This is a genomic window from Pseudidiomarina sediminum DSM 21906 (genome assembly GCF_000423165.1).
Lineage (GTDB): Bacteria > Pseudomonadota > Gammaproteobacteria > Enterobacterales > Alteromonadaceae > Pseudidiomarina > Pseudidiomarina sediminum.
Genome location: NZ_KE383983.1, coordinates 673,251 through 730,921, shown reverse-complemented (window position 1 = coordinate 730,921; position 57,671 = coordinate 673,251). Strand labels below are relative to the sequence as shown.

The 57,671-nt window shown below is 51.0% G+C and carries 41 protein-coding genes and 1 pseudogene (2 of these 42 cut by a window edge); 21 read left to right on the top strand and 21 right to left on the bottom strand.

Translation table 11 applies throughout. The features are described 5' to 3' along the window. The 3 genes from G535_RS0108685 to G535_RS0108675 form a co-directional block, all read right to left on the bottom strand. On the bottom strand, positions 1-761 hold the 5' portion of the coding sequence (locus tag G535_RS0108685) for a DUF294 nucleotidyltransferase-like domain-containing protein (protein ID WP_026861711.1). The gene continues 1,123 nt to the left of window position 1, outside the view; the window shows 761 of its 1,884 coding nt (coding positions 1-761); its start codon is at positions 759-761; its stop codon lies off the left edge, out of view. 177 nt (positions 762-938) lie between these two features. Next, positions 939-2,654, bottom strand: coding sequence for a sodium:solute symporter family protein (locus G535_RS0108680; RefSeq protein WP_026861710.1), 1,716 nt, complete (start codon positions 2,652-2,654; stop codon positions 939-941). Positions 2,655-2,665: 11 nt separating this feature from the next. Then, positions 2,666-2,932: a DUF4212 domain-containing protein gene (locus tag G535_RS0108675; protein ID WP_026861709.1), complete on the bottom strand. Its 267-nt coding sequence runs from the start codon at positions 2,930-2,932 to the stop codon at positions 2,666-2,668. A 170-nt stretch (positions 2,933-3,102) separates the two neighbouring features. On the opposite strand from G535_RS0108675, the gene G535_RS0108670 reads away from it, so the two are divergent. Next, positions 3,103-6,591, top strand: a complete 3,489-nt coding sequence (locus G535_RS0108670) for a hybrid sensor histidine kinase/response regulator (RefSeq protein ID WP_026861708.1) — start codon at positions 3,103-3,105, stop codon at positions 6,589-6,591. 16 nt (positions 6,592-6,607) lie between these two features. Here G535_RS0108670 and G535_RS0108665 read toward each other — a convergent pair whose 3' ends face one another. From G535_RS0108665 to acs, 4 genes are all read right to left on the bottom strand, one after another. Beyond that, on the bottom strand, positions 6,608-7,024 hold the full coding sequence (locus tag G535_RS0108665) for a hypothetical protein (protein WP_026861707.1): 417 nt from the start codon (positions 7,022-7,024) through the stop codon (positions 6,608-6,610). Between the two features lie 10 nt (positions 7,025-7,034). Beyond that, positions 7,035-10,991 carry a S8 family serine peptidase gene (locus G535_RS14360; protein ID WP_026861706.1) on the bottom strand — a complete coding sequence of 1,319 codons (3,957 nt, stop codon included), beginning with the start codon at positions 10,989-10,991 and terminating at the stop codon, positions 7,035-7,037. 110 nt (positions 10,992-11,101) lie between these two features. Beyond that, positions 11,102-11,749, bottom strand: a complete 648-nt coding sequence (locus G535_RS0108655; protein WP_026861705.1) for a response regulator — start codon at positions 11,747-11,749, stop codon at positions 11,102-11,104. Positions 11,750-11,755: 6 nt separating this feature from the next. Further along, entirely contained in the window at positions 11,756-13,699 is a 1,944-nt protein-coding gene (gene acs / locus G535_RS0108650) for an acetate--CoA ligase (RefSeq protein ID WP_026861704.1), read from the bottom strand. A 179-nt stretch (positions 13,700-13,878) separates the two neighbouring features. Here acs and G535_RS0108645 point away from each other — a divergent pair, with 179 nt between their 5' ends. After that, positions 13,879-15,039, top strand: coding sequence for a DcaP family trimeric outer membrane transporter (locus G535_RS0108645; protein WP_026861703.1), 1,161 nt, complete (start codon positions 13,879-13,881; stop codon positions 15,037-15,039). Between the two features lie 39 nt (positions 15,040-15,078). Here the strand turns inward: G535_RS0108645 and G535_RS13905 are convergent, their stop codons facing one another. Continuing rightward, positions 15,079-17,592 carry a putative bifunctional diguanylate cyclase/phosphodiesterase gene (locus tag G535_RS13905; protein WP_220095206.1) on the bottom strand — a complete coding sequence of 838 codons (2,514 nt, stop codon included), beginning with the start codon at positions 17,590-17,592 and terminating at the stop codon, positions 15,079-15,081. Between the two features lie 305 nt (positions 17,593-17,897). Beyond that, entirely contained in the window at positions 17,898-18,083 is a 186-nt protein-coding gene (locus G535_RS0108635) for a hypothetical protein (RefSeq protein ID WP_026861702.1), read from the bottom strand. Between the two features lie 349 nt (positions 18,084-18,432). Here G535_RS0108635 and csrA point away from each other — a divergent pair, with 349 nt between their 5' ends. Then, entirely contained in the window at positions 18,433-18,633 is a 201-nt protein-coding gene (gene csrA / locus G535_RS0108630; RefSeq protein WP_026861701.1) for a carbon storage regulator CsrA, read from the top strand. Between the two features lie 15 nt (positions 18,634-18,648). On the opposite strand, the gene G535_RS0108625 is transcribed toward csrA, so the two are convergent. After that, positions 18,649-20,559, bottom strand: coding sequence for a polysaccharide biosynthesis protein (locus G535_RS0108625; protein WP_241970446.1), 1,911 nt, complete (start codon positions 20,557-20,559; stop codon positions 18,649-18,651). A 306-nt stretch (positions 20,560-20,865) separates the two neighbouring features. Here G535_RS0108625 and G535_RS0108620 point away from each other — a divergent pair, with 306 nt between their 5' ends. Together G535_RS0108620 and G535_RS13300 are read left to right on the top strand one after the other, a co-directional pair. Continuing rightward, on the top strand, positions 20,866-22,284 hold the full coding sequence (locus tag G535_RS0108620) for an MBL fold metallo-hydrolase RNA specificity domain-containing protein (RefSeq protein ID WP_026861699.1): 1,419 nt from the start codon (positions 20,866-20,868) through the stop codon (positions 22,282-22,284). A gap of 60 nt (positions 22,285-22,344) precedes the next feature. Next, a complete protein-coding gene (locus tag G535_RS13300) occupies positions 22,345-23,694 on the top strand; it encodes a diguanylate cyclase domain-containing protein (protein ID WP_051207086.1) in 1,350 nt (449 codons plus the stop codon). A gap of 471 nt (positions 23,695-24,165) precedes the next feature. Here G535_RS13300 and G535_RS14390 read toward each other — a convergent pair. Continuing rightward, a pseudogene (locus G535_RS14390) lies at positions 24,166-24,483 on the bottom strand (EamA family transporter); the annotation flags it as partial. Positions 24,484-24,678: 195 nt separating this feature from the next. Here G535_RS14390 and G535_RS0108605 point away from each other — a divergent pair. Then, the gene (locus tag G535_RS0108605; protein ID WP_026861697.1) at positions 24,679-25,581 is read left to right on the top strand and encodes a LysR substrate-binding domain-containing protein; all 903 of its coding nucleotides are present in this window, start codon (positions 24,679-24,681) and stop codon (positions 25,579-25,581) included. Between the two features lie 6 nt (positions 25,582-25,587). On the opposite strand, the gene asnC is transcribed toward G535_RS0108605, so the two are convergent. Continuing rightward, positions 25,588-26,034: a transcriptional regulator AsnC gene (asnC, locus tag G535_RS0108600; RefSeq protein ID WP_026861696.1), complete on the bottom strand. Its 447-nt coding sequence runs from the start codon at positions 26,032-26,034 to the stop codon at positions 25,588-25,590. A 168-nt stretch (positions 26,035-26,202) separates the two neighbouring features. Here asnC and asnA point away from each other — a divergent pair, with 168 nt between their 5' ends. The 4 genes from asnA to G535_RS13295 all read left to right on the top strand — a co-directional run bounded on the left by asnA (position 26,203) and on the right by G535_RS13295 (position 33,729). Further along, positions 26,203-27,147 (top strand): aspartate--ammonia ligase, encoded by a 945-nt coding sequence (gene asnA / locus G535_RS0108595; RefSeq protein WP_026861695.1) that lies wholly within the window; start codon positions 26,203-26,205, stop codon positions 27,145-27,147. Positions 27,148-27,274: 127 nt separating this feature from the next. Continuing rightward, the gene (locus tag G535_RS0108590; RefSeq protein ID WP_026861694.1) at positions 27,275-29,995 is read left to right on the top strand and encodes an Ig-like domain-containing protein; all 2,721 of its coding nucleotides are present in this window, start codon (positions 27,275-27,277) and stop codon (positions 29,993-29,995) included. Further along, entirely contained in the window at positions 29,967-32,633 is a 2,667-nt protein-coding gene (locus G535_RS0108585; RefSeq protein ID WP_026861693.1) for a porin family protein, read from the top strand. Before G535_RS0108590 ends, G535_RS0108585 begins: the two co-directional genes overlap by 29 nt. Continuing rightward, positions 32,620-33,729, top strand: coding sequence for a cytochrome-c peroxidase (locus G535_RS13295; protein ID WP_051207083.1), 1,110 nt, complete (start codon positions 32,620-32,622; stop codon positions 33,727-33,729). The genes G535_RS0108585 and G535_RS13295 overlap by 14 nt, the downstream gene beginning before the upstream one ends. Here the strand turns inward: G535_RS13295 and galE are convergent. After that, a complete protein-coding gene (gene galE, locus G535_RS0108575) occupies positions 33,726-34,742 on the bottom strand; it encodes a UDP-glucose 4-epimerase GalE (protein WP_026861692.1) in 1,017 nt (338 codons plus the stop codon). The two genes, G535_RS13295 and galE, sit on opposite strands and share 4 nt — an antisense overlap. Positions 34,743-34,888: 146 nt before the next feature. Between galE and G535_RS0108570 the strand changes: the two genes are divergently transcribed. The 3 genes from G535_RS0108570 (at position 34,889) to cysQ (ending at position 38,502) form a co-directional block, all read left to right on the top strand. Beyond that, a complete protein-coding gene (locus G535_RS0108570; RefSeq protein ID WP_026861691.1) occupies positions 34,889-35,626 on the top strand; it encodes a class I SAM-dependent methyltransferase in 738 nt (245 codons plus the stop codon). Then, positions 35,623-37,560 (top strand): ATP-binding protein, encoded by a 1,938-nt coding sequence (locus tag G535_RS13900; protein WP_051207081.1) that lies wholly within the window; start codon positions 35,623-35,625, stop codon positions 37,558-37,560. The genes G535_RS0108570 and G535_RS13900 overlap by 4 nt, the downstream gene beginning before the upstream one ends. 117 nt (positions 37,561-37,677) lie before the next feature. Then, on the top strand, positions 37,678-38,502 hold the full coding sequence (cysQ, locus tag G535_RS13285; protein ID WP_241970447.1) for a 3'(2'),5'-bisphosphate nucleotidase CysQ: 825 nt from the start codon (positions 37,678-37,680) through the stop codon (positions 38,500-38,502). Here the strand turns inward: cysQ and G535_RS0108555 are convergent. The 3 genes from G535_RS0108555 to G535_RS0108545 form a co-directional block, all read right to left on the bottom strand. Continuing rightward, positions 38,492-38,731, bottom strand: a complete 240-nt coding sequence (locus G535_RS0108555) for a hypothetical protein (RefSeq protein WP_026861690.1) — start codon at positions 38,729-38,731, stop codon at positions 38,492-38,494. The two genes, cysQ and G535_RS0108555, sit on opposite strands and share 11 nt — an antisense overlap. 145 nt (positions 38,732-38,876) lie before the next feature. Continuing rightward, positions 38,877-39,266 (bottom strand): nucleoside diphosphate kinase regulator, encoded by a 390-nt coding sequence (gene rnk, locus G535_RS0108550; protein ID WP_026861689.1) that lies wholly within the window; start codon positions 39,264-39,266, stop codon positions 38,877-38,879. Beyond that, complete coding sequence (locus G535_RS0108545) at positions 39,250-39,663, bottom strand: GreA/GreB family elongation factor (protein ID WP_026861688.1); 414 nt, start codon at positions 39,661-39,663, stop codon at positions 39,250-39,252. The genes rnk and G535_RS0108545 overlap by 17 nt, the downstream gene beginning before the upstream one ends. Positions 39,664-40,017: 354 nt before the next feature. Between G535_RS0108545 and G535_RS0108540 the strand changes: the two genes are divergently transcribed. From G535_RS0108540 to G535_RS0108510, 7 genes are all read left to right on the top strand, one after another. Next, the gene (locus G535_RS0108540) at positions 40,018-42,438 is read left to right on the top strand and encodes a TonB-dependent receptor plug domain-containing protein (protein WP_026861687.1); all 2,421 of its coding nucleotides are present in this window, start codon (positions 40,018-40,020) and stop codon (positions 42,436-42,438) included. 3 nt (positions 42,439-42,441) lie between these two features. Next, positions 42,442-43,752 (top strand): aminotransferase class V-fold PLP-dependent enzyme, encoded by a 1,311-nt coding sequence (locus G535_RS0108535; RefSeq protein WP_026861686.1) that lies wholly within the window; start codon positions 42,442-42,444, stop codon positions 43,750-43,752. A gap of 75 nt (positions 43,753-43,827) precedes the next feature. Then, positions 43,828-44,739 (top strand): LysR family transcriptional regulator, encoded by a 912-nt coding sequence (locus tag G535_RS0108530; protein WP_241970448.1) that lies wholly within the window; start codon positions 43,828-43,830, stop codon positions 44,737-44,739. A gap of 114 nt (positions 44,740-44,853) precedes the next feature. Then, positions 44,854-47,556 carry a TonB-dependent receptor gene (locus G535_RS0108525; RefSeq protein WP_026861684.1) on the top strand — a complete coding sequence of 901 codons (2,703 nt, stop codon included), beginning with the start codon at positions 44,854-44,856 and terminating at the stop codon, positions 47,554-47,556. 9 nt (positions 47,557-47,565) lie between these two features. After that, on the top strand, positions 47,566-48,417 hold the full coding sequence (locus G535_RS0108520) for an N-formylglutamate amidohydrolase (protein ID WP_241970449.1): 852 nt from the start codon (positions 47,566-47,568) through the stop codon (positions 48,415-48,417). Beyond that, entirely contained in the window at positions 48,392-49,780 is a 1,389-nt protein-coding gene (locus G535_RS0108515) for a YfcC family protein (protein ID WP_026861682.1), read from the top strand. The genes G535_RS0108520 and G535_RS0108515 overlap by 26 nt, the downstream gene beginning before the upstream one ends. A gap of 143 nt (positions 49,781-49,923) precedes the next feature. Further along, positions 49,924-50,538, top strand: coding sequence for a hypothetical protein (locus G535_RS0108510; RefSeq protein ID WP_026861681.1), 615 nt, complete (start codon positions 49,924-49,926; stop codon positions 50,536-50,538). A gap of 52 nt (positions 50,539-50,590) precedes the next feature. On the opposite strand, the gene G535_RS0108505 is transcribed toward G535_RS0108510, so the two are convergent. Genes G535_RS0108505 through G535_RS0108485 form a run of 5 tightly spaced genes read right to left on the bottom strand, consistent with a single transcriptional unit; the run spans position 50,591 to position 57,064 of the window. Continuing rightward, complete coding sequence (locus tag G535_RS0108505; protein ID WP_026861680.1) at positions 50,591-51,625, bottom strand: cyclase family protein; 1,035 nt, start codon at positions 51,623-51,625, stop codon at positions 50,591-50,593. A 35-nt stretch (positions 51,626-51,660) separates the two neighbouring features. Further along, a complete protein-coding gene (locus tag G535_RS0108500; protein ID WP_026861679.1) occupies positions 51,661-53,145 on the bottom strand; it encodes an NAD-dependent succinate-semialdehyde dehydrogenase in 1,485 nt (494 codons plus the stop codon). Positions 53,146-53,147: 2 nt separating this feature from the next. After that, a complete protein-coding gene (locus G535_RS0108495) occupies positions 53,148-54,512 on the bottom strand; it encodes a sigma-54 interaction domain-containing protein (RefSeq protein ID WP_026861678.1) in 1,365 nt (454 codons plus the stop codon). After that, complete coding sequence (locus G535_RS0108490; RefSeq protein WP_026861677.1) at positions 54,509-55,879, bottom strand: permease family protein; 1,371 nt, start codon at positions 55,877-55,879, stop codon at positions 54,509-54,511. The genes G535_RS0108495 and G535_RS0108490 overlap by 4 nt, the downstream gene beginning before the upstream one ends. Before the next feature lie 15 nt (positions 55,880-55,894). Next, complete coding sequence (locus tag G535_RS0108485; RefSeq protein ID WP_026861676.1) at positions 55,895-57,064, bottom strand: iron-containing alcohol dehydrogenase; 1,170 nt, start codon at positions 57,062-57,064, stop codon at positions 55,895-55,897. A gap of 365 nt (positions 57,065-57,429) precedes the next feature. Between G535_RS0108485 and G535_RS0108480 the strand changes: the two genes are divergently transcribed. Next, positions 57,430-57,671: the start of a porin family protein gene (locus tag G535_RS0108480; protein ID WP_026861675.1), read on the top strand. It continues 919 nt past the right edge of the window; only the first 242 of its 1,161 coding nucleotides appear in the window; the start codon lies at positions 57,430-57,432; the stop codon falls past the right edge of the window.

The window sequence follows — 57,671 nt, the reverse complement described above, 5'->3', positions numbered from 1 at the left end:
TGCGCCATCAACGTAAGTGCATCCAGTAAACTTTGCCGCGCGGTTAAGGTCGCCGGCGCTTGCGTCATCACAGCATTGATATGCAGGTTAAAATCAAGCCCTTGTGCGACGACCCGATTACGCAAATCACGGTCCGTCAAAATGCCAACTAAGGTGGCATCATCAACCACCAAAATGGAAGAGACTTTCTCGTCACGCATGCGCTGGGCAGCTTGTTGGATCGTCGCGGTACTCGGTAAAACCACCGGAGTCCGCGTTAGGACTTGCCCCAGCAGCTGCTGCAAGCCATCGGAGGTGTCACGCTTGCGAGAGGATGCGCTGCCTCCACTAAACTGTGTCGTCATACTCTGCTGACTCAGCAGGCGTTGCTCATGGGCGCGAATAAAATACTGTTCAAAGCCACGATGTTGCTGGCGTAAGGCAGCAAAATCATCGTCACTGATCAAAAACACGATACCGTCTTCAACCACTTCAAGCGTATTCACCACCGCGCGCCCTGTCAGCAACGACGGGAATCCAAATAAATCATGGGACTCGAGTCGCTCAATCAGCTGATGCTCAGGGGTAAAGAGGTCAAAGGCGCCAGAACGGACGATAAATAGCGCAGGGCTGTGCTGGGCAAACAACGTATCGACATTATGCTCATTGAGATAGACAGCTTTGCAACGGGGCGCCAGCCAATCGAGTTGGCTACTGTCGAGCACATCGAAAGGCGGACAATCTTGGAGAAAGCGGGTTAGTTCGCTCAAATCCGGTTGCATGGGATATCCTTGGTTCGTTATTCGTTAAGACAACATTACTCTATCGAAAACGAATACAAGAAAAAAATGCAACTATTTTGTGTTTTTCTTGGTTTTTCGAATAACGAATAACGATTAACGAAGAGCGTAGCGCTCGAATCAAAAAAAAAAGCCCGACGTAATGCCGGGCTTCCTCATTTAGTGATCGACTGCACCACCCGCACCGCGCGGATAACGAATCGACTCCACCAGCTCCTGCGTTTGCTGCGGAGCATCACCAGTGAGCTTATGCACGGCGACCGCAACAATAAAGTTCAACAGCATTCCCACAGTACCAATGCCTTCTGGTGACACGCTGAAGAGCCAATGCTCAGCAGTATTCAGTTCAGGACTGATGAACTTGAAGTAGATGATGTACGACAAGGTAAACACCACACCTACCACCATCCCCGCAATCGCACCCGTACTATTCATACGTTTGTGGAAGATCCCCAAGATAATCGCAGGGAAGAAGCTTGCCGCGGCGAGACCGAAGGCAAAAGCCACCACCTGCGCCACGAAGCCGGGCGGATGAATACCAAACCACACCGACAAAGCAATCGCAACAGCAGCGGCGATGCGTGCCGAGAGCAGCTCTTGCCGGTCGGTGATGTTCGGCGCCAAGGTACGTTTCAATAAGTCATGAGAAATCGAGGTTGAAATCACCAGCAGTAAGCCTGCTGACGTTGACAGTGCCGCAGCAACACCACCTGCTGCAACCAAAGCCACAACCCATGCTGGTAAATCTGCAATTTCAGGGTTCGCTAACACAATGATGTCGCGGTCAACGGTCATCTCATTGCGTTCATCACCTGAGTAGAACATTTTGCCATCACCATTAGTGTCTTCCCACGTAATGAGGCCGGTTTTCTCCCAGTTTTTAACCCAAGTTGGCGCATTTTCATACTCAACGCCAGTGAGTTCTGGACCGTTCAAGGTGTTGATTAAGTTTACTTTAGCAAACGCAGCAATCGATGGTGCGGTCAAATAAACTAATGAAATGAACACCAATGCCCAACCGGCTGAACGACGTGCGTCATGGACTTTAGGTACGGTAAAGAAACGCACAATCACGTGCGGCAAACCTGCTGTACCGACCATCAAAGCACAGGTAATGGCGAACACATCAATTTTGCTACGCACGCCTTCGGTATAAGCAGCTAAGCCAAGTTCCTCGGACAAACCATCAAGACGCGCCAAGAGGAAGTTGCCTTCACCTGCAACGCCTTCAGCGATGGTACCACCGAAACCAGATTGCGGTAAAAAGTGACCGGTCATATAAATCGAAATGAAAATGGCGGGCACCAAATAGGCGAATGCAAGTACACAGAACTGCGCAACTTGGGTATAGGTAATCCCTTTCATTCCGCCAAGTACAGTGTAGAAGAACACAATCACCGCACCGATAATAACACCAGTGGCAATCTCAACTTCTAGAAAGCGCGAGAACACCACACCGACCCCACGCATTTGACCCGCAATATAGGTAAAACTAATCAAAATTGCGCATAGTACGGCAATGGTTCGCGCCGTTTGTGAGTAATACCGATCACCGATAAAGTCCGGCACAGTAAATTTACCGAACTTACGTAGGTAAGGCGCAAGACACAGAGCGAGAAGAACATAACCGCCGGTCCAGCCCATCAAGTAAACACTGCCGTCATAGCCGGCAAAAGCGATAATACCCGCCATTGAAATAAAAGATGCGGCTGACATCCAGTCGGCAGCTGTCGCCATACCGTTTAACACTGGATGAACACCACCACCAGCGACATAAAAGTCATTCGTTGAACCCGCACGCGACCAAATTGCGATGGCAATATAAAGGGCGAATGTTAGGCCGACAATAATAAACGTGAGCGTTTGAATATCCATGATGCGGCCCCTTACTCTTCGTGAACTTCGTATTTGTTATCAAGCGCCGCCATTCGCTTCACGTACACGAAAATAAGAATGACGAAAGTAATGATGGCGCCTTGTTGGGCAAACCAAAAGCCCAGCTTGAAGCCAAAAAAGGTAAACTGATTAAGCCAATCGACAAGGATAATGCCAAAGCCATAGGACACCAGAAACCAGATTGCCAGTAGTTTTAAAACCAATCCGATATTCTCGCGCCAGTAGGCTTTTGCGAGTTCTTCGCTTTTGAAAGCCATAACGCCCTCCAGGTTGTTCTGTTATTTTTGTTGTTTGTACATTAAGCAATCTAGTCGGCTGTTCTCAGACGCGAAATACGACATTGGTCGAACAAGCTTCTGATCCACGCTTGACCTGTCGCAGTCACAATAGGTACTGTTTGACTTCCTGAACACAAGGTTACGCCACCATGACGCTGTTGCTCATTTTTGCCTCACTTTCTTACATCGCTTTACTCTTCGCCGTCGCGCATTGGGGTGATAAAACAGGTTCGTGGGCTAACCGCCTTAGTTACCGGCCAACCGTATACAGCATGTCACTGGCAATCTACTGCACGTCATGGACCTATTATGGTGCTGTCGGTAATGCCGCCCACTTTGGTTGGGCGTTCTTACCTATTCTGTTAGGGCCCTTCTTGCTATTCGTGTTTGGCCTGCCAGTGATTGAAAAATTGGTTTCGGTGAGTAAGCAGCAAAACATCACCTCCATTGCTGACTTTATTGCCAGTCGCTACGGCAAGCGCCAACGGCTGGCCTTATTTGTCACCTTAATCGCGGCACTCGCAACGATTCCGTACATTGCTTTGCAATTGAAAGCTGTGGGGCTCACCTTCGTGGTGCTGACAGAAAACACCACCGCACTGACCGAGCTTTCGATTAACGAGCTCGCGGCGGCGGCAATTATGGCGGTGTTTGCCATGCTGTTTGGTACCCGGCATATTGAAGTGACCGCCTTTCGCAATGGCATGATCTTAGCCATTGCTTTTGAGTCAGCGGTGAAACTTATCGCACTGCTCGCTGCGGGCTGGTTCGCCTGGTCATTGTTCAGTGATGTCTCACCGGTCGGGCTCTGGCAACACATCCAGCAACCGACGCAGCCACAGTGGACATGGCAAGCCTTTACCGAGTTTGATTTTATTGTGCAAACCTTAATGGCCGCTGGGGTCATTTTATGTTTACCGCGCCAGTTTCACGTTACCGTTGTCGACAACGTCAATGTGAATCATCTGCGCACCGCCCGTTGGGGATTTCCGGTTTACTTACTGCTTATAGCCGTAGCAATCGTACCGATCGCGATGACCGGTCAACTCCTCCTTGGCACCGGTGGCGATGCCTCAACCTATGCGCTGCAACTGCCTCTTTTACATGACCAAACGTGGTTAGCGGTGGTGATATTTATCGGAGGATTTTCTGCGGCCACGGCCATGGTCATTATCGCCTCCGTGACCCTAAGTACCATGGTCACCAACGATGTCATCATGCCGCTGATTCTGCAGCGCGGACAGCGCTTTCCCTTTGGCATGCCAGCTGGTCAACAACAATCTGAAGTCCGTTCGTTTCAAAGCCGCTTACTGTTCATCCGCCGTGTGGCGATTGGCGTCATTTTACTGCTGGCTTACCTTTGCTATTACCTTTGGGCCTCACAAACTGGGTTAGTGAGTATTGGCTTACTTGCCTTCTCAGTAGTATTGCAGTTGTTACCGGCCATCATCGGTGGTTTGTATTGGCGTCGCGGTCACGCCCGTGGCGTCTATGTTGGACTTGGCGTTGGCTTAATGGCATGGCTTTTTAGTGTCGCACTACCGCTATACCTTACCACAGAGACCAGTGCCACCAGCATTATCACTAAAGGTACGGTCATTAGCTTAGCGTTAAACCTCATCGCTTACGTGGTGTTTTCACTGATTGCACAGGCGCGCTTGGTCGATAGAATTCAAGCCACGGCTTTTGTGAAGCCTCGCGTCAAGATGCAAGAGTACGCTGTCGGTCGGCATCACCAAGCCACCAATGGCGACATGGTATTGCTGCTGAAAACCTTTGTGGGGCATGAACGCACCACGCAACTCGTGGCCTACTTCAATGATGCGCAACAAGTTCATATTGATGATAGCAACAAAGACGACGTCGCAAGTCGTGCGTTCATTGATTACGTCGAGCGCGCCCTTACCGGCGTGCTGGGTGCCGCCACTGCCCGCTCATTGATTGAAGCGGCCATGCGCGACCGCCGTTTACACCTCGAAGAAGTGGTGCATTTTTTCGACGATACCACCCAAGCACTGCAAACCCAGCAATCGATTTTATTTAGCTCGCTGGAAAACCTTGCTCAAGGCATTAGTGTTATTGACGCTGAATTACGGCTGGTCGCTTGGAACAAACGCTACCTCGATTTGTTTGAATACCCCGAAGGCATGGTTAAACCTGGCCAGCCTATCGCCACACTGATCCGCTATAACGCCGAGCGTGGCGAGTGCGGCTTAGGTGAGATCGATGATCTGGTCAACAAACGTTTGAACTATATGCAAATGGGGTCGCCGCACCGCTTTATTCGTCGTCGCGGAGATGGCCGTGTCATTGAAATGGTTGGCAACCCGCTGCCTAACGGTGGCTTCGTTACTAGTTTTACCGATATTACCGAACACGTTGAAACCGCCCAAGCACTGGAAGAGGCGAACATTAACCTTGAACACCGGATAGACGTGCGCCAACGTAAAATTCGGGAAATCAATAACGAATTGACCGAAGAGATTGACCGTCGTCGTAAGGTCGAAGTCGAACTCAAGCAAGCCAAGCAAGAGGCTGAAGAGGCAAACGCCTCGAAAACGCGCTTCCTTGCCCTTGCCAGTCACGATATTTTGCAACCGCTTAACGCAGCACGGCTGTACCTGTCCGCCATTGATGAAACCACGCTCACTGAGCACAACCAGCAACTCACTTCGCGGTTAGATACCGCCTTAGCCTCTACTGAGCATTTGCTTAGCACCCTGTTACAGATTGCCAAAATGGATCAAGGGGCATTACAGCCAAACTTCCGCCATGTGCAGTTGCATACCATCATTCAACCTTTGCTAAATGAATATAGTGTGTTGGCACAGCAACGCGGCATTAGCATACGGGCATTTTGGCAAGACGCTATCATTTATACTGACCCGACCTACTTACGTCGAATTGTACAAAACTTCCTCTCCAACGCAGTGAAGTACAATCGTGATAATGGCAAGGTCTTACTTGGTGTACGCAAGCGCAGCGGAAATATTCAGATTGCCGTTTGGGACACTGGCCCCGGCATCACCTACCAACAACGTAACCGTATTTTCGATGCTTTTTATCGTGGTAAGAACACGCGGGTTGAAGGTGTTGGACTAGGGTTAAGCGTTGCCAAGCGGATGAGCCAGCAATTGCATTGTGAGTTGACACTCAAAAGCGTCGAAGGTCGCGGCAGTTGCTTCTCAGTGACCGTGCCCACAGGTTCCGCGGCACAAGTTTATGCACCACAACATGAGCCGCAGGTCGGCGTTCCCAACGCTCCACTGACGTTAGTTTGCATTGATGATGACCAAGAGAACCTCAATGCACTACGGGCCTTGCTCGAAAAATGGGGCTGCACGGTCGAAACCTTTACCAGCAGCGCCACAGCGCTACATTATGCAAAGCATCACCCGAAACCTGATGGGGTGTTATTGGATTATCAACTTGGTGACGATGAACATGACGGCCTGAGCTTGATCCAAGCCTTTAGAACACACTGGGGGAAAGAGGTGACAGGCGCCTTAGTCACCGCCATGCGCGATGACCAAGTACGACTGAAAGCAAAACAGCAAGGGTTATTCTTTATTGCCAAGCCGGTCAAACCAGCTCAACTGAAAGCACTGCTGAAACACTTGGAGAAGCTAGCGAAATAGCCTTGCTAGGCTTCGCTTAGCGCACCAAGTGATGTTGCGCCACGCAGCGTCCGTCAACGTAAGCCAACGATGGGCGTTGCAACACTTCACAAGTACCTACCACGCCATGCTTTTGTTGGTAGTCTTGCTGCAACTGGCGGTGTTCGTCAATCAAACTCAATAACGTTTTTTCATCGACGGAGGCTGTCGAGTACGCAATAAAGTACTGCGGACCACCACAAGGACGATGCCCCACTTCTGCCAGACGGCACTGGGCAAAGTCTTCGGCATAAGCCATGCCTACCATCGAGCGAATTTGCTGGTCGAGCTCCGCCACAGTAGCCGCGGTAGCGACCACTTGGGGCTGCGCCTCAGGGGTGTTGCGTGGTGCCATTTCGGCACCACTACAACCGGCAAGTGCTAAGGTCATACTAGCGACTAGCAAGCCTTTCATTTTGCTCTCCTTACTTCTGTTGACGCACACGACGGCGGAACAACACGAACGGTAACGCTAATAAGCCTAACCAGGCACCGAAGCTACCTTCAGTGTCGTCATCGTCGTCACCACCGCTTTCACGCGGGTAAACCGTAATATCAATCGAAGCTTTATCTTCCAACGCGCCGTCCGTAACGGTGAGCTCAAAGCTCAATACCTGTTCAGAGCTTACTTGTGGCGCATTGAATGACGTCGTCTCTTCACCTGGCGCTGATAACTCCACGCTCGGTCCTGCGGTTTGCGTCCATGAGTAGGCTAACACGTCACCGTCTGGATCTCCGCTTGGCGCCGCAGAAAGCGTGACCATTTGACCACTTGGCACCCGTTGCAATGGCGCACTAATACTCGCATTTGGCGGGTTATTCGCAGCCACCTCGATAGCAACTTCAGCTATTGTCGTTGGCTGACCAGCGCCATCGACGCCACGATAGGTAAAGCTATCATCGCCAACAAAACCGCTATCAGGGGTGTATTTCAGCTTCTTACCATCAATCACTTCAGCAGTACCATTACTTGGACCTGAAACGATTTCCAAGGTTAGCTCGCCTTCGCTTGCAATCGAATTCGCTAAGACTGCATTGTACGATTGGTCGCCAGACGTGACCGTTAGCAAACTAAGCAAGTCACGACCTAAATGGCTTAGGTTGTCACTTGGGTCGACCGTAACAGAGGTATCTAAGCCAATACTTAAGTCGATGTCAGGCGCATCCGCAATGGTGTCGACCACCAAATCAAAGGCCATTTCTACTGATGCCCGTTCACCACGCATCAGTTTTGGTTGCAACACTGTGCCAGAGGTTGGGTAGCTACCGTTACTATTAAAGTAGCGCTGCGCGCCAATAACACCAAGTGCATCAGCTCCCGACTCCGCCCCAATGGTCAAGCGACCCGGTGCCTGCGTTGGTAAATCAATGTAGTTGAAGTAGACATTACTCGTGCCCATCTCGAAAATAATTGAGAACGAATAGCGATCACCTGATGTGTCATTCCAGCGACGTACACTCTCAAACTCGACAGCAAGATAGGTCGTGGTTTCTGTTCCAAATGCAGCAAAGTTGATCTGCCCACCACCAGCATTCACGCCCATTTCGAGGTCGGTCCAGAACGGTGCCCAGAACGCATTCGGTGGCGCGTCGCTTGGAATCATCATATTGTTCGCGCTGGTTGCAAATGCGGCAGCATTATCACCGGCACCAATAATACCGTTTGAACTAATAGTAATGGCGTCGTAGCGTGTGCCATCTAAATAGATACCGCCAAGATCGCCAATCTGCAGCGAGAAGATCGCGTCATCACAGCCGTCAGCGCAAACCTCATTGCCTGAGCTACCGATCAGATCGGCGATGGTCAAACCGGCGAACGGACTGGCGGTAACAGGAGCGATCGACGCCACATTGGCTTCATCAGTTTGCTGACCTTCCCAGGTTACTAGTGTACCAGCGCTGTTGACGCCCTTATCTGTCGCAGTCGCACGAACTTCGGTAAAGGTCACGTCATCAGCAACCACTTTGGCACCTGCTGGCACCTGCACTTGCATGGTGACCGGTGCACCAGTACTGCCTAAAGCGCCACGCGCTGACACGCTAAACGGACTATTGAGTGCAACCTCACCACCGGTTTGTGCGATGGTCGCGATCGCAGCGTTATCCGACATTTTAGCGGAAATGGCGACCGGCAAGCGTAACTCAGGATGGCTACCAGAACTCACCAGTACCTCACCAAAATTCCAGCCCTCGTCGGCGAAAGATGAAGCAACCTCAAAGGTTACCGTGACACTTTGCTGGCTCGCTAACGTAAAGGTTGACGTGTCAACGTCAGCGGTTAAACCACTGTCGTCAAACTGCGTGGCGACCGTGAACGAATAATCGTTATCACCAATGTTGGTAAAGGTTCGGGTGAACGTACAAGAGACCACGCAAGCGTTATCAACCAGCGACGGAGTATCGACGACCACATAAGTCTTCGCGGCCTTGTCAACATTCAAACGACCTGCACCACGCTCAAACGGCGTCGATGGCGTAAGCGCATCATCACCACGAACACCAGCGTCCGCTGAAGTCATCAAAATTGATTTCAATTGGTCCGCATTCAAACTTGGACGCTGATCTTTTAACAATGCGGCAGCACCAGCAACATGCGGCGACGCCATTGAGGTCCCCGTCAAGAAGTCAGCACTATCGTCAGGAACTGGCGCCAAAATATAGGTGCCTGGTGCCGCGATATCCGGCTTCAAGAAGGTCGAGTCACCATTCGGCCCACGTGAACTCGAAGCTTCCAACACATCTACATCAGCGGTATCGATGCGGAAGTCCGCAGGTAATAGGCTCACGTCATCAGCGCTGTCCCACCCGTTGGCAATGGCTTCACCCGCGCTTAACGGCAATGACACCGTCGGCAGAGTTTCCTCACCGATACTCATCAGCAACGGCGCTTCGACATTATTGTAAACAATCATCCCGGCAGCACCTGCAGCCTGCACATTGAATGCTTTTTGACTGAAGTTACATTCGCCACGCTGCACAAGAACCACGGCTCCGGTGAAGGTGTTCGGCGCGAACGGCAAACAAGCAAGCTTGTCACCTTCCTCTTCGGCGAGCATCAAATCACCATTAATGGCGGCATTCAAGGTAAAGCCACCGGAAGCAACGCGTGCGGTAACTTCATTCTCACCGAGCACCTTCACAGCAGGGTAATAACCTCGGCCGTACTTCGTATTCGCAACCGTTAAACCGTCTTCGATACAGCCCGGACAACCTACCGTCCGATCGCCTGGGCCATCGTTACCCGCGGCTGTTACGGTTAAAACACCGGCGGCACGGGCTGCGGCAAATGCTGCCGCATATGGGCTATCACTTGGATGACCACCAGGGCCACCACCCCAAGAGTTATTGATAATATCGGCACCATCAGCAACGGCATCTTCAATAGCCGGCAACAATTGCGATGAGGCACCTTCACCACGGCCTTCAGCATTACTAAACAAGGCTTTGTACACCATTAAATAAGCCCCTGGAGCAACCCCGGTCATATTTAACGTCGTACCGCTATTAGTGGTCACTGAACCCGGTAAACCTACTGCTGTTCCTGCAACGTGCGTGCCGTGACCATTGTGATCCGCAGGAGTTTCAGTTTCTTCAGGATGAACCTCACCTACCGGTGGATACCAGCGCGCGACAATAAGTTTGTCATTACAAAAGGTAGGCTCGGTCGTACAGTAATCCGGTTTGGTAGGGCGACTGGTCGCCGGGTAGCCGGTACCATCAAACAATGGGTGATCATGATCGATACCACCATCAATAATCGCGACTTTCACCCCACGTCCAGCTTGTTCTTGACCGCCTAACAGCTGCCATACTGGACCTGCGTTGATGAGCTCGGTCGAAGCCCCGGTACTGGCATAGTACTTCTCATCTTCATAAACGCGTTTAACCCCTGGCACCTGCGCCAATTGCGCACGCAGCATTTGCGTATCTTCACGCTTGCCTTGCAGCTCGACGACCATGCCATTGAAGGTTAACGTCAGTTGATGTTTCACCTCTAGACCACTGACTTGCGCTTTTAACCCTCGCATCACTTGTTCTTGTTTGCTCAGTAGATGCTGTTGGTAGCTTTGAACAGCAGGAGCTGTCGCTTGCAAGCGTGTCGTGCCAGTCGCAACAGGTGCAGTTGGCGTGAAGCCTGCGATACCACCTTTGTAGGTCGCAACGGCCGGAGCCTCAAGCTCAACGATAAAGCGCGTAACATCGTACTTACGGACAAGTTGTAAATCAGCTTGTTGGGCGTTCTTTTCCAGTTGGTGCAAATGCATCGGTTGCGGCGCTGGAACGTCTACGGGATGAAATTGCTGCGCAAGCGCAGGTGTCAAAGTCGAGGCAACAGCCAAGGCAACCACAGCGGGCCGCAAATTTAAGCGAGGGGTCGTCATGATTTCGGTCCTATTTTAATTATTAGCGACGAATAACATCACCCAACTCTAGCAGAAGAAAAAGCATTCAGACAGAGCGTTTGTGTAAAAATTGTTAATTTTTATTTCACTTAACTAACAGGAGCTTCTAACTGCAAACGCTCCGCAAGAAGCACCGCTTGGGTACGGCTATAAACACCGAGCTTGCGGAATATCGCTGTAATATGAGCTTTCACCGTTGCTTCAGTAATGTTGAGTTGATAGGCAATTTGCTTGTTCAGCAAGCCTTCATGCAGGAGGAATAACACACGATATTGTTGCGGCGTGAGGTCGGCAACCTTACGAGCCAACTCTTGGTCTTCATCGCTTACTTGCTCAAGACGATCACGCACCGCTTCGGGGACCCAAGTGTCGCCCTGCAGGATTGCATCTATAGCTTCTGCAATATGCGCGGACGATAGCGATTTAGGAATAAAACCAAGCGCACCAAAACCAATACATTTGGCGACCACGGTGGCATCTTCGGCCCCCGAAATCACCGCAATGGGTAATAAAGGAAAGTCTTCTCGAATACGAATCAGCCCATAAAGATCGCCGCTGCCCGGCATGTGTAGGTCGAGCAGCAGCAAATCAAGCTCATCGTCTTCATTGAGTGCGGCCAACGTTGCTTCTAAATCACCCGCTTCACGTAACGCCAACTCGGGATAGTGATTGGCAAGCGCCCCTTGGAGCGCTTCGCGGAACAACGGGTGATCATCAGCAATAAGAAATTTGGCCATATACGCTTATTTGTTCAGTCGATTCTCTATCAACGAATCTACCACAGTTGGATCGGCAAGCGTAGAGGTATCACCAAGGTTTTCAAATTCATTGGCCGCAATCTTCCGCAAGATGCGACGCATGATCTTGCCTGAACGCGTCTTCGGTAAATCAGGAGCCCAATGAATGAAGTCAGGTGTAGCTATGGGGCTTAGCTCGCTGCGCACCCAATTGCGTACTTCTTTGGTCAGGTCATCCGAAAGCTCTGTCCCCGCCATCGCAATCAAGTAAACGTAGATACCCTGTCCTTTTAAGTCATGTGGATAACCGACCACAGCAGCTTCTGAAATCGCTGGGTGCTCCACCAGAACACTTTCAATTTCTGCGGTGCCTAGGCGGTGACCAGACACATTCAATACGTCATCAACACGACCGGTGATCCAGTAGTAACCGTCTTCGTCACGACGGGCGCCATCACCCGAGAAGTAAAGGTTTTTATAAGCAGAAAAATAAGTCTGTTCAAAGCGTTCATGATCGCCCCACAAGGTACGACTCTGACCCGGCCATGAATCTTTAATCACTAAATTGCCATCGACGGCCCCCTCAAGCTCATTGCCATCAGCATCGACCAACGCAGGTTGCACGCCAAAAAACGGCCGTGTCGCCGACCCCGGCTTCAAGTCTGTTGCTCCTGGCAACGGTGTGATCATGATGCCACCAGTTTCCGTTTGCCACCAAGTGTCAACGATTGGGCAACGGCTATCTCCCATCACTTTGTAATACCATTCCCAAGCTTCAGGGTTGATCGGCTCACCCACCGAGCCCAAGGTACGCAATGATTGACGCGAACTGGTTTCCGCAGCCGCAGTACCTTTCGCCATAAGCGCACGAATAGCCGTTGGCGCGGTGTATAAAATAGTTACGCCATGCTTATCGACCACCTCGCCAATTCGGCCCACACCTGGGTAGGTTGGTAAACCTTCAAACACGAGGGTCGTCGCGCCATTCGCGAGTGGCCCATAAATAATGTAACTGTGACCAGTGATCCAACCCACATCGGCGGCACACCAGTAGACATCATCTTCGTGGTAATCAAACACATATTGGTGCGTCATCGACGCGTACACCAAGTAACCACCGGTGGTGTGTAAGACCCCTTTCGGTTTGCCGGTTGAGCCTGAGGTATACAGAATAAAAAGCGGGTCTTCTGCATTCATCACCTCTGGTTGGCACTCAGCTGGGACATCTTTCACCAGTTGATCCCACCAAACATCGCGGCTGTCATCGAAGTGCACGTTACCGTGCGTGACTTTTGCCACCACCACATGTTCAACAGAAGGACAGCGCTCATCGCGCAAAGCTTCGTCGACATTGGCTTTCAATGCGGTCGTCTTACCACCACGACGGCCTTCGTCGGCAGTGACGATGACTTTCACACCACAGTCATTCACTCGATCGGCAATGGCATTCGGCGAGAACCCACCAAATACGACGGTATGCACCGCACCAATACGGGCACAGGCCAACATTGCATAGGCAGCTTCCGGAACCATTGGCATGTAAATGGCGACCCGATCACCTTTGCCTACGCCCAATTTTTTCAAACCATTGGCAAAGCGCGACACTTCGGTATGCAATTGCCGGTAGCTGATTTCCTCGCTCACCGATGGGTCATCACCTTCCCAAATAATGGCGGTCTTATCGGCACGCTCAGCTAAATGACGGTCAACGCAGTTATAGCACGCATTAAGCGTACCATCTTCAAACCATTTAATTGCCACCGCGCCTGGCGCAAAGCTGGTGTTTTTTACTTTTGTATAAGGACTAAACCAACTGAGACGTTGCCCTTGCTCGCGCCAAAACGCTTCCGGATCAGCGACACTCTGCTGATACATTTCAAGATAAGTTTCATTGTCAATGTGCGCGCGGCTTTTCGCTTCTGCTGGCACTTTATAAACGTTGTTCTGCATACTAACTCCTACACATTGCTCTTTGTTATTCGTTATTCGTTGTTCGTTATTCGTTACCATCTTTGATCTGACCACTTGCGACCATTAGACCATAGTCTAGATTGATTATTTCGCCGAAGCATTCGATGCTTTTTTGTGCAACTACGCACCACGTATTGAACACAACAAGGAGCACCGCAATGTCGCCTAAACAACTAACAAAAACGCTGCTTGCCAGTGCTGTACTGGCGGGCTTACATGCGACACCGGCCCAAGCTGCAGACCCCGAATGGGACTTCAGTGGTTATATTAAACTTGATGCCTTTATGTCGGATTATCAAGATGGCACCGCCCCAAGTAGTGGCTATATCGGCCGTCAATTTTACATTCCAAGTACCACCCCTGTCGGTGGTACCGGTGACGATGTCGTGACCGATTTTCATGCGCGTCAATCGCGCTTTTTCTTCGATGTCCGTCAAGATTTGGACAACGGTGAAACCATTAAAGCACGAATTGAACTCGACTTCATGACCGTGCCTGTTGGTGATGAACGTATTACCAACTCATACGCTCCACGCCTGCGGCAAGCCTACTTCACCTATGGCAACTGGCTGGTCGGTCAAGCATGGTCGAACTTCCAAAACCTCAGTATTTTGCCCGAATCAGTGGATTTCATTGGTGCCACCGACGGCATTATCTTTGCCCGCCAACCACAAGTGCGTTATAGCCAAGGCGGGTTTAGTGTGTCGGTAGAGAATCCTGAAACCACCATCACTCCCTTTGGTGGCGGGGCTCGCATTACTTCTAGCGATGGTGTGGTGCCAGATGTTACCGCCAAATACACCGGAAAAAGTGGCAACTTCTCGTACAGCCTGGCCGGTATTGTGCGACAACTCGCCTTTGACGTAGATAGCGATGGCAACGATGAAACAGCAACAGGCTATGGGGTTTCGCTTGGCGCTAAGTGGCAACTTGGCGAGCATGATATTCGCGCCTCGTATCAAACGGGCTCGGGCTTAGGTCGCTATCTCGGTTTAAACACCTACAATGGAGCGGTTATTGATGCGAACGGCGAGCTGGAAGCCATCGATGCCTCAGGCCTAACCCTTGCCTATCGTCACGTCTGGAGCAGCAAGTTCCGAAGCAACTTCGTTTACAGCCGTGGTTGGGCTGACAATGACGTGGCCTTAACAGGTAACGCCGTCACAGAGTTCACCCAGCGGCTCGGAGCCAACCTGATGTACTCGCCGGCAAGTAACCTCACTTTTGGTGCTGAATTATCGCGCGCAACACGGGAGAATGAGGCCGGCCTAGATGGCGACCTGACCCGCTTGCATTTTATGGCGATGTACACATTTTAAGTGCAAATGCCCGCCTGTGAACAACAGGCGGGCATTGCTTTATCGAACTGAAGCGTCCGCTATCGGGGCCGGTTTGCCGAAGTAAAAACCTTGCATATAATTACAACCTAAATCCGTGACAAAGCTCGCCTGCTCCTCGGTCTCAATCCCTTCGGCCAAAATCGCAAAATCAAGGCTTTGCGCGATACGAATCACGCTCTCGATCAAGACGCGATCACTCTTGTGATGATGAATGCCGGCGATAAAGCTGCGGTCAATTTTCACAATATCAATCGGTAGCACCTTCAGGTAACTCAAGCTCGAAAAGCCGGTGCCAAAATCATCGAGGGCTATCGTAATGCCATGCTGACGTAATTTTTGGAGACGTTCAATTGCGTAGCTGCTGCCTTCAAGCAGAATACTTTCGGTCATTTCGAGTTCAATCCAGCTACCTCGACACCCAGTTTCAGCCAAGGTTTTTAAGACAAAATCAACGAAGTTAGCACGATTAAAGTGGAGTGCCGAAATATTCACCGAAACACGTGGTTGCGCTACCGTTTGTTGTAGGCGAACCGCATCTTCACAGGCTTGGCGAAATACCCACCGGCTGAGCGGAATAATTTGTCCAGTCAGCTCGGCAAGTGGAATAAACTCGGCGGGCGGAATCGCGCTCCCATCCGCTTGTGGCCAACGCAATAAGGCCTCGTATTGCACAACTTCTTGATCATTACAGCGCACGATGGGCTGATAATGCAATTGTAGCCCTTCATTGTCGATGGCTTCTTGCAAGCTACTACGCATACTCGTCGCCGACGACATTTGTTGTGCCATTGAAGGTTTGTACTCTTGCACATAGTTGTAACCCAATTGCTTGGCGCGATGCATCGCCATATCGGCACGTTGGATCAACTCTAATGGCGTCTGCACATCATCGGTTTGATGGGCCACGCCAATACTCGCGGTCAGGTAAACCTTATGCTCAGCCACGCGATAAGGCTGCGCAACAATGGACATAAGATCTTGCGCAAGACTTTCGACCCGCTCTGGGTAATGACTGATCCCGGTCAGCACGAGAATAAATTCGTCACTGGCAAACCGCGCCAGTTCGCTGCGGCGCGGCTGCTCACTTTGCAAGCGCTCGGCGAGTTGATTCAAGATCGCGTCACCGACGTGTAACCCTAAGCTGTCATTGATCAGCGTGAATCCATCAAGATCGATAAACAGCACGGTAACATCTTGGTTGTCATGAAACTGATCACCAATGTATCGCTCAATACTATTGCGATTCCACAATCCTGTCAGCGCGTCGTGGTGTGCTTGATAAAACAACTGTTTGCCCTGCTGGACCAGTGAGACATTTCGCTCTACCACCAGCACCACCAATAGCACGAGACCAATGCCGCCAACGACAATCAACATTTGTAAATTAGCGGTTCTTTGTAAGCTGTCGAGCCGATACAAATAGGCGACGGTTGGAATGCCTTTGCTGTAATAGAGATCAACACCGTTATCGTGCAGCTTAATGGCTTTTTCTTCGAGGTACTTCGCTGTCGGTTCCGTCACCCAAAAGCCAGCCCGATCAAGCCAACGTCCGGTGCTAATATCCGTGTAGGTCTCAATATCGCTATCCACGCCTGTGACCAGCGCGTTCCCTAACAATGCACGCACATCAACCACCGCCAAAAGCGCGGTAAAAGGTTGCGCTTCGGAAGCATTGGTATAAGTTAATGTTACCGGCATATACAGGACTAACTTGGCGGTCAGTCCCGTGGTTGCAAACTCAGGCACAATGATGGCGCTCTCAGGCGAAGCTTGCGTCAATGTTTGGCGCACTTCGCTATCCGCCATAACCCGCTCATAGTAACTAGTTCGCGACGGTTTCAAGCGTTCAAACATAACGTCCTGCTGGGCGTTGACCAGCAACAGAGCGTCCAAATAGTCCACATGCTTTAAGTACGCAGCAATATCGACTTCCATTAAACGCGCTTGGTCGCTTAAAGGGTAATTCTCCCAACGCTCGGTCAAGCGCTGAAACAGTTCAATGAAGCTCTCTCCTAAAGCAGTACGCGTCTCTCGCAACTGATCAATGGAGCGCTCTCCCTCTCGTTTCAACTCGTTCATTTGGTTGTGGAACATACCCACGCCAAAGACCAGCACAACAAGCATGGCTACCGCTGCGAAATTCATCGAATTTGAAGAGAGTGAAGGGAGTGAGCGACGTCCTCGGTAGGAGCTGGCATAACAGGCAACGCCTGCCAGCATACCGGCGATGCTGACAATCAAACTTCCGGATGGATGCTTCGCTAGAAAAGGCGACTGCAAAAATAAGTGCAGCAGGAGTAAAAAAAGCGAGACACATGCAATCCCTAAAGCTACCGCCCCATTCACTTTTAAGAAAGTGCGCTGCCATGTTCTTAGACGGACCGGATAAAACAACAGAATCGCACACTGTCCAAGGACTAATGGCAAAAAGACAAAGTAAACCGATTTAGGGATATAGGCGTGAAAGCTATCAAAATAGCTCCCCGCCAGCCCATCATACACAGCTGCCAGAGCCAACACTGCGAAGAGCATCGAACTGACACGTACCCATGTCTTTTGGGTGGGATAGCAGCGCAGCAACACTGTACCGCCAAGTCCTATCATAAGCACTTGAAAAGATGAGCTAATCGAGTGATACAACAGCTGCTGGGTCGGCTCGAATACGCGATAAAGGAAAATCAACGTACCAGCAAAAAAAAGAGCAATCGATGCAACCAGCTGTAATACCGCTCTAGCCTGTCTATCGGAGTTAATTATTTTCATCGGCTAGTGGTGTCGTTCGCTATCAAGATCCTAAGGTCCATCTAAACACAAATCCTACATGTTAGATACTGCTTTTAGCGTATTCGCAAACCAAGCCAAAGCAGCTTCAACGTGTGGGTGCGACGATGAATCGACCACTTGCGACCTTTGGCATCGACCAGCGTCGCATGGGTCAAGACAGGGTTACGATAAAACTCATTACGAATACTACGCAACGAAGCCCGCGGTGACGTGGTTGCATAATGCGCAAAGCTAGACACTACTTCAGTGCCTCGAAAAAGGACGACCTTGCGAGAAGGGGCTCGGTGGGATGTCATGACGTCGCTCTTGTTATTATCATTGCGTTGCCGCCTCTAAAAGTACATGAGGCATCGCTTTGCCTCGAGTGAATACAGGTTATTTTTATCATTCCTTCTAAAACGGGGGAATATGATAAATGGCAAATATTGCGACAAAATTGTGGCAGCAGAAGTAGGAAAAGAGTCGATGAGCGCAACTAAATTTGCGTTGGAATTCAACAATACGCGTAACAAATGAACTATACTTTGCGGAAATTACTAAACAATTCCACCCCTAGGAATAATACGAATAGACAAGGAACTAAGAAGTATGTTGATCTTAAGTCGAAAAGTTGGTGAGTCGTTGAAGATTGGTGATGACGTAACAGTAACCATTGCAGACATTCGTGGTTCGCAAGTACGTTTGCAAATCGAAGCACCGAAATCAGTAAGTGTCCATCGCGAAGAAGTCTACTACCGCATTCAGCGTGAGCTTGAAGCAGCCGCAACACAAGCAGAAGAGTCTAACTAACGCAGCAATGCTGCGTTAGTCGCGTTTCTGCATCTTACTCCAAATGAGATCATTGATACTGTCTTCACTCGGCTGATAGCCTGTCGGGGCATTCAAAAGCAGTTCACGCAGACGTTCAATTTGAAAATTTTGACAGGCAGAATTGAGCTGCTCAAGCAAGACCGCAACCTGTTCCCAGGACATCGCATGCTCATGGGCTTGGCAAATACGCGGGTGATCGCAATCGACCACGTTTTCCCCGATCAAGAGCTCTTCATATAGCTTCTCACCTGGGCGTAAGCCGCTATAAACAATCTCAATATCACCATCAGGATGAAGCTCAGAGCGAACTTCTAGACCACTCAAATGAATCATTTTACGCGCCATATCGACAATTTTTACTGGCTCGCCCATATCCAACACAAAGACCGCGCCAGAATCACCCATGGTGCCGGCTTGAATAACAAGCTGCGCCGCTTCAGGAATTGTCATGAAATAACGCGTGATCTCAGGGTGGGTCACCGTAACTGGGCCGCCCTGTTCAATCTGCTGTTTGAACAATGGGACGACGGAACCCGACGAGCCCAACACGTTGCCAAACCGCACCATGCAAAAGCGCGTTGTATTGCCGTTCCGTTGCGCAATGCCTTGCAACACTAGCTCAGCAATCCGCTTGGTCGTGCCCATAACGTTGGTTGGACGCACCGCCTTATCGGTCGAAATGAGAACAAAAAGCTCGACGTTTGCGGCAATGGCGGCTTCCGCCGTATGCCAAGTGCCGAACACATTGTTCCGCACCCCTTCAACCATGTTGTATTCCACCAAGGGGACATGTTTGTATGCGGCCGCATGATAAACCGTTTGAACATTGAAGGCTTTCATAACCGCTTCGATACGATTACGGCGCTGCACCGTTCCGATAATTGGGTAAATCTCAATAGGACCAAGTTTTAACCGCGTTAAGGTTTCGCTGAGCTCACGTTCAATGGCATATAAACCGAATTCAGAAATTTCATAAAGCACGAGAGCTTTCGGTCGCTGCAAAAGGATCTGGCGACACAACTCAGAGCCAATCGAGCCCCCAGCTCCGGTGACCAACACCACCTTATCCCGAATATGCTGTTGCATCAGAGCTGGGTCTGGATCGACCGGATCACGGCCAAGCAGGTCTTCAATGCGAACGTCTTGCAATTGGTCAATGGCCATTTCACCATTCACCATATCGGCCATTCCGGGAACCGTAAGCACGCGTACATTAAGGTTTTCGAGGGACTCTAAAATTTGTTTACGAACCGCTCGTGAAGCACTCGGCAGTGCTAACAACACGCGTTCGACATTATGTTCTGCAACAGTTTGCTTTACTTGGCTTGGATCAATGACTGGAATACCCAACAACATCGCTCGTTGTAGGGTCGTATCGTCATCGACAAAAGCAACCGGAGCGAACTCCTCACCGTTATTTAGCGCTTGTGCCAATTGGCGTCCCGCTGAGCCAGCGCCATAAATCATTACGGCAATTTTTTTGCGGCTGACTAAGCGATGATACAGTTCTCGCATTAGAAAGCGGCAACCGCCGATAAGTAACAGCGCCGTTAAACCAAAATTGACGATGCCGGTGGCTGGAAGATAAACATCGAAACTCGATACTAACGCCCACAGCAGTAGGGTCGACAAAATCACCCCAGTCAATACCACCATAAACGCACGTACCGAAACATAACGCACCACCGCACGATATAAGCCTAACTTTACAAAGACAGCGATGGAGCCAACCAATAACCAGATGTAGACCGAAAACCAGGTACTCATCTCTACTGTTCCCACCTGTGATCGGCTCAACAGGAGCGCAAGCGTCAAGGCAAAACCAAGCGCCACAATATCAATAATGACACTGATCGCACGTTTCGCGGAACGAGGCAATTGCAAAAGAGATGTTAATAATTTCACACTGGTTTTACACCTTAGCAACAAGTGGTCTTATGTCTCGGTAAGGACACGCGAGTATAACCACGATACTACCATCAAACAAGTAAAGACGGGTGGCTTTGCCGCATCAAAATTGCGTTAAGACGGACGATTTTCACGACCAGTTTATTTGGCAAAAATCGGATTGATACGTTATATTTTTGTATCGTACATGTATTCTCCATGTCGTCACTGAGGGTGAAATCCTCACCTAATAAGCACAGGAAGTGTGCTCTGTCGCTGCGACAATCCATGTCGCAGCGACAACTTCATTCAGGGAACCTGCTTATGACACGCGTTCAGCCTCAGGTAAAGCACCACGGCGCACATCATCACGTGACAGGCTCCTGCCATGAGCTTTACCTTACCCCACAACACTCCGTACTCATTGATTGTGGATTATTTCAAGGCGCAGAAACGTCTGGAGCAACGCCCACGGACGCCAGTCAACAGATTGATTTTTCACTTGATGCGGTGCAAGCCTTGGTGGTCACCCATACCCATATTGACCATGTCGGGCGCATTCCCTACTTGCTAATGGCAGGTTTTCAGCAGCCGATTTACTGCACCAAAGCAACTGCAATTCTTTTGCCTTTGGTCATTGAAGACGCGCTCAAAATTGGCCTCACCCGAAATAAAGCACTCATTGCGCAAGTACTCGAACGACTGCAAAGCTTACTTCGCCCAATCGCTTACGACACTTGGATTCCGCTCTACCAGAGCACCACTAAGACTGTCGCGGTACAGCTAAGATTTCGACAAGCTGGGCATATTCTTGGCTCCGCTTACGCCGAGTTTGAGTGGCACCACGACAGCAGCAGTGCGGAGCAGCTTTTGCCTGATGGTTATCGCGTCGTTTTTTCAGGCGATCTCGGCTGCCGAAATACACCTTTACTGCCTGACCCCACGCCACTGGAACGCGCCAACCTGCTCTTTATTGAAAGTACTTACGGTGACCGTTTACATGAATCTCGTGCATCGCGGATGCAACGCCTACAGAGTATCGTTGAACGCTGTGTCGCTGATGGCGGTGCGGTGCTCATTCCTGCATTTAGCATGGGCCGCACCCAAGAACTGTTGTATGAAATCGAAGCGATCATCAATGACAACCAAGGCTTTTGGCCGCGCATCACGGTTATTCTCGACTCGCCGATGGCAGCCGCTCTGACTGAGCACTACCAACAACTTACCGAACTCTGGGACGAGGAAGCAAAATTACGTATAGAGGAAGGCCGTAAACCTCTCGATTTCAGTCGGTTACATGTCGTCAATACGCACAGTGAGCATGAGCATATCATCAACTTTTTGAGCAGCACCGGCGAGCCTTGTATTGTGATTGCTGCCAGCGGTATGTGTACTGGTGGCCGCATGGTCAATTACCTGCGCGCCCTACTTCCTGATCCACGCACCGATGTTCTCTTTGTCGGGTATCAAGCACAAGGCACTCCGGGCCGAGATATTCAACGTTACGGCCCAAAACAAGGCTATGTCGAGCTTGAGGGTGAGCGTATTCCCATTCGCGCTGGCGTGCACACGCTTGGAGGCTATTCCACCCATGCCGACCAAGCAGAATTGACCGACTTCATTGAGCAAACAACCGCAGGGAGCGTTGATGAGGTGCGCTTGATCCACGGCGAAGCAGAGGCCCAACAAGCGTTCACCCAACACTTGCTACAACGTGGCGTGCACATCGTCGAAACCGAATAGCTGTTGCCAAGTGCACGGCTCTTGGCTACCTTTACAGTTACCTAAGCCACGGTTTTAGCCATGAATTTTCATTACAGTCGTCGACGTAAAGCACTATTTGCAGGCTTTTCTCTCATTTTCCTCACTGCCGCTTTTAGTGGCATCGAGAAAATTCATGATCTCTACGCAGCAGAACAACAAGCCGAACGCAAAGCCATTTTAGACCAACGCTTGGCCCTCGTGCGCAGCACCATTGAAGCCTTAATCTACCGTGAAACCTATATTGCCGATAGCTTAGCGACGGTTTTAAGTGTCAGCCCACAGGAGACAACTGATAATTGGCCAGCCATTGCTAAGCGACTCTTCCACAAATCACGCATTGCGCGAAATATTGGCGTCGCCCCGGACAACATCATTCAGTACACCTATCCAACTACTAATAATCAAAGCTCCATTGGTTTTGACTTTCGCACCAGCCCCGAGCAGATGGTGACCGTACAGCGCGCGATGGAACTACAAGATGTGTACCTAACGAACCCGGTCTCCTTGGTACAAGGCGGGCGCGGCATAATCGCCCGTTTTCCTATTTTTACTGACGCCCCACACAATACTCAGTATTGGGGAACCGTAAGCGTGGTGATGGACTACGAAAAGTTTTTACAGGAAATTGGTATCGATCAATTCACTGACGCCAGTATCGCCCTCAGTGGGCAAGCTGATGAAGTGTCGCGACAACCCGTCTTTTATGGCTCACCTCAAACGTTTGCTGAGGCCGATGCCATTTTGCCAATCAGCATTCCCAATGGCACTTGGCGAATCGCTGCGAACTATCACCTGGCAAGCTGGCAACAACCTTTCCTGAGTCAACATGCGGTGCGTTTAGTCGGCTGGTTAGTTGCGCTAGCTGTGTTGTTATCGACGCTCATGGCTTGGCGTGCATTGCTTCTGTCACGCTCTATTGCCCGACAAGATGAGCTGACAGGGTTGCCGAATCGACGCTACTTAATGGAACAGCTCAACAGCATCGTCAAGCAACGGAAAACGCGTTCGTTTAGCTTGCTGAACATCGACCTTAACGGTTTCAAAGCGGTGAACGATACTTATGGCCACTTGGCTGGCGATCAGTTGCTACGGTTGGTGGCCAACGGACTTTATAACAACGTTCGCAGCTATGATGAGGTCGTACGTATCGGTGGCGATGAGTTTGTTGTAATACTCCATCGCCTCACCGATCCGCAGCGGATTGAACGGAAAATAGAAAAACTAAGAGCGACGATTGAGCACAGCAGTATCCAATGGCATGGCGATGCCATCTCGCCGTCACTGAGTTTCGGCTATGCTATTTACGATGGCACACCGATAAGCGTGGCAGAGTTGCTCTCGGAAGCTGACAGAAACATGTATCGCGACAAACGCTCAAAGCGTCTCTAGCACACCTTAAGCTTCAATTTCGGCGCGCGCAGGTTGCTTTTGCATCACCGTCATCAAGATCAGCGGCACAACGATCAAGGCGGCGCCAATATAGAAACGCAATTCGGGCTGTTCGGCAAATACGATCATGCCCACCACCACGGCGCCGATAAGCCCGGTATACTCGGCACTTGAAACGATGTTGCTTTGTGCCGCACGGTAGGCAAACACACAGGTCGCAGCGTAAATAAGAATAAAAATACTTGAGCCAAACGCTAGCAACGCCATGTCCCATGACCAGGCTGAGCCTTCAATAAGGGTACCAGCAATGCCCACAGGCAATGCCAACAGGTTAGTGAAATATAAGGTTTCAATCACCCCATGATGGGCTGGCAGTTTTTTGATGAGTAAGTTATTCACCGCTAGAGCTAAGGCGACAACCAGTGCTGCGACGACAAAGCCGTTGGCCTCACCAGGGTTAACGATAACGAGCACGCCAATCAAGCCAAGCACTGATGTGACAATCGCCAAACCCGAAGCTTTTTCGCCAAAAAACAACACTGCCAAAAACACCGTTAGCAGCGGCGCCGCATAAAACACCGCGTTCGCCGTTGCTAGAGGAAGTGTGGTCAACGAAATGACCATAAATAACGAGCTAATGAACCAGACATGTGAACGCACCATGTGCCAACGCATTTCGCGCGGGCGTAGTGATTTTTTCATTAGCAACATGACCGGAATGAGCACGATAAGACCGCTGATCTGGCGCATTAACGCAAACTGAAACGGTGCGTCGTAGCTGCCTAACATTTTAATCAGGGAATCAGAGAGAATAGCGACGTTATTGCCAAAGACCAGCATCATCACAGCTTGAATAAGTGAACGATCCATTGCTACCTCCCGCTTGCTACAACCGCATCTGTATCGTGCGCGAGATTTTACTTTGACTTACTCATTACCTAAAATGATATTTATTTCCCGTTATATGAGAAAAGTTGATACCAAATGACCGTTCCCTTTCGCGCCATCCACTATTTTTCTGAAGTCGCTCGACTTGGTAGCTTCTCGCAAGCATCAGAGCGCCTTTTTGTTACGCAAAGTGCGGTCAGTCATCAAATTAAATTACTCGAAGAATATTTAGGGCACCCGCTTTTCATTCGGCGCGGCCGGCAGTTGCTGCTCACCGCAGTTGGTAAGAGTTTTTACGATAAGATTCACTCTGCTATCGATACCATTCAGCTGGCAACCAAAGGCATTAAAACCGGTACCGACGGCAAACTCCGCCTTGCTCTCTTTGGCTCACTTGCGGTGAAATGGCTGATTCCAGCAATTGATGAGTTTCGTCAACGTTTTCCAAACGTCGACTTATCCTTGCAAATTTTGATCCGCGACGGCGATTTCGACACTCGCCAGGCCGATTGCTTTATTACCACCAAACCACCGCGCAGTGGCTTTATCCGTTGGCACTTATATGACGAAACCTTAACCCCTTACTGTGCGCCAACCCTCTGGCACAAATTACGCGGTATTGAAGATCCCGTAGAACTGGCTAAGTACCCATTACTGTCGGCCGCATCAGCCTTTGAAAACTATCAACCAGGACGGGATTGGCAAGTGTGGTTTGAGAAGGCCGGCTGTAAAATGCCTGAGGATGTCAAAATTCACCACTTCAGCCATTTGCTCCTCGCTGCAGAAGCGGCTAAGTATGGCCAAGGTATAGCTCTCTTGAACGAGTTTATGACCACCGCGCGGGAGCGTGAGAACGAACTGTTTGAATTGCCAATGCAAAGCATTCGCACGGAAGACAGTTTTTACTTGGTCTACCCAGAAGCTTATGCCACCAACCCCTCACATGAAGCGCTCACCGACTGGTTGATGAGCCTCTGTAAGGGGCACCGTCTGGGTTAATCAAGCTCAAATGGGGACCGGACGTAAAATCGGTTGTTGTAAGCTGATCAAGGTTTCGGTTGCTTGAATTTCTTCAATGGACTGAATTTCATCAATCAATAAACGCTGCAAATCATCAATCGACTTCACCATCACTTTAATAAAAATACTGTATTGGCCGGTCGTATAATGCGCTTCGACAACCTCAGGCAGAGCTTCGAGACGCGCTAGCGTTGCCGGGTAATCACCTGCTCGCGCCAAATTAATACCGATGAAGCAACACACGCCATACCCCAGTTTCTTCGGATCAACATGCACATGGGTACCGACGATGTAACCGGCCTGACGGAGCTTCTCGACCCGCACATGGATGGTTGCAGGGCTCACTTTTTGCTGTTTTGCAATCTCCGCGTACGAGGTCCGCGCATTATCTTGCAGCGTTTGTAGAATACTTTTATCTAAATTGTCGATCATCTAAACCTCTTACCCGAAACCCAGGTGTAAATTAGATAGAATCTAATAAATTCGCAGATGATTAAAAAACAACCACCCGCATAGGGCTTTTATCCTACAACCTATTGAATAAATTGTCACCGGTAGTGGATGATGCATAAAACCAAACACAACAGGAGTTTTTTGCACATGTTACAGTCACCACTAGCTTTACAATCAAACATCGCCGCCCTGAAACACAGCGTTACAAAAGCATTGTGCGAAAACTTGAATTTGATTCACATCCAAGCCCCGCTGATTGTCGCTGCCGACAGCGGCATGCAAGATACGCTGAGCGGCACAGAAAATGCGGTGACTGTTCACGTGAAAGCGGAGCAAAAAGATTACGAAGTCGTCCATTCACTCGCCAAATGGAAACGCGCCGTCCTAGGGCGCTATCAATTACCCATTGGAGCCGGGATTGTCACCCACATGCTTGCCCTTCGTCCTGACGAGGAGCGCCTTAGCGAACGTCACTCGGTACAGGTGGATCAGTGGGACTGGGAGCAAGTGCTCGACGAAGACACACGTTCACTGGCCACCCTCAAACAAAGGGTCACCGACATCTATACGGCACTGCGACAGGCCGCGTATGACGTTGAGTTATGGCACGCAAGTTACGCTGAGCAAGTGTACTTCATTCACAGTGAAGAGCTACGCGCAATGTATCCACGTTTAACCGCTAAACAGCGCGAGCGTGAAATCACCAAAATGCACAAAGCGGTTTTTATCATCGGCATCGGGGGCCAACTCACTGATGGCTCAAAGCACGATGCCCGTGCCGCCGACTACGACGATTGGAGCACGCCAAACGACGCTGGGTTTTATGGCCTTAATGGTGATCTACTGGTCTGGCACGAAGCCATTGACGACGCACTAGAGCTCTCTTCAATGGGCATTCGTGTCACCCCAGCAGAGCTGCGTCAGCAACTTGAGCTCACCCAGCAAACGGCGTCGTTGCAACTACCATGGCATCAACAGTTAATGGCAGGTGAGTTACCGGCAACCATTGGCGGTGGGATTGGTCAATCGCGCGTCGCCATGTGGCTGTTACGACAAGATCATATTACCAAGGTGCAAGCCCCATCAATCTAGCTAACCTGCTGTTTGGCAAGGGATAACACTCCCTTGCCAAGAAAACCTCTCGCAATACTTGCAAATGAGAATAGTTCGCATTACGATCCATCCCGAACACTCATTCTAAGTTTCGGGAGCGCAACTCATGCGAAAAATGTGGCAACTCAATGCCGTGGCGAGCAGTTTACTTCTCTTATCCGCGTGCGGTGGATCGGACTCTTCAGAGCCCACGACTGAAGTTATACAAGGCCAACTCAACGAAGACGCCCAGTGGCAGCAGCAAGTGACCTTCACCGGCACCCCTATCGTCATTACTTCGCCGCAACACGGTCAAGTAAGCCTTGGCGCGGCACTGATCACCTACACGCCTGATGCGAATTATTTTGGCAGTGACACGATACTCATTGAGGCTGGCAACACCCGTTACTCTGTACAGCTCGACATTGCGCCAGTCAATGATGCACCGACCTTGGTCGCCTCAACCATAACAGTCAGTGCTGGGGAACGTATTGAAGGCCAACTCAACGCTGCAGACGTCGACGGCGATGCGGTCACTTTTAGCTTGGTTGAAGCGCCCGCAGAGGGGCAATTTTCACTCCATAGTGACGGCCGTTTTTCGTTAGCGTTTATCGACTTAACATTGCCTAACCAGAGCTTCATCGTGGCCTTGAATGATGGTCATGTAACGGTCGAAAAGACCGTAAACTTAACCCCTGCTTATGCCACCAATGCCGACAAATCAGCCTATTACTATCACTCCCACCATTCCCACTTAAAACAAGCAGAACAACGCATCGCCAATTTAGATGATGCGATTCAAACAGCACCCGCATATATCGCCCTTGTCGAGGGCTATGCGCGCGCATCCATTGAACCACAAGTGCAGCGAATTTTAGATGAACAGCTCACCGGACAAGCAAATCGCGCCTACGCTTTTGCCGAACTCGCGTATGCTTACGATGAAACTCAGCAGCCGGAAAAAGCCCGTGCAGCACGATTAAAAGCGCTTGATTATTACAGTAGTTATGTCGCCGACAACGGCGTCGAAAATATCTCCAGTTCAGATGCGGACTTTTTCTTAAGCTTGGCCGACGATCAAAAAAACGTACAGGATTTTGATGGTGCAGCAAGCACCCGTCGACAAATTGAAGCCTACCTCAGCAAAATAGGAGGCGCCGAACAGCCGTATTCCACTCCCTTAGGAAAACTGCTCACGGCGTACCGAGATCTCGTCGATGAGCAAATTGACGTATATCACGCATCCTATCTCGAGAGCGATCGGGAGCGCGCTGAGGCGGCAATTGACGACTTCGCCAATACCGTCAGTCAAATTGGTTACCAAACCGTTAAGTCAGGAGACTTTGCAGGACAAAGAGCCTATCGACTGGCGCCAATGTACACCGTCACTGCAACCGAGTATTACTTGTCGATCGGCCAACTAGACAAAGCCCGAGACCGACTGGCCGAAGCGCTGAGCTATTACGCTGACGTCACCTATGACAGTGCCTACCAACGTCCCGCTAAACCTTATGCAAGCGCCAGTCTTGGCGACTTTAACTACCCATTAACAACTGCTGCGGGACTGTTCGTTGCGCTCTACCCCAGCGTTACAGCAAGCAACAATCCGGCGATGGCCCTCATTCCGCCCGACGATAAGCTCTACTTTATGGCAGAGCGTTCCATTTCAGCGATGAGCGCACTTGCAGGGGTCCTCAATGGCGGTAGCATCGACGCAGCGATCGCCGCATTAACAAGCGATTACCAAGACGATCTTCGCGAGTTACAACAGCAGCTCACCGAGAGCGCTGCCTCGGCCAACCTCGGCGCACAACTTGCTTACCTCGGGGATTTCGATGGTGCAGATCGCGCCTACCAAGCTGGCCTTGAAGTGCTTACGTCCGCAGCCTACGCGGCAGAAAATGGCGGCGCGACCCTTTATATGACAGGATCGCGTGGTTGCTTAAAATTTGTCGCTTATTATCAAAAAAGCGCGGCACTTGCGGCATCTGATGCCGCGGCAAGCTGCGAGGCCATAGCCAGCGCGTCGTTTTCGCACGTCGATGGTGACGTTAGCAATCTTGACGTCGTCAACGCCCACCTCGATGCTGCTTACGCATGGCAATTGGCAGGGAACGCTCAGCAAGCTATTAAGGTTGCGCAACGTATCACTGGCAAACTCGATACATTATTTACCAGCACAGAGGCAAAACCACATGCCGAAGCCGCGCTCAGCTTTGCACTCTTATTCGCGCAAAGCCGCGACTACGATCGCGCCTTTGCGATGGTGCAACACGCCGTAGCGCAAAGCCAGCAGAGTTCAATTTCTCAATTAGACCGTATTGACATGTTGCAACACATCGCCTTGCATCTCTCCAACGCAGCCCGTATCGAATACGACTATAACCGTGCTTCGCTAGCGTTTTACTTACGTTCTCGGGATTACAACCACACCAAGTACGCAAGCTGGCTGGCGTTACTCAACAGCATCAGCGATGACGTCAGCATGCAACTGGTCGACACCATCCGACAGCTTTCTGCGGCGGATCAAATCGACCTGGCTGAAGCAACCACGCGCGCGCTAGCACGCCTTGGTAACACACAAAAGGCCGAGGAACTCGTGGCCGCACTGCCATTAGGTACGGCGGAATACAACGCTTTGCTGACCACGGTTTCGCAAATTCAAGCATATCAAGACGACTTCCCTACAAGTGCCATCGCCAGTGTCGATACCGATGACGATGGCCGCGCAAACTTTTTGGCGGTCAGTGCCACTCAGGAGCAACTCGACGCCAACGAGGTTGCCACCGATGATGATGCTGATAATGACGGAGTAGAAGATGCGATTGATCCAACCCCGTTGGGCTAGTCTCGCCGGTCTAACCGGTGCGCTGCTCGCCAGTGCACCGGTGTACGCCAAGACCGACGACGGTGCAGCCGCAACAACAACACAAGAGCAGTCCGAAAAAGCCAACATCACTCCCTTGGAGCGCATTGTGGTACAAGGGCAACGCTACGCACCTGAGAGCATTACCCTTAACGGTGAGTATCAGCTCTCTCGCGACTACCTTGATGGCCTCAATAAAGGCAACGGTAATATCACCGATATGCTGCTGAACTTACCTGGTATACAGGGCAGCGAAGCCGCCAATGCTGTTGACCTGCAGGCTGAGATTCGTGCACAACTGCTCTCTATTTCAGGTGCTCAACCGTGGCAAACAGGCTTTTACTTTGATGGGGTTAGCAACAACTCGCGCATCGATCCCGCCTCGAGCACCAGCTCAGTGGCTCAGGTAAATGACGTGCAAGGGCACCCGCAGGCAACCTTTATCAATGAGTTATTGGTCGATCACGTCACCGTGTACGACAGCAATGTTCCAGCGCGCTTTGGTGGTTTTACCGGAGGCGTCGTTGACGTACAACCGCGTCAACATAAACTCCGTAAACCTCGTCTCAAGCTGACCTATCGCGGCAGTGAGTCACGTTGGAACCACTATCGCTTGATTGACGAGCGTACCTACAATGATGAGACGCCGCCGCCAGCTGATGAAGAGCTCATAGAAACACCAGTGTTTAATAAGCGTAGCTTGGGCTTATCTGTCGGCACCCCAATCGGCGCCGACTATACTTTAGATATTGGCCTCAACCGCACCACCTCGACCATCACCGAGTGGTCACTGCTTCAGCCGGTCGCAACCGAACGTGAATCGATAAGTGGTCATATGCGCTTAAGTAGCTACGGCTGGGGGTTTGATCAAGTGCAACTAAGCGCAAGCTATGCCCCTTATGAAGGCCGTTACATTCTTACCGACATACGTGACTCCAACTTCGCCCTCGAAGGCGGTGGCTTTTCAAGCCAAGCGAAAGTCCTACAGCGTATCGCTAACATCGACCTCACTAGCAACTTCTCTTACAGCCGTTCCGACAACAGCCGCAGCGCGCCAGCACTGTTTCGACCATGGTCCCGAGCCCCCGGAAAACAATGGGGCCTGAACATCGGTGAAACCCCTCTTAGTATTGAGGGCGGTTACGGCGATATCGACAAAGAACAACACAATCTCAATTGGCAGACCAGTGCCAGCTTTGATTCGTGGCAATGGGGCAACGCCAGTCATCAGCTTGAGCTTGGCGTGGATGTTGCTTACCTTGAGGTAGCGCGAAACCGCCATGAAACCGCGGTCATCTATAACAGTCCGTACCGGGATGCTAACTTAGACTGCCGTGGGCAAAGTATCGACTGTATCGAGCAAAGTTACTTCATTTCGTTAGATGAACTGGCATTACAGCTAGGTGGCGTCATTGATCTCAGCAACCCAGTCCATTTGCAGGCCTATCAAGACAACCTTGAAAACCGTGGGCAGTTTTTTCGCTATCGCCGCATCTACCCACTAGAAAACATTAACGTTGAATTGCAAGAGTACAGCGCCTATGCCCAGCACACTATTGACTGGAACGCTGTTCGCCTGAATTTAGGGCTACGGGCTGACTATGACGACTTTCTAAAAAACCTCAATCTTGCGCCGCGCCTGCAACTTGGGCTCGATTATGGCGACAGCCTTTGGATCGTAGGTGCCAATCGGTACTACGGTACTAACGTGCTGACCTACAAAATTCGCGAACAGCAACGCGGCTACATTACGCAGTACCGCACCCTCGTTGGCAATCAGGTTCAGGACTGGACCACTTCGAGCTTAGCGCAAAACTACCGCTACCGTTTCGATGGTTTGAAAACGCCCTACGCCGATGAGGTAACGCTGGCGTGGAAGTATGCTTTAGCAGGTGGGGTCTTCAGTATCAAAGCTGTACAACGCTGGCAGCGTGACCAAATCACTCGAAAAAATACGGAAGATCAGGGCAGCTTCACCGAAATTTTTCAAGGTAACGAGGGCTCAGGTACGCATCAGCGTCTGACACTCTCCTACCAACATCAACTTGGTCGTCATGGTATTTGGTTGCACACCAGTTTTACTGAAAACGAGTCCTCTGCTGATTCCTATGACAACAGCATTGAATCGGTGCCAGAAGATGAGATCGTGTTTTTCCAAGATCGTAACGCAAACGGCGCCACCCGTTTTAGCTTAATGAGCCTAGATGATTTAACCCGTCGTCAAGCCGATTACAGCCGTCCACTCAGCGGCTCACTATCGCTCCGCAGCCAATGGCATCAACGCCTGTCCACACAATTGCAATTGAGCTATGTCGGCACTTATGAAAGCGCCGTATTCACGGGGGTGTATCGCGAAGCAGACCGTGGCGATGCGATCTGCGGCGACTGTGAACTCAACGCCTTGAACTACCCGGTTTACCGCGAAACTGAACGTCCCGCGCGGACGTTACTCAATGCCAATATTCACTACGATGTTCCGTTAAGTGCGACCCAACAGCTCAGCTTTAGTTTTGAAATTGATAACCTGCTCAACAGCCGTACCCATAGCGTAGCAGCAGGAACCGCTGGCCTTGAGACCGGGCGTTCGTTCTGGTTTGGAGTAAGCTATGACTGGCACTAAGTTTAAATTGACCTACATGGGCATTTTGGCACTGCCCCTCCTGTTTCATCTACTGCTGGTTGGTGGCGGAGCTCTCCTCTCCTCTGCTCCTCACTCCGCCGCTGCCAGCAGTGATGATCCTCTTTGGCACTGGTACCTCAAACCACAGCAGCAATGGCCAGAACGCGCGAGCGGAGCAACCGCTGATTTAGCGCCGCTCCCGGTACCACCGACTCAGGAACCTAACGCGGTCGCACTGGGCGAACGGCTGTTCCATGATCCAGCACTCTCTGGCGACGGCACCGTCAGTTGTTCGAGTTGCCACAATAGTAGTACCGCCTTTGCCGATCAACAGCGTGTGAGCCCAGGCGTCGAGGGACGTCAGGGCAAACGCAATGCACAGAGTTTACTTGATGTGCATTTGTGGCAACGCCTATTTTGGGACAATCGCGCCGGCTCACTTGAAGAACAGGCGCGCGGTCCTCTGGAAGATCCCAATGAAATGGACAGCTCAATTGCACACGCTGTCACCTATGTTCGCAGCAATTATGAGGGGTACGAACAGGTCGACTGGTGGACCTTGGCTGCAGCTTTAGCAGCGTATCAACGCACTTTAACTTTAGCGGGACAACCAAAGAATCGGCTCGACCAGTTCCTCCACGCCATTGCTGAACATGACTACGCAAACGCGCGCAAACGTCTTAGTACACAAGAGTTAGAAGGGCTACATCTATTTCGCACTAAAGCAGGCTGTTTGCGCTGTCACAATGGACCATTGCTCTCCGATCAACAGCTCCATGTCACGGGGCTACATTACTACGGCAGAACCTACGAGGACTTAGGTGCTTGGGAGCAGCAGCAACACATTGGCAACTTGGGAGCTTTCCGCACGCCGATGCTTCGCGACCTAATGGCCTCTCGCCCTTGGATGCACAACGGCTTGTTTAACAACATGAAGGGAATCATTAACTTTTACCGGCACGGCGGCGCACGCGTAACACCACCAAGCAGCCAGTTGCTACCGCAACCTTTCCCTGCAGTCAGTGATAAACTCGTGCCATTTGAGCTAACGCACGAAGAACAAGATGCCTTGTTGGCGTTTTTACAGATGCTTTAAGCGTCGTAACCGTTCGGATTGCGTTGTTGCCAGCGCCAAGTGTCTTGCAACATTTCCCGTAACCCACGTTGCGCGCGCCAATTGAGCACGCGTTCAGCGTAGCTGACATCGGCATAACACGCGGCAATGTCGCCAGCTCGACGAGCCACCACTTGATAAGGGACCGGCCGTTCAGCAACCTCTGCAAAGGCATTGACCATCTCCAATACCGAGTAGCCTTGTCCAGTACCAAGGTTCACCGTCAGTAACCCATTTTTACCCGTTTCGAGATGTTGTAGTGCAGCGACATGGCCACTGGCCAAATCCAGCACGTGGATATAATCGCGTACACCTGTCCCGTCGGGCGTTGGGTAGTCGTCACCGAAAATTTGCAACTGGGCCAGCTTACCGACGGCAACTTGGGCGATATAAGGCACCAAATTATTCGGCGTGCCACGGGGATCTTCGCCCAACATTCCCGATGGGTGCGCGCCAACCGGATTAAAATAGCGTAGCACCGCAATCGACCACTGCGGATCAGCCTGCGCCATATCCGCTAACATCCGCTCGACCAAATACTTCGATGTCCCATACGGGTTGGTGGTGCCACCAACGGGGCTCGACTCAACAATCGGCACCTGTTGCGGATCACCATATACGGTTGCTGATGACGAAAACACCAGTTGTTTAACGCCATGCTCGGCCATCACTTGGGCAAGCGTTAAGGTACCAGCCACGTTCGTCCGGTAATAACGCAGCGGCTCTGCCACGCTTTCGCCGACGGCTTTAAGACCCGCAAAGTGCAGCACAGCTTGAATTGGGAAGCGTTGAAAAACTTGCGTTAAGTGCGCGGCGTCACACACATCACCTTGAATAAAGGTCACTGCTCGCCCCGTTACCGCTTCAATCCGCGCGATACTCGTCGCCGAGCTATTACAGAGGTTGTCGTACACCACTACCTCGTAGCCCGCTTCGAGCAACGCGACGACCGTATGCGAACCAATGTAACCAGCACCACCTGTCACTAAGATCATGTTTCAACGCCTTTTACGCAAAGAGACCTGAAGTATATCAAGGTTTCTTAGCTTGCCGCAAAGCGGCAGTTTGGCGATGTTTTTCAAAAATCACAAAAATTACTGCTACACTCAACAAAAACATAATAACAACCGTGTACGGCATTATGGCGAAAAGCTATCAAGAACATTTTAACCAACGCGGCACAGCCTATGAACAGGCGATGCGCAGCTATCCCAATGCGCGCGCTGAAGAGTTTCAGCAAGTCATCACTGCGGCACAACTTAATAGCGGTATGACGGTTGCCGATGTCCCTGCGGGTGGGGGCTACTTGCGCCGTTATCTTCCTAACGACTGTCAGTGGCTTGGTCATGAGCCCTGCGCCAGCTTTACCCACCATCACACCAACGAGGCCTCTACCCAACCGCTACTGCCCCTACCATGGGCTACAGCACACATCGATGCTGCCATTAGTCTCGCTGGTGTCCACCATCTGGATGACAAGCTGCCGCTATTCCATGAGCTTTTTCGCGTGTTAAAGCCCGGTGCACGGCTGGTACTTTCTGATGTTGAAGAGCACTCTGCGGTGGCACGTTTTCTTGATGACTACATTGGGGCGCACAACAGCACCGGACACGAAGGCGTTTATTTGAATGCCGCAACCCTTACGCAATTAAAGAGCTGTGGTTTTCACATCATCAACCATCAGCATTGCGCGTTTCATTGGTGGTTTGACAGCACCAACGACATGGCACACTTTAGTCATAAACTATTCGATTTACGTACCGCCAACCTGCAACACCTTGAACAGGCGATTCATGACTACCTCGGACCACCCGCACTAACTACTCAGCAGGTTGGTATGCCTTGGGCACTCACTACCATAACGGCACTCAAACCATGACCGCGAAAAATTTCTCCCACTGGCTTAAAGCAACGCACAAAACCTCGATTCCGGGCTACCTTGACGGTCGACGACAACCCTCGCTAGAGCTTGGCATGGTGCTCTTACCGGCCTTAATCCAACACCTCGAAAACAGCGCCACACACACAAGAGCACAAGACTTTATGACCCATTGGCGCCGCATTTTAGCGGTCGCGACGCCGCAAGACGAAACCATTCATGATCCGGCAAGTTGGTTTAACGCGCTCGGCAACTGCTTCGACGCGTGCTTACACTTTTTGGGGTTTCGCTACCGTGATCCAGTACGCGTCATTCTGCCGCCACAATGGCCAAGCGACACCCCTGTACGCATCTGTTTGCCGGTGCCATTTATTCCCACGGGGATTGTGCTCGATTGTTGGCAGCTCGTACTGGCTGCTAACCTACAATGGCTGCAACAACCTCTCCCCGCTGAGTTACAACGTTTCGTGTTCACTAAATTAGAGAACCTGCGGCAACGCGTTCGCAGTCAAAGCGCACATCCGCTGTTTATTTCTGCAGCCCATGACCAGAACATGCCCATTATTCCAATCACGGCCAAAGCCCTGCAGTATGGCCACGGCCAACACGCACGTTGGTTTGAACATACCTTTACCGCTGCCACTCCCAACCTCTGCGTACGACTTGCACGCGATAAAGCAGCAACCACGCATCGCCTCCGCCAAGCTGGCTTGCCGACCACCGTCAACCAAGCCACAACCGAGGTGACACAGGCGCTGCGTTTTGCGGAACGGGTCGGTTATCCCGTCGTTGTTAAACCGTTAGGTAAAGACGGTGGTGCGGGCGTGCAAGCGAACCTGACTTCAGCGAAAATGTTACGTCAGGCGTATGCGGCGACCGCAGCTATCGACCCGCACGTCCTCGTAGAGCAACATGTCAAGGGTAAGGACTACCGCCTAACCGTGCTGGATGGTGAAGTGATTTGGGCAGTAGAACGTGTACCGGCAGGCGTCTATGGTGATGGAAAACAGACGATTTTGGCGCTCATTCAACAGGAAAACAGCACCCCAGAACGTCGTCCAGGCCCCACGCAAACGCTCAAACCTTTGCAACTGAATGACGCAGCTAAAAGCTGTTTGCAACAACAGCAACTGACGCCTCAAAGTGTTCCTGACAAAGGCCAATTTGTACGTTTAAGTAGTATCGCCAACATAGCCACCGGAGGACGACCGCAAGTGGTCAGCGAACAGGTTCATCCAGATAATCGTCAACTGGCTACACGTGCCGCCGCGGCGTTACGACTCGATCTAGCCGGCGTCGATTTACTGATCCCTGATATCAGCGTGTCATGGCGTGACTCTGGCGCCGCAATCTGTGAAGTCAACGCGCAGCCCGATCTCGGCTCGACCACTGCGGTCCACCTGTACGAGCACGTGCTGCGCGCCCGCGTCAACGGTAATGGCCGTATTCCTATCAGCCTAGTTGTTGGCGACGCGCATCATGACGCCTTAACCAAACAGCTGATGCAAGCCACCGTAGCACTCGGGCATACCGTTGGCCTTTGCAACGCCAATCAAGTCAGCCTGCATCGCGCAGAAAGGACGCCCGAAATCTTAGCGACGCAATGCCCCTTGTACCAAGCTGGACAACTGCTGCTCACCTCAGCCGAGGTGTCGGCCATGATTTGTCACTGTGATGCAAAGATGGCGATACCACATGGTCTTCCGATGGATCAGTATGCTACGCTCATCATAACGGAGAAAGTACCAGAGCCCCTAGCGACCACGCTTTTTAAAGGCGCACAACAACAGGTCATGGTTGACGCCGCACTCGCTGACTGGGCAACGACATATCGTAAGCTACTTAACAAAGATTGCAGGTATACCGAAGTGGCATTAGGAAAGGGTTGCACCCTGCCTTCCGTGGCAGTTCCATCCATGGGCAATACTCCATGATAGCGGTGCTAAAACGTTATGCTTAATGTTGTATCAAAAACTGATGCTAATTTACATCATTTCTTAACAACTTTAAATATTTTTAACACAAACTATATCAAGTAGATAGGAAAAGGGATGCTCAATTTGACTCAGATGGCTGCGCTTGAAGCCATCGCTATTGCCGCCGGCGATGCCATTTTGCCTATCTACTGCACACTCGATGCAGCGACGCCGCAAGCTTCTAAAAACTTACAGTTGCGAACAAAAGCAGACAACACCCCGGTTACAGCAGCCGACGCGCTGGCGCACAACACCATCGTCCATGCTTTAGCTCAACTTCCCGCTCCCCTTGGACATTACCCAGTTATCTCGGAAGAGTCCGCCGCCGCAACTTGGGCGGAGCGCAAAACATGGCAAACCTATTGGTTGGTCGATCCACTTGATGGCACTAAAGAATTTCTTCATCGCAACGATGAATTTACCGTAAACATCGCCCTTATCCACAATCACCATCCGATTGCTGGGGTGGTTTATGCCCCAGCGCTGAAGACCCTTTACAGTGGTAGCGAAAACACCGGAGCGAGGAAGAACCACCAACCGATAGCTGTGCAAGCGCCGCAACAGCCACTTCGCATTGCAAGCTCCCGCTCACACCCCTCGGCCACGTTGCAACACTTTTTGGCCGGCTTCAGCGTGCCCTACTGTGAAATACCTCTGGGAAGCTCATTAAAGCTCTGTTGGCTTGCCGAAGGCCTAGTCGATTTGTATCCACGTCTGGGCCCTACTGCTGAATGGGATATTGCCGCCGGACAAGCGATTTTGGAAGCCGCAGGCGGTCATGTGATGTGCTTAGATGGAACGCGATTGAGCTATAACAGAAAAGCCTCGTTCCTGAATCCGAGTTTCATCGCTTTTGGCGCTAAATTACCCGACGCAGTAGCCATCAACACTAACTGGTAAGGAGCAGGCCTAGGGCGGACCGCCAGCCCAGCGGATAGTTTATTGTGACTTCAGAGCCATCACGCTTGCGTACCACCGCATGGGTTACGTAGTCATGAGCTTGAAAGCTGCGCTTTACAGCACGCAATACTGCCCAGCGTGACTGCCGCGCTGGAACACTATAGCTGAATAATTTTTCGTCGTTGAAATACAGCGAAACTTTACGATAAAACTGGAAATGATGACTCATCGTTTTGCTCACCTATAAACGCAGCATCGCCGTTACATACGGCGATGCTCACGTCAGCATTGGAACAAAACTAGGTTAGCATTGGCAAAAACACTCAACAATTGGCTGCATGCTTGCTTTTGTTTCGGTCTGTAACAGCTCTGATTTAATCTTCTTCAGGCTGCTCAACCGCTTGTACGACGACGGTAAGCGCCTTGCCATTGTGTTGCCACGGCATCACATCACCGACACGTAAACCAAGCAGTGAGCTCCCGACCGCAGATAACACAGAGATATCGTCGGTTTCATTCTTACGATCTTGCGGGAAGCACAAACGCTTCTCAAACACTTTGCCTGACTCTTGGATTTGGAACTGCACGCGGGCATTCATACAAACCACATCGTCTGGCAATTTACTGGTCGGCACCACGTTGGCGCGCGCCAGCTCATCTTCTAACGCCAAGGTATTAGCGTCGTCGTTGGCAAAATCGTCTAACAACGCTTCTAAACGTTGATAGTCGTGCTGCGAAATGTAGATTTCAGGTAGGTTGGACACGAAAATTCTCCTTTAAATAACTGGTATTGATGGCTTCTATCATCCAACACTGTCTCCCTTGAGCTGAGTCGATGGTGACTCTTGCACCGAGTTTTCGACCTATCACTTCCATCCCCATCGGCGATGAAATCGACACCAGTCCGCGCTCTGGACAATGTTGATGCGCTGGTACTAACTGAAATTCGGTACGCAACAAGCGCTGCTGATCAAGCAATCGGACAAATGAATACACACGTACCACTTGCGCACGATCACCTAAGGCTTGCGCTTGTTCTAACCGAACCAGAAAATCTTGCAGAAACACCGGATGTGTCAAACGTTGAAAGTCGGTTTGACGGAACATCGGGAAATAACTCGAGAGCGCAACCCATTTGCGCTCTTTATGCGGCTTAAACATAGTGACCTAAATCTCAGTAATAACGCGGTGAAACGGAAACAGCACAGACTGCCGACCGCGTAACCAGACACGGTCGGCTTAGAGATGGAAGATAAGAATGGTGTGCGCGATCACGCGCTTTACTAACAACATGTCAGGTTCCTAAGTTTAGATGAGCCGATTCTACCCCAAGCCAAAAAAACATCAATAGCCACACCTTTACATTTGTTGCCGCTGCGTAAGCAAGTCGTAACAACTGTCATCAACTATTCGACCAAGTGTCATCACAGTGTCGCCATACTGTCACAAAGGTTCTCTAGGATTTCGGGCGCCGCAAATCGGCACCTACTCTAAAAACAACATCGGAGAGAACCTATGCAGTACCCGAAACTAAGCCACTTGGCCTTGGTACTTACCGCAGTACTTTCGAGTCAACCTCTATATGCTCAAGCGCAGGATGCCAGTAGCAGTGAAGCAGCGAAGGAAAAGCAAGAAACCAAGGCAGATGAGACGCTTATCGTTACTGGTACTCGTAGCATGGCCCGTTCACAGTTTGATACGATGGCCCCGGTAGATGTCTTCTCAAAAGAAGAAGTCAATGCAACCGCATCAAGTGAACTGACCGACATTCTAACCACCCTAGCTCCAAGCTTTAACGTACAACGCCTGCCAATGAATGACGGCTTGGTGTTCGTTCGCCCAGCAACCATGCGCGGGTTAAGCCCGGATCACACCTTGGTGCTGATCAACGGTAAACGTCGCCATCGCAGCGCGCTGTTAGGCTCACGTGGTGCCCAAGGTGCCGACCTTGCACAAATTCCAGCAGCAGCGATAAAGCGGATCGAAGTTTTGCGTGACGGTGCTGCCGCACAGTACGGTTCAGACGCGATTGCTGGCGTTATCAACATTATCCTTGACGACAGCGAAGGTGTGTCAGGTTACACCCAAGCCGGTCAATACTACGAAGGCGACGGTTTTGAGTGGCAAACTGCCTTGCGTGCAGGTACCAAACTTGCCAATGGCGGCCACCTGAGCGCTACGCTAGAGTACACCGACGCCGATATGACCTCGCGTTCACGCCAGCGTCCTGATGCCATCGATTTTGAAGAGCAAACCGGCATTGAAGTAAACGACCCGGTCCAAAACTGGGGGCAGCCTGAACGCCAAGCGCTTCGCCTTGCGTTTAATGCAGAAGCCTACTTGGGCGACACCCGTTGGTATGGCTTTGCCACCTACGGCGAAAGTGAAGGTGTCTCAGACTTTAACTGGCGTAACCCGCTGACCACCAGCGCCTACCGCCCGAGCCCAGAAAACTATCCAGAGTACGATTTAAACGAACTCTACCCTGCGGGCTTTTCACCAAAGTTTGGCTCTGAAGATGAAGACACTGCGCTAACCACTGGCTTTAGCGGTGAGTTCAACTCAGACTTTTCATGGGAAGCGAGCGTTGCCTATGGTCGCAACCTCATCGACTACACCATGGATGAAAGTATTAATGCCTCACTCGGTACCGACAGCCCTACCAGCTTCTACATTGGTCAGTTGCAACAAACAGAAGTCAACGCCAACCTCGACTTCGTTTACTTATGGGAAAGTGACCTCTTCGTTTACCCTGCCAACGTTGCTTTCGGCGCAGAAACGCGTGAAGAGACTTACAAAATTGGTGCCGGTGACTACGCCTCTTATGCGGTAGGTCCAGCGGCAGCAGAAGGCTTACCTTCAGGATCTAACGGTTTCCCAGGCTTTGGTCCACAACAAGCGGGCGAATACGATCAGCGTAGCTATGCTGCTTATGCTGACATCGAAATGCCACTGACGGATCGCTTAACCACAGGGGTAGCCATCCGCTTTGAAGATTTCTCTGAATTCGGTGACACCCTTGATGGTAAATTCTCACTACGCTACGAAATGACGGACAGTGTGGCGCTGCGCAGCACCATCAGCACCGGCTTCCGCGCCCCAACGCCAGGGCAACTTGAGAGCACCCGTATTTACCAAGGTCTTGATACTGTGACCTTAAATCTATTTACGGCAGGTCGCTTGTCACCAAACAGTCCAGTCGCGCAATACTTCGGTGCTAAGCCGTTAGAAGCTGAAGACTCAGTAAGCTACACCTTAGGTTTAACCTTCCGCACCGACAGCGGCTTCAACGCGTCATTGGACATGTACCAGATCGACGTGGATAACCGCTTCGGCCAGTCACAAAGCTATGCAGTGACCGATGAAATTCGCCAAGAACTCCTCGCGCAAGGCGTTGCCGGTGCAGAGAGCTTCACCAGCGTGAACTTCTTCACCAACGCTTTTGATACCCGTACGCGCGGCGTTGACCTCGCTGGTAACTACAGTTTTAGCACCGACTATGGTGACATCGATGTCGCCGGTGCGGTGAACTACAACAGCACCGAAGTGACACGTCAGGACGGCACCGTCAACGAATATAACGTTACCCGAATTGAAGATGGCCTGCCAAATTGGAGCGCCAACTTAAGCGCGACGTGGCATGTGGGCAACTGGGACTATTACGCCCGTGTGCGTTACTTCGGTGAGTGGACCGACGCTGCTGACCAAGCAAGTGGCCAAATCTACCAAGATTTCGGCGCTGAAACCTTGTTTGACATCGCTGCAACTTGGAACATTAACAGCCAAACGAAAGTGCGCTTCGGCATTGAGAACCTGTTCGACAACTACCCTGACGAAGCCACCTTCCAAGCCAACCGTGGTTTGATTTACTCACGTCATGCACCGTACGATACTGATGGTGGTCAGTACTACGTACGCTTTGATTACGCGTTTTAAGCCATGCAACGTCGTGATTTTCTAAAAGGTGCCGCAGCTCTTGCGGCACTTCCTTTTGTGCCCAAAGCCCTAGCTGCCAGTGCAACCGCGAACAGCGAGCACAGCATCAGTGCATTACAAAAACTAACTAAGGCCACCACCGTTCAGCAGTTAGTTCGTGATGAGGTGTTTTGGAGCTATGTCCGCGGTTTTTATCAGCTCCCGGAAAAGGTCATTCAACTTGAAAATGGCAACTGGGGCGTCATGAGCACGCCAGTGTTGGAGGAGTACGTCCAGCAAACCCAGCGCGTCAATCAATTGAGCTCCTATTACAGCCGCCGTGAGTTTTATGGCGAACTCAAACCTATTGTTACCGATGTCGCTCAGCGGCTCGGTTGCGGCGCCGATGAAATTGCGTTCGCCCGTGGCGCCAGTGAAGCCCTGAATAACTTGATTAGTGGCTACCGCCACCTTGGCAAAGGCGACGCAGTGATGTACGCCGATGTCGATTATGACAGTATGCAAGCAGCCATGCGCCAACGCGGTGTCAATGTCGTTAAGATCAACCTGCCTGAGCAGGCCAACGCGAATGACTATGTCAGCGTTTATCGCGATGCCCTTCGCGCACACCCGCAAGTCAAACTGCTGCTGTTAACCCACCTCAGCCACCGCCATGGTTTGGTACTACCGATCAAAGAGATTGTCGCGATGGCGCGTGAATTCGGAGTCGATTGTATTGTCGATGCAGCCCATTCATGGGGGCAAATGGATTTCGACTTAGCCGATCTAGGTGCCGACTTTGTTGGCTTCAACCTGCATAAATGGATGGGAGCCCCCATTGGTTGCGGGGTGATGTATATCAAACGCGAACGCCTTGTCGACATTGCTCCGGCTTTGGGCGATGGGCTTGCCTTTGATCCTAACAAAGAAATTGGCAAGACCTATCATCGTATTCATACCGGAACCTTTAACTACGCAGCATGGCTCACCATTCCTAAGGCGCTCGCCTTTCATGATGCCATCGGCGCCGAGCTAAAAGCTGCACGTTTGCGCTATTTACGTGATTATTGGGTTTCTCGAGTACGCGATCTTCCGCACCTTAGCATTGTCGCGGACACCCCAACCGGAGGCTATGCCACCATCACTTCATTGCGCTACCGCGAGCAAACCAGTGTGGATGCCAATAAGGCATTAGCAAAGCGGTTACTCGAGCAGCACAACATTTTTAGCGTGCATCGCACCGGCTTAGCGCAAGGCGCATGCGTGCGGATCACGCCCAGCACCTTCACCCTTACCAGCGAACTCGATACGCTCATCACAGCCCTCTCTCGCTAACGCGGGAGGGCTGCCTTCGCCAGCGAAAGTGTGGTACAACTCGCTATTCCAAACCACGGTATTGCGGGAATGATCATGTCTAAACTTAGTTTCAAAGCACTCGAAGCCTTTCATACCGTGATGCGCACTGGCTCAACGACAGCCGCAGCGAGTGAGTTGGGTCTCACTCAGCCGGCCGTCAGCCGGCTCTTAGCGAGCTTCGAAAGCTATGTTGGCTTCGCCCTTTTTCACCGCGAGCATGGTCGTTTGGTCGCCACCGATGAAGCACATACACTGCTCAATGAGGCTGACGTTGCTATGGGGAGTTTAGAGCGCCTCAACCTACTCGCGCACAATATCAAAAATACCAGTATAGGTTCGTTAAAGGTGGTTGCGCCGGTGAGCTTTGCGGCAGGTATCTTAGCCGACATTATCGCAGATTTTATGAAGCAGTACCCGAACGTCACCATCACCCTTGACTCACGCAGCCCTGATTCAACCCGCGAATTAGTAGCCCACCGAGCCTTCGACTGTGGCTTTATTCAGCTCCCCGAACGGCATCCTGGCATTACTGCTGAACCTTTATTCACCAGCCAAATGATGTGTGCCCTCCACTGCGAACATCCGCTTGCTCAGCAACACCAACGACTTACCCCAACAGACCTTGCTGAACAGCCGTTGATCTTGCTGGGCAAAGGCCGCACTTCACGCGGACAAATCGAACATGCTTTTCGGCAACATAACTTGACACTGCGACCGCGTATCGACACCCATAATGTTGCAACCGCTTGCGCCTTCGCGATGCGTCAACTCGGTATTGCCATTGTGAATGGCGCGCTCGCGCAGCAGTATCAAGGCGATGAACTCGTATTGCTTCCTTTTACCCCAACCATCCCCATTGAATACGGTTTCATCACCTCGCAACATGCGCCTCTTTCACTTTTGAATCAACGTTTTATGAACTTTTGCAAAGAACGTTTAGCGAACAAAAACCACGCACACGAATAACAAAATGTAATACCCTTATCAGTAAATGAAATAAGATTGCATAGCCATTCTTAGCTTTGTTAGCTTGCCTCCGTTGCAAAAAATAACTAAAACTTAAAATTGCGGAGACGCACTATGAAATCAGCATTGTTCGTTAAATCTTTGGTCGCCTGTGGTATTGCGATCGCCCTCGCACCATCGAATGCCATTGCGCAAGCAGCAGACGATGCAGCCAAGGCACAAGAAACCATTAAGGTGACAGGTTCACGTATCGCGCGCAAAGAAGAGTCTGGTGCACCGGTTCAAGTCTTCGATGAGGAAGATCTTGAAATTCGCGGGGCGCTCTCGATCGGCGAAATTTTGCAAGAATTACCCTCCGTTGGTGCCAGCTTGAATGGCAACGGTTCAGCCGGTACCTCTCACGGCTCAAGCACCATCAACCTACGTAACCTCGGTGAAAACCGTGCCCTGATTTTGGTGAATGGTAACCGCTGGGTCAACGGCGCTGGCACACGAGGCTTTCGCGATTTCGTTGACCTCAACACTATTCCTAACGCTATCGTAAAAAGTGTTGAAGTATTGCAAGACGGCGCGACGGCTATCTACGGTGCCGATGCTATTGCAGGTGTTGTGAACATTCAAACCTACAAAGATTATGTCGGTACCCAAGCCAAAGCTTATTACGGGCAAGCAGGTGAAGGTGACCGAGAGTCAGCGAACTTTGACTTTCTACACGGTGTTGATTTCGGCGCAAATAATTTAATGGTCGCGGTCAGTTACGCTGATCAGAAACCCATTTACAGCCAAGATCGTGACCTGACACGTACGCCATTGAACGGTCTTGCTTTTGGTAGCGCCCAAGGCGTGTTCCAAGAAGACAGCCTTGCCGGTCTTGCCAACTACGGTCCAGATGGCATCACGCGTGATCCCAATGTGGACGGCAGTAACCCTGACAATTGGCGCGCCGCTACCGACAGCGATGAATACAACCGTTGGGACAACAACTATGTCGTTGGTCCGCTTGAGCGCACCTCAGTGTACGCACAGTGGGTACAACCAATGGATGACGTCACTATGCGTATTGAAGCGCTCTACAACAATCGTCAATCGAACCAACAATTCAGTTCGGCACCACCGGTGATTCGTGGCAGCCGCGGATTTGTTATTGCCAACGATGCTCGCGTTAACCCGTTTGGGGTTGAGTTTAGCGGCAGTGACTTCCGCGTCTACAACTTCTTTGATGAAGTTGGCCAACGGGTGAACACCCAAGACGTGGACACCATGCGCTTAGGTATTGGCTTTGACGGATATATTGGGGCGACCTGGAGCTGGGATAGCTTTGCCAGTTATGCTCGCAACAAAGCGACCTTTGTCAGCGATAATCAGCTTGACCTCGACCGACTTGCGCTTGGTTTACGCGCTTGCGATACAACCGGAATTGAGGCCGATGTAAGTGATCTGGCGGCAGGTTGTGTGCCAGTGAACTTATTTAATCCACTCACCAGTGAAATGGCCGACTATATTCGCTTTCGCGGTGAAGATCATAACGAATCACGACAAACCCACGCACGCTTGAACTTTACCGGCCCTGTCGCACAACTTGATGCCGGTGAAATACTCGTTGCAACAGGTCTTGAATACCGCAAAGAAGAAGGGATTGATGAACAAGATCCAAACATCAGTGCTGACCCACGCATCAATAATTACCGCGCAACCACGTCATCACCGCGTGAAGGTACCCGTGGTAGCTACGATTTGTACGAAGCCTACGCAGAAGCCACAGTACCGTTAGTCACCGATGCCGCATGGGCACAACAACTCGAGCTCAACCTTGCCATGCGCTTCAGTGACTATTCCACCTTTGGCAGTACCAGCAACGCCAAGGTCGGCGCGTTGTGGCGTGTCAATGACGACGTTATGGTTCGCGCCAATTGGGCCGAAGGTTTCCGGGCACCAAGTGTACTTGAGCTGTTTGAAGGCCAACGCGAAACCTTCGCACCGTTAAACGATCCTTGTTCGACCGACAAATCGTTACCGGGCTGCAGCGGCGTTCCAGCAGACTACACGCAAACCGCGTCACAACAACCGGTTACTGTCGGCGGGAACCGTGACTTACAGCCAGAAACCTCTGACAACGTGAATTTTGGTATCGTCTGGACCCCTGCTGCGCTCGAAAACCTCAGCGTTAGCGTCGATTATTACAACATCGAAGTCATGGACACCATCAGTACCTTTGGTGCGCAAAACCTGTTGAATTTATGTGCCACCACAGGCCGTAATTGTGGCGTGATTAGCCGTAACAGTAGCGGTGAAATCACCAACATCGTCGATGGCCCTGTGAACTTAAACAGCACTGAAGTTAGCGGTTATGATCTCCTTACGAGCTATCGTTTAGCGACTGATTTGGGCCGTTTTGATATGACCTTAAATGTGTCTTATCTTAGCGACTACAAACAAGTCAGCACGCTAGCCGATGGCTCGACCGAAACCGAAGATCTGGTCGGTATTGCGCGCTCGCGCGAGGCCTTTCCTGAGCTACGGAGTAGCTTCCAGTTGCAATGGTCGCACAACGACTGGTCAGCTGCATATAGCTGGCGTCATATTGGCGACACCACGGAAACGTTCCGCGGCGAAGACTATTCAATTGGCTCAGTGTTCTACCATTCAGCGAACGCGAGTTATGACTTCGGGAACGGACTACGCGCTAAATTCGGTATCAACAATATCGGTGATAAGCAGCCGCCAACCAGTCGTACCAACTTGAATATCAACTTTGATATCAACACGTACAACGCAATTGGTCGCTTCTTCTACACGCAACTCACTTACAACTTCTAAGGAGTGCGTGTGCTTACCGAAAAAGCTTATACTCTGTGGTTGCCCTCTGTCGGGCAATCACAACCTTTGTTGTTCGATTCGCCACATAGCAGCCACACGTTTCCGTTGCATAGCCAGCTCAACGCTTCGCAAGCGCAGTTGAAAACCGGCTGGGACGCCTTTGTCGAAGAGCTTTGGCACCCAGCAGTGCAGCATGGGGCAAGTTTACTCGCGGCGAATTTTTCGCGCATGTACATTGATCCAAACCGCAGTCCAACCGACATTGATGCCGAACTTTTAGCTGAGCCGTGGCCAGAAGAGGTGGTTGCGACCCCCTATAGCGCTCGAGGCATGGGCCTAATCCGACGTTTCGCTCTGCCGAATGTCCCCATGTACAACGGCAAATTGACCGTGCATGATGTACAACATCGCCTCGACGACTATTATTGGCCGTACCATCGGCAATTGGTCCGCCGGTTAATGCACTTGCACCGTCAATTTGGTCAGGTCTGGCACATTGATTGTCATTCAATGAAATCAAAAGGCAACGCCATGAACATTGACGCTGGCAAGCCGCGTCCTGACGTGGTGGTTAGCGATGGTAACGGTACAACTGCCGCAGCAGGTTTCACCGAGCATGTGGCAACAACCTTTCGCGAGCTCGGCTTCAGTGTTGGCATTAACGACCCGTATCAGGGCGGTCATATTGTGCGCCGTTACGGTGCGCCCGATAAAGGCTTCCATAGTATTCAAATTGAGCTCAATCGCGGTTTATATATGCATGAAGCGAGGTTCACGAAGTCGGACAATTTCGACACCTTGCAAGGGCAGCTGACGAAAGTCACGGAGGCAATTCTTGAGTACATCCAAAGCAACAACTAATCCGTTGGTGGTGTTATTCAGCATTTTACTGCTGGCGGGCCTACTCACGTACTTGGTCGACTCAGGTAGCTATCAACGTGACGGTAAACTCGTGGTTCCGGGCAGCTATAGCACCATCGAGAAAGATCGTAGCGTCACCAACTTGTGGCGCGTCGAGTCCCCGGTAGAAGGCGCGGCGCCCGTCAGTCTGACGGAACTCTTTCTCGCTATTCCAGAAGGGCTTGAGCGCGGCGCGGGCCTCATTTTTATGGTGTTAGTGATTGGCGGGATGTTTGGCATTTTAAAGCAAGCTGGCGCCGTCGATGCCGGACTGGAGCGCTTGCTGAGTAGTGTGCGTGGGAACGTATACGTACTGGTACCCTCGCTAATGCTGGTCTTTGCCGCAGGCAGCACCTTCTTAGGCCTCGCCTCGGAATACTTACTGATCATTCCACTCATGGTCGCCATGGCAGAACGACTTGGACTCACCAAGATTATCGGCCTAGGTATCGTGACGGTCGCGGTAAAAGCTGGCTATTTAAGCTCAGTCACTAACCCATTACCACTTACCATCGCTCAGCCCCTGGTTGGCGTTCCGATCTTTAGTGGTGCAGGCTTGCGCTTTGTCTTCTTTTTAATCTTCACCATAGTAGGCATTGGTTTCATGCTCTGGGTCATTCGCCGTCATGCCAAACTGCATGGCATGCATGACCACACCACCGTTAGCTTTGAAAGCAAACGCTTGTCTTTGCGCCACACACTCATGTGGCTGGTGTTACTAAGCGGCATTGGTTTTTTGGTCTATGCCTCGAACACTTGGCAGTGGAATAAAGAACAGTTGACAGCGTTTTATCTCGCCTTGAGTGTTGTGCTTGCCTTTATGAGTGGCATGGGAGTAAGTCGCGCAGCTGATGCCTTCGTTGCTGGCATGAAAAAAATTCTGCTGGCAAGTTTCTTAATTGGCGTAGCTTTTGCCATTGCAGTAACGCTGGAGCAAGGCCGTATTTTAGATACCGTGATTTATGGCCTTACCAGCCTGGTCGGTGAAGGTAACGCCTATGTGGCAGCTCAGGCCATGTTAATCTCGCAACTCGGCTTGGACTTTCTTATTCCGTCAACCTCAGGTCAAGCAGCGGTATCGATGCCCATTCTTGGACCCTTAGGGCAACTCGCTGGAGTCGGCCCGCAAACCACCGTACTGGCGTTTTTGTTTGGTAACGGTATTACCAACATGATCACACCCACCTCGGGCACTTTATTGGCCTACCTTGCTACGGCACAAGTTCCTTGGAGTCAGTGGGCGAAGTTTATCTTACCGCTCTGCCTGATCTTTATCGCTTTGGCAATGCTGATGCTGAGCTATGCGGTCATGCTTGGCGCTTAAGGACCAAAGGGCTTTCCCGCTAGCGCGGGAAAGCTCATTTACAACACTTTTAAAACACAAGATTGGTAAAAATTTAAACTTCACGGTATAAATTGGGCTTATTTTCTCCTGAACGAGGCAAATTCACCACAAGGACAGTCCCAATGAAAACACCCCAGCAAAGCTCTACCATGCTTATTCTATTCATTGTTTTTTGTACGCTTTTCCCGTTACTGGAAAGTCTGCACTCAGCGACCTTATGGGGGTTGAATTGGCAGTCGCCACAACTCATGGCGGAGTTGGGTTATGCGTTGATGTTCATTAAGTTGTTATTACTTGGGCTTGCCTTTTTTCTGCTGTTAACACGCACGGAAATGATTAAGAGCACCCTAGCCAACCGGGGAATTCGCTATAGCTATCTTGGTTTTAACTACCTGCTCATCTTGCTCCAAATCCCGCTGCTGCTTATCTGGATAGGCTATGCAACTATCAGCGCTTCACCGTCGGCTTACAACCATCAAGAGCACAACCTAGCAGGCCACACCATCTATACTCGCACAGTTAATTTAGGTGCTACCGCAGAGGCGTTCCACCTGCTTTATTTGAAGTGTCCACGCCCTCTTCATCGCTACGCCTTAGCACCACTTGCACGCATCGATTGGGTAGGTGCCTATGACCTGCAGGCAGACGCCGATGATATCTTAGTGCGCAACAGCAACACGAACAAAGTACTACATCGCATCGACCGTGCAGACCTTGACTGCAATACCATCTTTTAAAAGCAAAAAGGGCAACCCATGGTTGCCCTTTTGCAGTGTGCTCAAGACGTAATTATTTGATCACGATGGGGTTAATTGGCGAGCCAGAGCCACGCTCCATCTTCAATGGCGCTGCAGTAAACATGAACGTGTACTGACCGTCTTCAGCGCTATCGGCAGCCAAATCATCTAACCAATACAATTCGCTCAAGACCACACCAAGGTCACGGATCAAGGCACCGTGAAGCGGGATCACATAGTCAGTCCCTTCAATGTTTTGTGGTACCAGTTCAACGGCGAGGTTATCCGCAGCAATCACTGGAATTTCCATATCATCTACCCACTTCACCAACTCTTTGCTGTAGCACAAGCCTGGTTCGGTAGTTGCTGTCCACTCAGCATCAGGCGTGTCGGTGTAAAAACGACCGACTGAACCGGTACGAATCAAGAGAATGTCGCGCTTCTCAATTTCAACGCCTTGTGCTTTCGCGGTGTCTTTCAGATCCTGCAAGGTAACACAGCTGCTCGGTGCTAAACGGCCTGACTCACCACCTTTGGCAAGACCGACGTCCAACAATACGCCGCGACCAACGATACCGTGGTCTGCGAGCGCACTTACATCAATATGATCATGGCCATGCACAGTGCTATCGGCAGAAACACCGCCATAAACTTTGTCACCGTACCAAGCGTGACCCAAAGCATCCATGTGCGTGGTGCCTTGCAGGTACATGAAGACCGCGTCATCTGAGTACTTTACGCCGCCCGCAAGCTTGTCGAGTTTGCCTGTTTGATACATGCTTTCGTCTTGCATCATAAAGTGTTGTGCCGGTAAACGACCAGGGAAGACTGGACCAATGCCGTGGATCATTGGCAATTGTAGGGTGAACGTCTCACCACTTTTTACCGCTTGCACGCCACGCATGGCTTGCTTGTCATCCAAATAGTTCAAGGCACCGATTTGATCGTCCTTGCCCCACTTTCCCCAGTTGTTTGGCATATCCGCTTGCAACTTTTCAATCGCAGTTGTGTCTGCCATTGCTGCGCCGGCTGCACCCACAAGAGCCGCGGTCACCGCCACGCTGAGAAGGTTCTTAAGTACTGTCATGGTTTGCTTCCTTTTTTTATTGTGTTTTATTTATCTTATTGCGAGAGTTTGATGTATTTGGTTTCGAGGTATTCCTCGATGCCTTGCTGGCCGCCTTCGCGACCCATACCTGATGCTTTCACACCACCAAAGGGCACGGCTGCATCTGAGATAAGCCCGGTATTGACCCCAACCATGCCAACTTCCAGTTGGCGACTGAGGCGTTGAATTCGTCCTAATTGCTGACTGTAAAAGTACGCCGCTAAACCAGCTTCTTGCTGACGCAAACTCGCCAACAAACCAGCTTCATCGCTGTAACGCACCAGCGGCGCTACAGGACCAAAAATTTCTTCTTTGACACAACGCATGTCCTGCGTCGCTTCGGTAAGTACGGTTGGCACAAACCATTGTGCCTGTTCCGCCCACCGAGCACCGCCACAACGCACAGTAGCGCCTTGCGCAACAGCGTCTGCCACCAATTGTTCAACTTTGGTCAAGGCCGCTTCGTTGATCAGCGGTCCAATGTTTACCTCGGCTTCGTCGCCGCGCCCGAGTTGTAACTTCTTCACGCGTGCCACGAGCTTATCGGCAAAAGCCTCATAAACACTGTCATGCACGTAAAACGCATTGGCGCATACGCAGGTTTGTCCGGCGTTACGGAATTTTGAATCCAAGGCGCCTTGCACTGCGGCATCCACATCAGCGTCTTCACACACAATGAATGGCGCGTTGCCACCTAATTCAAGCGATAAACGCTTTAAGGTTGGCGCACAAGCAGCGGCTAAATAACGCCCTACCCCGGTAGAGCCGGTAAAGCTTAATTTGCGCACCTTGGCACTACGCGTCAGCGTGCCGCCAATCACTTCCGCTTCCCCCGTGACCACATTCAGCACACCGGCAGGTATGCCCGCCTCTAGCGCCAGCTCAGCTAAGGCGAGTGCAGTGAACGGTGTATCCGGTGCAGGTTTAACGATCATGCTACAGCCAGCAGCCAGTGCTGGGGCGACCTTACGCGTGATCATTGCCGCCGGAAAGTTCCAAGGGGTGATTGCCGCACAAACACCGATCGGTTCACTGACCACGAGCATCGAGGTTGGTGTGTCACCATAAGGCAGCACTGCACTGCGTTCTAACACCGCAGGTTGGGCATACCACTGGATATAACTGGCAGCATAGTCAATCTCACCTAACGCCTCGGCTAGGGGTTTTCCTTGTTCAAGGGTTAAGATGCGCGCTAGGCGCTCGCGATCAGCAACAATGGCGGCATGCCAACGTGCCAGCGTTGCGCAACGTTGCTTGGCCGGCACCTCGCGCCATTGATAAAACGCCGCTTCAGCTGCGCTGATGCAGTCTTCCATTTGTGCTTCCGTGAGCTGCGGTACCCGACCAATCACGGCTTGCGTCGCGGGGTTCACGACCTCATGCCAGCTATCATCCACTGCGCTCTCTGTAGCACTCGCCGTAGTATTTTTTGTACTTGAAACCCATACGCCATTGACCAAGGCCTGTTGGCGCAACGCTAAGTTACTATCTGCAAACATTTTTACGACTCCGTTTGTTGACCTTTCCGCCAGCGTTGTTGTTTTTTGACCAGTGTCGACTGATCGATACCGAGGGCTTTCGCCGCAGCACGCGTGGTGCCATACACGGCCAAGGCATCTTCAATAAGGCGTTGCTCTAACGCCTCAACTTGCGCTTTTAAGCTTGCACCAGATGCACCTTCAGGGGTTTCGCCCCTAAGCTCGCTCGGCAACTGCGCTAAGGTGATCAGCGACTGATCGGCAGTCACCACCAAGCGTTCGGTTAAGTTGATCAGTTCTCGAATGTTGCCTGGCCAGTCATAGCGACTAAGGCGATACACCACATCACGATGCCACTGGCAGTCCAACTCATACTTGCTGTTGAAATGATTTAAGTAGTGCGCCAACAAGGCTTCCACCTCATCGGTCCGCTCGCGCAGTGGTGGTAGTTCCAACGGCACAACATTTAAGCGATACAACAGGTCTTCACGAAACAACTTCTGCGCCACCTGTTGTTTTAAATCGTGGTGCGTGGCGGAAATAAGGCGAAAGTTTGTGCTTTTGAATTCGGTGCCACCGACGGGAAGAAAGCGGTTCTCAGCGATCACCTTCAGTAATTTGGCCTGCAAACTTAAAGGTAAATCGCCGATTTCATCGAGGAATAAAGTGCCGTTATTGGCCGCTTCTAACAGTCCGGTTTTACCTTTTTGCGACGCACCGGTAAAGGCGCCTGCAACGTAGCCAAACAACTCAGCTTCGAGCAAGGTTTCCGGCATCGCCGCACAGTTCAGTTCAATGAATGGCCCATCAGCAACATCGCTGTATTGATGAATGGTGCGAGCTAATAAGGTTTTACCAGTACCGGTTTCGCCTTGAATCAACACTTTTGCACTCGTCGGTGCGACCTTTTTGGCCAAGTCATAGCAGTCTTTGGTGCGCCGACTAATGATGAAGGGGACATTGTTCAAATCACCATCAAACGAGGTGCCATAGTGGTCACGTAGTTTTAAAATTTGCTCAAGCTGCTCTTCTGCGCGCTTTGCATGCAGTAACTCAGTCACATCACGGACCGTGGTGACAATGTATTCAATGCGCCCTTTGGCATCGAACATCGGCGTGCCCGACACTAGAATTTTATGGTCATCAGCAATGGTTTGCGAAAACGTCACCGGCCCTTGCTCTTTGAGCACTTCAAGTGACACGGAGCGTGAAATATATCCCGCCCGCACCACTTCGGACATATGCAAGCCGACCAACTTACTGCGCGGGATCCCGGTAATGCGTTCGTAGGCTTTGTTCACCGTCAGCGTCACACCATGACCATCGGTAATGTATACCCCATCACTCATGGCATCGATCACACGTTGTAAGTTGTCTCCAGAGATCATGCGTCTTGCTCTCCTTTGGCTTTAAACTCGTTCGGTCCAGCTAGGCGCCAACCGTAGATTAAGAAGCAGAGCAACACGCCCGCAGCGAATGCCCATGTCGCACCTTGGACCACCAAAATCGCAGCAATCACGCCAGCAATACCAAGGTCACGCTCAGAACGCGCCTCTTGAATACCAATACGTACGCTCACATAGCCTTGAATCAATAACGTCAGCGCCAACGCAATACCAAGAATGGGTTCAACCAAGCTCACCACCGGCAACAGCAACAGTCCAGTGTTGGTACCCCAACGGAACGAGCCGGCGCCACCGAAAATCGAGTCCATGGCTTTGCGCCCTTTTTTAAAGCGCTCCACAATAACCACATGCATGGCCGCCCAGAGTGGACCACACATCGCCACATCGGGTCCGATAATACTCATACCGAAGTTACGTGCGCCGAAAATCATGTGGGCACGGTTCGGGTCATAGTCAATTTTCTCGTCCTGACGCACTTCGTCGGCTTCATCGAGAATTGCTTTACTTTGCAAGACATCCCCAAAGAGGACGATGTAAGCCGCCAGCACCGTTGGAATCGCCGTCACAAACATCATCCAAGGTGGCATACCGACACCGAACAAGGTGTACTCAGTAAACATAGTTACGAAATCAGGCTGGGTGATGCCCCACTCGATCTCCGGCCAGGGAGCCTCGGAAAAGAGTGGCGCAACAACAATAGCCAGCACGATAATAGGGAACACACCAAGCTTACCAATCGCAGCAAACAACCAGTGCTTGTCTTGTAAAGCGGCAAAATGCTTTGAGAAGATCAGGTAGAACGCGATACCAACAGCGATAGTGATCGTAAACGGATAGGTTTCAAAACGTCCGCCCTCCTTGAACACCACAGCTACAGCTGCGAGCCCTGCGCCCATGATGACACCGGCCTTCATCGCACTCGGAATGAGTTGCACCACTTTCTTCGCGACGCCTGAGGCACCGAGTACCATGGCAAACAGTCCTAACATCATTTGAAAGGCAATCAATGCATGTACCCTTGCTTCCCCTTCAGGAAAGGTTTCGACATACATCATGAGCAGCGGGATCGCCGGCGTGATCCAGCCAGGCACCACAGGGTCACCCAATAAGTGATGCAGTAAATAAAACAAGCCGTTGATCAACACTATTGCCAACGCAGCCTCAAACGGCATACCAAGCAATTCTGTCATCAGTGAGATAGCGGCAAGATCGACCGCACACATCAGCAACCCTTGCAAATAATCCGGCCACTCAAACCGGTAATGCACAAAGGGTAACCGGACTTTAAAAGGTCCAAGTGCGAAATACGGCGCTTCAGCGCCTACCGCGCGTTGTTTCCAAAGTGACATGCTCTGCTCCTTTGCTTAAGCCTGATAGGCTTCGCGGTAGATCGCTTCAATATCAGCGACGCTCAATTCACGTGGGTTATTGCGTAACAAACGGGTGACACCACTGGCGGCCTCAGCAAGCTCAGGTAAGTCGTCTTCAGTAATGCCAAACTCCTGCAAGCTCTTCGGAATTTTTACATCACGGCAAAGCAGCTCAATCATCGCCAACACGTAGTTGCCGGCGTCCTGCTCGGTGATATCAGCGCGGGCCCCCATCGCGATAGCAATGTCGACAAATTTTTCTGGACAGGCTTGACGGTTCCAGCGCATTACCGGGGCAAACATCACCGCGTTACTAACCCCGTGCGACAAATGAAAACGCCCACCTAACGGATACGCCAATGCGTGCACTGCACCCACACCAGCATTACCGAAGGCTAAACCCGCCATTAAACTTGCGGTCGCCATCTGTTCACGCGCGACCAAATGATCCGGTTGCGCGTACGCCAGCGATAACGATTTGGTAATCATCCGAATCGCTGCCAACGACAATGGTTTGGTAATATCCGTAGCGAAATTGGAGAGATAACTTTCGACCGCATGCACTAAGGCATCAATGCCACTTGCAGCAGTTACCGACGGTGGACAGCTAACGGTCAATTCGGGCGCTACGATCGCCACATCTGGGAGTAATTCATTGCTGACGATGCCTTTTTTCAGCTGCGCATCAACGTCGGACAAAATCGAGATATTGGTGACTTCAGACCCTGTGCCGGCTGTGGTTGGCATACAAATAAGCGGGATCTTACGTGGCGTGACTTGGTCTTCGCCAAACAGCTCACTTAACGGACGCGCGTCACCGACGTACACCGCAACGGCTTTACCGGTGTCCATGGCACTACCACCGCCAATGGCAATAATGCCATCACAATCTTTTTGCTCGTACAGCGCGCGACACTCTTCCACCACATGCATTTCAGGCTCTGCTGAAATGGCGTCATAGACTTCAACTTCGGTCATGCCCGCATCAGCTAAATGACGTAGCATTGATGCCGTGATCCCTGCTTTTTGCACGCCTTTGTCGGTCACGATCAAAGGCCGCTGCATGTTAAGACCTCGCATTTCTTCAGCAAGATTCTTACTTGATTTCGCTCCCGTTAATAAACGACGCGCAGTTTTAAATACTTGAACGGTTGCCGCACTCATGAACTTACCTTCTTGTTGTTCTGTTATTTCATCTTATTCGCGAAGATCATTTGGAATAATTACTGCAAGCCTCATACCAACTTTTCAAAAATCACATAACCCATTGTAAAATATAACTTTAACAAAGAACGCCAGCGAAACCATCGAACCCATTTGATGCACTATATCATCAACAAACAAATAACTGATGACAAACATCATCACCCCGTGATTTTAGCTACTCACAAAAAACCTTTAAAAACATAGCTTTAAATAATTAATGAAACTTGGCACAAGCATTGCAAGCTTCCAACCCCAGACATTATGACAGCTGTCATCGCTGACATAGATGCAAAACAATAACGACAAGAAAAAGGGAATCTCTCATGCAAAAAAGAACAGCAATGCTTTACCTTCCGGCACTCATGGCCTCACTATTTAGTGCGTCGGCCTTCGCCGAAGAAGATAAAAAGTGGGACTTTAACTTCAACGGTTACATCAATGCACACGCGGTTTATGCCAACTGCGACGAATCAGGCAACGTGGTTGCGGGCAATGCGCTGCTTTGTACCGGTGACAATGCTTCATCTGTCTCGAACGGCTACAGCCCGGCAAGTTTCCAGTTCTC

Excerpts from the sequence above, each read along its gene's own strand:
- asnC (WP_026861696.1), bottom strand. The coding sequence starts at position 26,034 with ATGATCGACAATTTAGATAAAAGTATTCTACAAACGCTGCAAGATAAT.
- asnA (WP_026861695.1), top strand. The coding sequence starts at position 26,203 with ATGTTACAGTCACCACTAGCTTTACAATCAAACATCGCCGCCCTGAAA.
- G535_RS0108535 (WP_026861686.1), top strand. The coding sequence starts at position 42,442 with ATGCAACGTCGTGATTTTCTAAAAGGTGCCGCAGCTCTTGCGGCACTT.
- G535_RS0108645 (WP_026861703.1), top strand. The coding sequence starts at position 13,879 with ATGTCGCCTAAACAACTAACAAAAACGCTGCTTGCCAGTGCTGTACTG.
- cysQ (WP_241970447.1), top strand. The coding sequence starts at position 37,678 with ATGCTCAATTTGACTCAGATGGCTGCGCTTGAAGCCATCGCTATTGCC.
- csrA (WP_026861701.1), top strand. The coding sequence starts at position 18,433 with ATGTTGATCTTAAGTCGAAAAGTTGGTGAGTCGTTGAAGATTGGTGAT.
- G535_RS0108545 (WP_026861688.1), bottom strand. The coding sequence starts at position 39,663 with ATGTTTAAGCCGCATAAAGAGCGCAAATGGGTTGCGCTCTCGAGTTAT.
- G535_RS0108485 (WP_026861676.1), bottom strand. The coding sequence starts at position 57,064 with ATGAGTGCGGCAACCGTTCAAGTATTTAAAACTGCGCGTCGTTTATTA.
- G535_RS0108680 (WP_026861710.1), bottom strand. The coding sequence starts at position 2,654 with ATGGATATTCAAACGCTCACGTTTATTATTGTCGGCCTAACATTCGCC.
- G535_RS0108620 (WP_026861699.1), top strand. The coding sequence starts at position 20,866 with ATGACACGCGTTCAGCCTCAGGTAAAGCACCACGGCGCACATCATCAC.
- G535_RS0108675 (WP_026861709.1), bottom strand. The coding sequence starts at position 2,932 with ATGGCTTTCAAAAGCGAAGAACTCGCAAAAGCCTACTGGCGCGAGAAT.
- G535_RS0108590 (WP_026861694.1), top strand. The coding sequence starts at position 27,275 with ATGCGAAAAATGTGGCAACTCAATGCCGTGGCGAGCAGTTTACTTCTC.
- G535_RS13300 (WP_051207086.1), top strand. The coding sequence starts at position 22,345 with ATGAATTTTCATTACAGTCGTCGACGTAAAGCACTATTTGCAGGCTTT.
- G535_RS0108670 (WP_026861708.1), top strand. The coding sequence starts at position 3,103 with ATGACGCTGTTGCTCATTTTTGCCTCACTTTCTTACATCGCTTTACTC.
- G535_RS0108490 (WP_026861677.1), bottom strand. The coding sequence starts at position 55,879 with ATGTCACTTTGGAAACAACGCGCGGTAGGCGCTGAAGCGCCGTATTTC.
- G535_RS0108585 (WP_026861693.1), top strand. The coding sequence starts at position 29,967 with ATGCGATTGATCCAACCCCGTTGGGCTAGTCTCGCCGGTCTAACCGGT.
- G535_RS0108665 (WP_026861707.1), bottom strand. The coding sequence starts at position 7,024 with ATGAAAGGCTTGCTAGTCGCTAGTATGACCTTAGCACTTGCCGGTTGT.
- G535_RS0108570 (WP_026861691.1), top strand. The coding sequence starts at position 34,889 with ATGGCGAAAAGCTATCAAGAACATTTTAACCAACGCGGCACAGCCTAT.
- G535_RS14360 (WP_026861706.1), bottom strand. The coding sequence starts at position 10,991 with ATGACGACCCCTCGCTTAAATTTGCGGCCCGCTGTGGTTGCCTTGGCT.
- G535_RS0108655 (WP_026861705.1), bottom strand. The coding sequence starts at position 11,749 with ATGGCCAAATTTCTTATTGCTGATGATCACCCGTTGTTCCGCGAAGCG.
- G535_RS13900 (WP_051207081.1), top strand. The coding sequence starts at position 35,623 with ATGACCGCGAAAAATTTCTCCCACTGGCTTAAAGCAACGCACAAAACC.
- G535_RS0108495 (WP_026861678.1), bottom strand. The coding sequence starts at position 54,512 with ATGATCTCTGGAGACAACTTACAACGTGTGATCGATGCCATGAGTGAT.
- G535_RS0108505 (WP_026861680.1), bottom strand. The coding sequence starts at position 51,625 with ATGACAGTACTTAAGAACCTTCTCAGCGTGGCGGTGACCGCGGCTCTT.
- galE (WP_026861692.1), bottom strand. The coding sequence starts at position 34,742 with ATGATCTTAGTGACAGGTGGTGCTGGTTACATTGGTTCGCATACGGTC.
- G535_RS0108540 (WP_026861687.1), top strand. The coding sequence starts at position 40,018 with ATGCAGTACCCGAAACTAAGCCACTTGGCCTTGGTACTTACCGCAGTA.
- G535_RS0108530 (WP_241970448.1), top strand. The coding sequence starts at position 43,828 with ATGTCTAAACTTAGTTTCAAAGCACTCGAAGCCTTTCATACCGTGATG.
- G535_RS0108605 (WP_026861697.1), top strand. The coding sequence starts at position 24,679 with ATGACCGTTCCCTTTCGCGCCATCCACTATTTTTCTGAAGTCGCTCGA.
- G535_RS0108555 (WP_026861690.1), bottom strand. The coding sequence starts at position 38,731 with ATGAGTCATCATTTCCAGTTTTATCGTAAAGTTTCGCTGTATTTCAAC.
- G535_RS0108500 (WP_026861679.1), bottom strand. The coding sequence starts at position 53,145 with ATGTTTGCAGATAGTAACTTAGCGTTGCGCCAACAGGCCTTGGTCAAT.
- G535_RS13295 (WP_051207083.1), top strand. The coding sequence starts at position 32,620 with ATGACTGGCACTAAGTTTAAATTGACCTACATGGGCATTTTGGCACTG.
- acs (WP_026861704.1), bottom strand. The coding sequence starts at position 13,699 with ATGCAGAACAACGTTTATAAAGTGCCAGCAGAAGCGAAAAGCCGCGCG.
- G535_RS13905 (WP_220095206.1), bottom strand. The coding sequence starts at position 17,592 with ATGCTCTTCGCAGTGTTGGCTCTGGCAGCTGTGTATGATGGGCTGGCG.
- G535_RS0108510 (WP_026861681.1), top strand. The coding sequence starts at position 49,924 with ATGAAAACACCCCAGCAAAGCTCTACCATGCTTATTCTATTCATTGTT.
- G535_RS0108525 (WP_026861684.1), top strand. The coding sequence starts at position 44,854 with ATGAAATCAGCATTGTTCGTTAAATCTTTGGTCGCCTGTGGTATTGCG.